Raw genomic sequence first — 57,671 nt, forward strand, 5'->3', positions numbered from 1 at the left:
CGCCGCCGGCTGTGCCGCGGCATCCGCTCGACAGGTCGGAGGAGCCGCGATCAGAGGGGCGTCGCGGCGACACGACGATGGCCGGACCCGATCGGGCCCGGCCATCGTCGCCGCGGTAGGGCGCGGCCCCCGTCAGTCCGCGGGGGAGATGGTGATCTCGAGGTCCTCGAAGCCGCCGTCCCACCACGAGGTGGCATCGGTGCGGTCGAGCACGGTGCGGTACCGGGGGTCGGTCTCGTAGGTCATGCCCTCGGCGCGATCGGCGACGGATGCCACGAGCGCGACCCCGAGGTCGACGAGCGAGTACACGCCCGCGTCGGGGTTGTCGATCGAGTCCCAGACGTCCGCGACGGGCGCCGGCGCGGCATCCGTGCCCGCAGCCGTGCGACGCTCCGACCCGGGCGTGATCGCACCAGTGGCGAAGTCGACCCGGTCGCCGGCGACGAGGTACGACCAGCGCGTTCCGCTGCCGACCGCTCCGTCGATCACCGTGTCGGACGTGTCGAGGAGCGACACGCCGTTGCGGCCGATGACCTCGGCCTCGCGGGTGGCACGGTCGTAGACGAGCGCGGTCGTCTCGTCGACGCCGACGACGAGGTCGTGCCCGGTCTGGTCGGCGAGCTTGATCATGCGCGCCTGCCGGCCCCACGTGCCGAAGTGGCTGTCGAGCTTCCCCTCGGGGAAGAACCCGAATCCGCCGTACGGCAGGTGCGCGAGCGCCGATGCGTCGTCGAGGTATCCGGGCGTGGTGCCGTCGCGCCAGGCCTGGTACGGCTCGCCACCGGTGACCATGTCGGCGCCCTGCTGGATCGTGGTGCCCGCGCTGACGCCCGAGACGACCCCGCCTCGGTCGAGCACGCCGCGGATCTCGGCCATGACCTTCGTGTCGCTGCACGAGGTGAACGCCTCGTCGTCGGCGTGCTTGCAGTCGAACAGGGTGCGCACATAGCGCATCTGGTCGCCGCCGCCGAAGAAGACGCCGGTCGCCTTCGCGACCTCGCGGGCGACCTTGGGGTCGTTCGCGTTCGAGGGCTTGTAGGCGTCGCCGGCGAAGTTCACCGCGGTGTCGATCGGAACGGCGTACGTCTCGGCGCCGAACCGCTCGAACAGCGCCGAGTAGTACAGCCCGTTCGCCGACGCGTTGTTGAGCGTGTCGTCGGCGGCGGCCTCGGCGGTGCGGGCAGCGGATGCCGCGGCCGTGACGATCGCGATGCGCGCCTTCCGCGGTCCGTCGCCGTCGGGGTCGGCGAGCTCGACGATGCGCTGGAGGATCGTCGCGTCCTCCTTGAGGTTGCCGCCGATCAGCACGAGGCTGCCGTCGGGTGCGGTCGGTGCCGCGGTCTTCGGGGTGGCCGCCGCGGGGCTGGCGGCGATGAGGCACGCGGCCGCGGCGGCGGCCGCGACGATCGTGGCGGTGGGGCGGGGGATCATGTGGTCCTCTCTTCTCGTCATCGAGTGCTCGTCACGTTACAGCGAGCATTACAGAAGCGCTAGATGTAATGCGTGTAACAAACTCATCTCGGTGGTGTGACGCCCGCCGCGGCTAGGATCGCGGCATGGCGGATGACGCGGTCCAGCAGGCGCAGCAGGCGGCAGAAGAGGCGGCGAAGGCGGCCGCCGAACTGCAACGGCAGGCGGCGGAGGCGATCCGCAAGGCGGAGGAAGCGGCGGCGCTCGCGAAGGCCGCCCTCGAGGCGCAGCAGGCGAGCGCAGACGCGTCCGTGCAGGTCGAGGAGCGCCCGGCGAAGCCGGACGGGTCTCGAGACCCCGCCCCCGCACCCGCCGGTCCACTCGACGCGGCCGAGGTCGACGCGATCCGCGCGGGGTACTCGTTCGAGGGCGCCGCGCTCGAGATGGGCGCACTCGTGAACGGCGAGGCGATGCCCGACGTCCCGGTGCGCATCCCGCTCGCGATGACCAACCGGCACGGACTCGTCGCCGGCGCGACCGGAACGGGCAAGACCCGAACCCTCCAGGTGCTCGCCGAGCAGCTCTCGGCCAACGGCGTGGCGGTCTTCGCCGCCGACATCAAGGGCGACCTGTCCGGCATCGCGACGCCGGGGGAGGGCAGTGAGAAGCTCCTGAAGCGCACCACGGGCATCGGGCAGGACTGGGCGCCCGCGAGCTTCCCGACCGAGATCTTCTCGCTCGGCGGCGTCGGGTCCGGGGTGCCGATCCGCGCGACCATCTCGGGCTTCGGGCCGCTGCTGCTCAGCAAGGTGCTCGGGCTCAACGACACGCAGGAGTCCAGCCTCGGACTCGTGTTCCACTACGCCAACAAGAACGGCCTCGCGCTCCTCGACCTCGACGACCTCCGCGCCGTGCTCGCCTACCTCGTCAGCGACGACGGCAAGGCCGAGCTCGAGGGCCTCGGCGGGCTGTCCAAGGCCACGGTGGGCGTCATCCTGCGCGAGCTCATCGCGTTCGCCGACCAGGGCGCCGACGTCTTCTTCGGCGAACCCGAGATCGACACCGCCGAGTTCCTGCGCACCGCGTCCGACGGGCGCGGCGTCATCAGCATGCTCGAGGTGCCCGGCGTCGCCGACAAGCCCGCGCTGTACTCGACCTTCCTCATGTGGCTGCTCGCCGACCTGTTCCAGACGCTGCCCGAGGTCGGCGACCTGGACAAGCCCAAGCTCGTGTTCTTCTTCGACGAGGCCCACCTGCTGTTCAAGGACGCCTCGAAGGAGTTCCTCTCGCAGGTCGTCCAGACGGTGCGGCTCATCCGCTCGAAGGGCGTGGGCGTGTTCTTCGTGACGCAGACCCCGAAGGACGTGCCCGGCGATGTGCTCGCCCAGCTCGGCTCGCGCGTGCAGCACCAGCTGCGCGCCTTCACGCCCGACGACGCCAAGGCGCTCCGCGCGACCGTGTCGACGTACCCGAGATCGGGCTACGACCTCGAGGAGACCCTGACCGTGCTCGGCACGGGCGAGGCGATCGTGACCGTCATGAACGAGAAGGGCGCTCCCAGCCCGGTCGCGTGGACTCGGCTGCGAGCGCCGCAGGCGTCGATGTCGCCGAGCCCGCACGAGGGCGTCGAGAAGGCCGTCTCGGCATCCCCGCTGATGGCGAAGTACGGCACCGCGATCGACCGCGAGTCGGCGCACGAGCTCCTCACGAAGCGCATGGCGGATGCCGCGGCCGCGGCCGATGCGGAGGAGGCGGCGAAGGCGCAGGCCGAGGCCGAAGCCGAGTACGAGAAGATGCAGGCGAAGATCCGCGCCGAGGAGGAGAAGGCGCAGAAGAAGGCGCAGGCCGAGTACGAGCGGCTGCTGAAGAAGACGTCGGGGTCGTCGCGCTCGCGGACGTCCCAGCGGTCCACGCTCGAGCAGGTGCTCGGCTCGAAGTCGACGCAGCGCGCGATCACGCAGGTGCTCACCGGCATCTTCGGCATGGCCAAGCGCCGCTGAACCCCGTGCCGACGATCCGCCGCTACCGGCCCGAGGACCGGGACGCCGTCGCCGAGGTCTGCCTGAGGACCGCGGCCGGGGGAGGCGACGCGACCGGCGTCTACTCCGACGATGCGCTGATGCCCGAGGTCTACGCGCTGCCCTACGTCGGGTACGCGCCCGACCTGGCCTTCGTCATCGACGACGACGGCGGCCGGGTCGGCGGATACGTGCTCGGCGTGGCCGACACCGCCGACTTCATCGACTGGTACGCGCACGAGTGGGCGCCCGGCTTCCGTGCGCGGCATCCGTCGCCAGGGCCGCCCACGGCGCATCGCCCGGCCTACACCGAGGCGCAGCTCATCGCCGACGGCGGCGACCCCGAACGGATGCGGATCGCCGAGCTGGACGCGTACCCGGCGCACCTGCACATCGACCTGCTGCCCGAGCACCAGGGGAAGGGCCTGGGGCGCCGGCTGATCGACACGCTGCGCGCGCAGCTCGCCGACCGCGGCGTGCCGGCCCTGCACCTCGGACTCGACCCTGCCAACACGGGCGCTCGCGCGTTCTACGAGCGGCTGGGATTCCACGAGCTGCCGTCGAGCCGGCCCGACGCGCCGCTGCTCGGCATCGCCACCCGTTGACCGTATCCGGGCCCGAGCCCGAACCCGAACGGTCCGGCTCGTCCGCCCCCAGTCTTGGGGGGACCCGCCGGGCAGTGGTCGGTGGGAGGCTTGGGGGACGCGCCGGACCCGAATCGGCGAGGAGGAACTCGATGCAGGTTCGCGAACCCCGGACCGTCCCTGAGGTCACGAGAGGTTCCGGGCCGAGCCGCCGCAGCGTGCTGCAGGCCGGCGCCGCGCTCGGCGCCGCTGCTCCGATCGTCGGGGGCACCGGACTCGGACTCGGACCCGGCGTCCCGGCGGCGGCCGCGCTCGCCGGGTACGACCCGAGGCAGCGGTTCATCCAGCTCATCGGCGGCGGCAACGGCGTCATCTACGCCCTCCAGGCAGACGGCAAGCTGCTCTGGTACCGGCACTCCGCCTGGTCGACCGTCGGCACGTCGTGGGCCTCCGGCAGCGGACGGCAGATCGGCAACGGCTGGGCCGGCTTCACGACCGTGCTCGGCGGCTCCAACGGCGTGATCTTCGCGTTGAAGCCCAACGGCGACCTGCTCTGGTACCGGTACGTGGTGACCAACTGGAGCACGGGCGCCGGCTACTGGGCTGCGCGGAGCGGGTCCAGGATCGGCACCGGGTTCACCACCTTCCCGAGGCTGTTCGGAGGGTACGACGGCATCATCTGGGGCGTCAGCGGCAACGGCGACCTCTACTACTACCGCTACCTCCGCACGGACGGCACCGTGGGGTCCGGCGCCTGGGTCGGCGGGAAGAAGGTCGGCAACGGCTGGAGCGCCATGAGCGACCTCGCGGCCGACTCGGCCGGCGTGATCTACGCCATGGCGGGCAGCCTCAGGTGGTACCGCTACGACGGCAGCAAGTGGGTCACGGGAAGTGGGCGCGTCATCGGCAACGGCTGGTCCGACGGCACGCAGAAGGCCGCGGTCTGCGCCGGTTCGGGCGCGCTCTACCGGGTCCAGCTCGACACGGGCTCGGTGGTGAACCTCGACGACAAGCTGCTCGCATACCGGCTCACCACCTGGACCAACGCGGGTACCTACGGCGGGTCCTGGTACAGCGGCTCCGGGCGGCAGGTCGGCACCGGGTTCACGATCGAGGCGACCGCCAACCTCCAGGGCTACGCGACCACCCTCGACGTGCGACAGGGTGGGACCGCGGCGGTCGCCGTGTCGACGAGCTTCGACACGTACCGGGCGTCGGTGGTGCGGCTCGCGCCGGGAGGCTCGCCGCAGACCGTGCGCGACGCCGTCACGCTCGCCGGCGGCATCCGCACCCTTCCCGCCGACTATCGATCGGCCGGCTGCCGGTGGCCGGAATCGCTGACGTTCGACGTCCCCGTCGACTGGCCGTCGGGCCTCTACGCGGTGCGGCTGCAGTCGACCGACGGACTCACGCGCGACGTCCCCTTCACGGTGCGTCCGGCCCAGCCGTCCGCGTCGGTCGCGGTGCTGCTCCCGACGCTCACCTACCGTTCGTACAACCACTGGGGCGGACACAACCAGTACACCGTCGGACAGGGCGGCACGCGCCGGACCATGTCGATGCTGGCGCCCCACGCGAGGGTGCCCGTGGACGCGACCGGTCGCCGCGATCACCTCTGGTACAGCGACCAGCTGCTGTTCCGCTGGATGTCGGCCCAGGGCATCGCCTACGACATGTTCGAGGACCAGGACCTGCACATCTCGAGCGAATGGCTCGACGACTACCAGGTGCTCGTGCTGCCGACGCACCCCGAGTACTGGACCGAGACGATGCGCACGAACCTGATCCGGTGGGTCGAGGGCGGCGGGCGCCTGCTCTACCTCGGCGGCAACGGCATCTACGAGCGCGTCACCTACGATGCCGCCGCGAACGCGGTCACCTTCCGTGCCGCCGACGGCAGCCGTGACGAGTACCGTCGCGCGGGCCTTCCCGAGTCGCAGATCTTCGGCATCGCATACGACCCGACCGTGTGGGGCAGCTACGCGCCCTTCAAGGTCAGCCGCGACCACGCGCTCTTCGCGGGCACGGGCCTCCGCGTGGGCGACACCTTCGGCGCGAGCGGCTACAACGGCCCGGCGAGCGGCTGGGAGGTCGACGGCCGACTGGGACTCGGCGGCGACGCCGCCGCCGACCAGGTCCTCGCGGAGGGACTGCATTCGAGGCCGTCGTCGATGGTCTTCATGGAGCGCCCGAACGGCGGCTTCGTCTTCAGCGCCGGCTCGCTCACCTTCGTCGGCGGACTGGACGCCGACAGCCGGATGTCGGCACTGCTGAAGAACGTGTTCGACCGCGCGATGCAGGTCAACGTCCAGCAGCTCGAGGAGGCGCCGGAGGAGGTCGTCCCGAAGACGGTCGAGCCCGCTCCGCCGGGCAAGCTCGGACGCGAGGGTGCGCTGCCGCAGGAGACGCCCCCGGCAGGCTGACGCGGCGGCGCACGTCAGTTCTGCGGCAGCCCGCGCCCCTCGAACCAGTAGAGGAGCCCGGGGTCGGTGCGCCGCAGTTCCGAGAGGGTGACGGGCTCGTTGCGCACGGCCTGCCCGGCGCCGAGCGCCGTCGCGACCGCTTCCATCGAGGCGTCATCCCAGAAGGTGCCGCGCATGCGGACCAGGCAGCGGCCCTCGCGGTCCACGACGAACAGCTGGTGCACGGTCTCGAGGGTGTCGCCGCGGTAGGTGTCGATTCGGAGCACTCCCGCGACGTCCTCGCGGGGCACGCGCTGGACGCGCCCGAAGAACCCGCACTCGACCAGTCCCAGCCGGCTCACCTCGATCCGCGTGCGGCGGTATCGGTGCAACGTGAGCGCGACCAGCCCGAGGAACACCAGCGCGCCGGCGACCGCCGCGGTGAGCGCGATCGGCCCCGGCGGCCGCAGCACCCAGGTCACGGTGACGAACAGCGGCAGGGCCAGCGCGAGCACGGGCAGCCCGATCGAGCGGGCGAGCGTGGGACGGGGTCTCAGGGTGAGCACCCTGAGACCCCGGTCCCCTGCCGACGTCGCACCGACGGACGAGTCCCCCGCGTCCCCACGCGTCGTGCTCATCGGTGCCGTTGACATCGAACCCCATGATCCGCCGATCCCTCGGGCGCCGCTATCGGCATTAAGGGGGACAGGTCTCGGAGGGCGTCCTCCGGTCAGGGCGAGCGCGAAGGTATGTTGGAGCCCAGGCGCGTCGCGGACGCCCGGGCCGATCGGGCCGGCGTCGCGGGTGAGGAGGATCCGTTCGGATGCCAGGCCCTGCACGAGTCGCGTTGGCGCTCGGTTCCGGTGGTGCCCGCGGCTACGCCCACATCGGCGTCATCCACGTGCTCGAGGAACGAGGCTACGAGATCGTCAGCGTCGCCGGCAGCTCGATGGGTGCCGCGGTCGGAGGCCTGTACGCGGCCGGGGTGCTCGGCGAGTACACCGAATGGGTTCGCACCCTCACCCAGCGCGACGTGCTGCGGCTGCTCGACCCGAAGCTCCGGGCGCCCGGCGCGATCCGCGCCGACAAGATCATGTCGCGGGTGAGCGAGCTGCTCGGCGGAGCACTGATCCAGGACCTGCCCATCGCGTACACGGCGGTGGCGACCGACCTCCTCGCGCGGAGAGAGGTGTGGTTCCAGGACGGGCCGGTCGACGTCGCGGTCCGCGCCTCGATCGCGCTTCCGAGCTTCATCACCCCGGTCATGCTGAACGGCAGGCTCCTCGCCGACGGCGGCCTCCTGAACCCGGTGCCGATCGCCCCGACCGCCGCCGCGCGGGCCGACCTCACGGTCGGGGTCGTCCTCTCCGGTGAGGCTCCCGTCGGCGGTGCTGCGACGCCGCAGCGGGAGTCGGCGCGGCCACAGCCGGTGGAGGAATGGTTCGAGCGCTTCCGCCGCACGGCGACGCAGGTGCTCGACCGCGACCTCGTTCGGTCGGTCACCAGCCGTTTCGGGGGTGCGCGGCGTTCGGAGCCGGTCACCGCCGCCTCGCAGGCGGTCGAGGAGGTCTTCGGCGAGCTGCCCGCGGGCATGGGGATGTTCGACGTGATGCAGCTGTCGCTCGAAGCGATGCAGGCGCTCGTCACCGACTACCGACTCGCCGGGTACCCGGCGGACGTCTACGTGACCGTGCCGAAGGCCGCCGCGCGCACGCTCGACTTCCACCGCGCCGATGAGCTCATCGCGCTCGGCAGGGAGCTCGCCATCGCCGCGCTCGACGAGGCGGGCCGGCCCGACGGGTGAGCCGGTCGGCGAGGGTGCGTCGAGCACCACTCGGGTCGGTCGGCGCAATGGCGGAGGATGGGAGACCCCGTCGGTCGGGCTCCGCCCTCCCTCCTCCTCGAATCGCAGCGTCCATTGACGCGAATGAGCGCCGAACCCTTCGGGCGCGGCGCTCATTCGCATCGGCGGAGGATGGGGGACCCCGTCGGTCGGGCTCCGCCCTCTCTCCTCCTCGAATCGCAGCGTCCATTGACGCAAAAGAGCGCCACACCCTTCGGGCGCGGCGCTCTTTCGCATCGGCGGAGGATGGGGGATTCGAACCCCCGAGGGCTTTCACCCAACACGCTTTCCAAGCGTGCGCCATAGGCCACTAGGCGAATCCTCCTGGGACCCCTCACGCACCCGCCAGAGCCCGGTTGCCCTTGCTGCGTTTCCGCCCTGGGGGAGTTGGCCTGGATGGCGCCACGTGAGGAGCCTCGGACAGTCTACCCGAGCGAGCGGTGCCCGCGAACCGCGCCGAGCCCGTGCCATCCGCTCGCCTCCTGTCGAAGGCGCAACGCCATCGAGCCACCCACCGTTTGCAGGAGAACCGGCGATCTGCAGGTCGAATCCCGTCAACCGGTCCGGCGAATCGCCCGATCTCCTGTAAGGGTGCGGTGGCTGCCGCGGCATCCGCCCGCGCCTTCCCGCCGAGCCACCTTCGGTCTACCGCAGAACCGTCGATCTGCAGGCCGGAATCCGCGGATCGATCCTGTGCATCGCCGGATCCCCTGCAAACGGCACGCCGAGCAGGCGCTGATGACGGATGCCGCGGGCCGGACGCCCCGCGTCGCGCACTCGCCCGGGATTCCCAGCGGGGCGTCCGACCCGGCCCAATAGGCTGGCTGGCGTGGCGCACAGCATCTACATCTGCTCCGCCGAGGGCAACACGGGCAAGTCGACCGTCGCGCTCGGCACGGTCGACACGCTGAGCCGCAGGGCGACGCGCGTCGGGGTGTTCCGGCCGATCGCGAGGTCGACGCAGGAGCGCGACTACGTGCTCGACCTGCTCCTCGCGCACGACGGCGTGATCGCGCTCGGGTACGACGAGGCGATCGGCGTGACCTACGAGGACGTCCACGCCGACCCCGAGGCGGCGCTCGCGACCATCGTCCGCAGGTTCAAGGCGATCGAGTCGCGGTGCGACGTGGTCGTCGTCATCGGATCCGACTACACGGATGTCGGCAGCCCGACCGAGCTCGCATACAACGCGCGCATCGCCGCGAACCTCGGCGCCCCGGTGCTCCTCGCGGTCGGCGGCCGGGTGCCGCAGGGCCGCGGCGCGAGCGAGCGGCTCGGCTACACCGACTCGCGGACTCCGGACGAGCTGGCGCAGCTCACCGAGCTCGCGGTCGAGGAGCTCGAGCGCGAGCACGCGACGCTCCTCGGCATCGTGGCGAACCGGGCCGACCCCGATCGGCTCGACGACGTCGTGGCTGCGCTGCGTGCGGCGGTCGGGCGGGCAGCGGATGCCGCGGCATCCGGTGGACGATCGACGCTGGATGCGGCATCCGTCGCCGTGTGGGCCGTGCCGGAGGACCCGTTCCTCGTCGCACCGTCGATGCGCAGCATCATGCACGCGGTCGGCGGCGAGCTGTACGCGGGCGACCCCGAGCTGCTCGAGCGCGAGGCGCTCGGCGCGGTGATCGCGGCCATGTCCATGGAGAACGTGCTGACCCGGCTCATCGAGGGCTCGGTCGTGGTGGTGCCGGGCGACCGCAGCGAGGTGCTGCTCGGGGTGCTCACCGCGCACGCGTCGGCGACCTTCCCGTCGATCTCGGGCATCGTGCTGAACGGCGGGTTCCCCGTCTCCGAGACGGTCGAGCGGCTCATCGAGGGCCTGAAGTCCGGGCTCCCGATCATCCGCACGCCGCTCACGACGTACGACACCGCGCTCGCGATCACGCACACACGCGGCCGGCTCGCGGCCGAGTCGCAGCGCAAGCGCGACACGGCGCTGGCCCTGTTCGAGAAGCACGTCGACGGGCACGAGCTGCTCGACCGGCTCGACGTGGCGCGCACCGACGTGGTCACGCCGCTCATGTTCGAGTACGGCCTGCTCGCCCGCGCCCGCGGGGTCCGCAAGCACATCGTGCTGCCCGAGGGGTACGACGACCGGGTGCTGCGTGCCGCGGCGACGCTGCTCGCACGCGATGTCGCCGAACTCACGATCCTGGGCGAGGAGATCGAGGTCCGCTCGCGTGCGATCGGGCTCGGCCTCGACATCTCGAAGGCCACGGTGCTGTCGAACCACGACCACGTGCTCGTGTACCGCTTCGCCGACGAGTACCAGCGCCGCCGCGCGCACAAGGGCATCTCGCTCGAGCAGGCCCGCGACACCGTGCAGGACGTCTCGTACTTCGGCACGATGATGGTCGAGCTCGGCCTGGCCGACGGCATGGTGTCGGGCGCGATGCACACCACGGCGCACACGATCCGGCCGGCGTTCGAGATCATCAAGACCAGGCCGGGCGTCGAGGTCGTCTCGAGCGTGTTCCTCATGGCGCTCGCCGACCGGGTGCTGGTGTACGGCGACTGCGCGATCGTGCCCGATCCGACGGCCGAGCAGCTCGCCGACATCGCGATCTCGTCGGCGCAGACCGCGGCGCAGTTCGGCATCGAGCCGCGCGTGGCGATGCTGTCGTACTCGACGGGCGAGTCGGGTTCGGGGGCGGATGTCGACAAGGTGCGCCTCGCGACCGAGCTGGTGCGCGAGCGTGCCCCCGAGCTGCCGGTGGCCGGGCCGATCCAGTACGACGCGGCCGCCGACGCCGCGGTGGCGCGCACCAAGATGCCCGAGTCGGATGTCGCGGGGCGGGCGACGGTGTTCGTGTTCCCCGACCTCAACACGGGCAACAACACGTACAAGGCCGTGCAGCGCTCGGCGGGCGCGGTGGCGATCGGGCCGGTGCTGCAGGGACTGCGGAAGCCTGTGAACGACCTCTCGCGCGGCGCGCTCGTGCAGGACATCGTGAACACGGTCGCGATCACGGCGATCCAGGCGGCCGCGTCGTGAGCGACGTCCTCGTCGTCAACTCCGGCTCGTCGTCGATGAAGTACCAGCTCGTCGACGTCGACGCGGGTGAGGCCCTCGCGACCGGCCTCATCGAGCGCATCGGCCGGCCTTCGGGGCGAGCGACGCACACGGATGCCGCCGGGCGCGAGTTCCGCGACGAGCTCGAGGTGCCCGACCACGACGCCGCCTTCGCGTGGATGCTGCGTGCCTTCGACGAGCACGGGCCGTCGCTCGACGCTCACGCGCCCGTCGCCGTCGGGCACCGCGTGGTGCAGGGCGGTGCTCGCTTCTTCGAGCCGACCGTGATCACCGAGCTGGTGAAGATCAACATCGACGAGCTGTCGGTGCTCGCGCCGCTGCACAACCCGGCGAACCTCGCGGGGATCGTCGCGGCGGAGCACGCGTTCCCCGCGGTGCCGCACGTGGCCGTGTTCGACACGGCGTTCCACCAGACGATGCCGCCTCCGGCCTACACGTACGCGATCGATGCGGAGGTCGCCGCGAAGCACCGGGTCCGGCGCTACGGGTTCCACGGCACGTCGCACCGGTTCGTGTCGCACGCCGCCGCGGAGTTCCTCGGCCGACCGGTCGAGGAGCTCAAGCTCATCGTGCTGCACCTCGGCAATGGCGCGTCCGCGTGCGCGGTCGATGGGGGGCGGTCGGTCGAGACGAGCATGGGCATGACGCCGCTCGAGGGGCTCGTGATGGGCACGCGCTCGGGCGACCTCGACCCGGCGGTGCTGCTGCACCTGCAGCGCCGGGCGGGCCTCGACGTCGACGGCGTCGACGACCTGCTCAACAAGCGCAGCGGCATCCTGGGCCTCGGCGGCCACGGCGACATGCGCGACCTCGTCGCCGCGGCCGAGTCGGGCGACGAGCGGGCGGCCCTCGCGCTCGACGTCTACGCTCACCGCATCCGCTCGTACGTGGGTGCGTACGCGGCGCAGCTGGGCCGGGTCGACGCGATCGTGTTCACCGCCGGCGTCGGCGAGAACGCGGCCCCGGTGCGCGAGCGCGCGCTGGCCGGCCTCGGGGGCTTCGGCGTCGAGGTCGATGCCGCGCGCAACGCCGAGCGGGGCGGTGGCGCCCGCCGGATCTCGTCGGACGGCGCGCGCGTCGACGTGCTCGTCGTGCCGACGAACGAGGAGCTCGAGATCGCGCGGCAGACCCTCGAGGTCGTCGCGGGCTGACGCGGCATCCGCTGCCCGTGCGCCCGGTTCGGTCGAGTCCGTCGATCCGTCGCGGATGGGGGAGCCCAGCCGCCATGCCGGGACGTCTCGCGCGGTCGCGCATTCCACAAGACCTATTGCACAAGAACCATTGCACAATATTTCTTGTGCATCTACCATCGTCCCCATGGACGACGAGCGCCCCACCCCGCCCGGCTCGAGGCTCGACCTGCGCGACGCCGGAGCCCTGCGCGCGATGGCCCACCCCGCCCGCCTGCGCATCATCGGCATGCTGCGCGCCGACGGGCCCGCCACGGTCGGCGCGCTCGCCGAGCGCCTGGGCGAGGCGCCCGGGTCGGTCAGCTACCACCTGGCGACCCTCGCCAAGCACGGGTTCGTCGAAGAGGCCCCCGAGCTCGCACGCGATCGCCGCGAGCGGTGGTGGCGCGCCGCACACGAGATGACGCACTGGGAGACGACGGACTTCCTCGACGACCCGGAAGGATACGACGCGGCGAGCGCCATGCGTCGCGCGGTGCTCGAGTCGTACCACCGCGAGCTGCTGGCCGCCCTCGACGCCGAACCGTCGCTCGAGCGCGAGTGGGTCGCCGCGTCCGAGTCGTCGGACGGGTTCTTCCACCTCACGGCCGACGAGATGCGCGACTTCGCCGCCGAGCTCGACGCGGTCGCCGAGCGGTGGCGCGATCGGGGCCGCGACCCCCACGACGGCTCGCGCGGCATCCGCTACATGACCCACGTCTTCCCGAGGACCGGCGCATGAACGACCACGGCACGGATGCCACGTCCTTCGTGCAGCCCGCGACCGGCCCTCGCCGCCGCATCCCGCTCATCGCGCTCTTCGCCGCGCAGCTGTTCTCGCTCGGCGGCAACGCCATCGCGCTCGTCGCGATCCCGATCATCGTGCTGCAGCAGACCGGGTCGCCGCTCGCGGCGGGCGTGGCGGGCATCTTCGCGACGGTGCCCCTCGTGATCGGCGGGGCCCTCGGCGGGGTGCTCGTCGACCGGTTCGGGTACCGCGCGTCGAGCATCGCGGCCGACGTCGCGAGCGGCGTCACCGTGCTCGCGATCCCGTTGCTGGATGCCGCAGGGCTGCTCTCCTTCGGCGCCCTGCTCGCGCTCGTCTTCCTGGGCGGCCTGCTCGACGCACCGGGCGACACCGCGAAGACCGTGCTCATGCCCGACCTCGCCGCGCTGGCGCGGACGCCGCTCGCCCGAGCGGCGGGGGCCCAGTCGGCGGTGCAGCGCACCGCGACGATGGTGGGCGCCGGGGTCGCGGGTGCGCTCGTCGCGCTGGCCGGGCCGATGACGGCGCTCGTGGCGGATGCCGCGGGCTTCGCCGTCTCCGCACTGCTCGTCGCGCTCCTCGTCCCGCGGCCCGGCGCGCTCCGGGCGGGCGCGCACGCGGCCGCGGTCGATGCGGAGGACGGCTCCGCGGAGGCGACCCGGGCGGAGGAGACCGCAGGGTCGAGCGTGCAGGCGTTCGTCGCCGGCATCCGCTTCATCATGCGGACCCCGCTCGCACGGGGCGTCGTGCTGCTCGTCACGCTGACGAACGCGATCGACGCCGCGGGACTGACCGTGCTGAAGCCGGTGTACGCATCGCAGGTCCTCGGCGATCCCGCGACGCTCGGGTTCATGGTCGGGTGCTTCGCCGCGGGCGCGCTGACCGGATCCGCGCTGTTCGGGGCGATCGGGCATCGCGCGTCAGGTCGCACGATGTTCGCCGCGTGCTTCGTCCTCGCCGGTGCGCCGCCGTACGCCGCCATGGCACTCGGGGCGCCCGCCGAGCTGCTCTTCCCCGTCCTCGCGTTCTCCGGCCTCGCGGCGGGCGCGATCAACCCCATGATCTCGACGGCGCTGTACGGCGTGGTCCCCGACGGCATGCGGGCCCGGGTGTTCGGGGCGCTCACGGCCGGAGTGGCGGCGTCGATGCCGGTGGGCGCCATCCTCGCGGGCGTGCTGGTGGAGGCGCTCGGCCCGACTCCGGTGCTGGCGGGCGCGGCCGTGCTCTACGCGGTGCTCGGTGCGAGCCCGCTCGTGCTGCGGTCGTTCGACGGTCTGTCGGGGGCGGCCCGCGCCGCGGCATCCGTCGCCCCTGAACCCGCCCGGGAGGAGCACGCGGCCCCGGCCGGCTCCGCGCGGTGACGAGCCGCGGCGGGCGTCAGCGCACCTTGCGCGCGCAGTCGATGCAGAGCGTCGCGGTCGGCCTCGCCTCGAGTCGGCCGACGGTGATCTTCTGGCCGCACCGCTCGCACACGCCGTAGGTGCCGTCGTCGATGCGGGCGAGCGCCCGGTCGACGTCGACGAGCTCGTGCTCGACGTCGTGCAGCACCGCGGTGCGCTGCGACCACTCCTGGCTCATGGTCGGGCCGTCGGGGTCGTGCTCGTCGTCGACGGAGCCGTCGGATCTCGCCTCGCGCACGGCCGTGATGCCCTCGCTCTGCTCGGCGAGTCGTTCCTCGGCCTCCTGGCGCTCGGCGAGCAGCAGCTCCCGGAAGCGCTCGAGTTGCTCCGCGCTGCGGATCCCCGTCACGTGACCACCTCCACCGTCGTCGATGGGGCGAGCGGATGCCGCGGCCGCCCCGATGCGGTCCATCGATCCTATGCCCGCCCGGGGACACGGGCGCCGTTCCACGCCGCGGCGCGCCCTCGCGTCGCGGACGGCGGGGCATCGCAGGCCCCCGTCTCGCGAGCGCTCGTCGGACCGGCCGCGGTGTCGGACGGCGCGACTAGCATTGACCCGTGGTCACCGCCCTCTACCGCCGATACCGGCCCGAGACCTTCGCCGAGATGATCGGCCAGTCGCAGGTCACCGAGCCGCTGATGACCGCGCTCCGCACCGACCGCGTGAACCACGCGTACCTCTTCAGCGGCCCGCGCGGCTGCGGCAAGACGACCTCGGCGCGCATCCTCGCGCGGTGCCTCAACTGCGCCGAGGGACCGACCGACACCCCGTGCGGCACGTGCCCGAGCTGCGTCGAGCTGTCGCGTGCAGGCGGCGGCTCGCTCGACGTGGTCGAGATCGACGCCGCGAGCCACAACGGCGTCGACGACGCGCGCGACCTCCGCGAGCGCGCGGTGTTCGCCCCGGCCCGAGACCGGTACAAGATCTTCATCCTCGACGAGGCGCACATGGTGACGCCGCAGGGGTTCAACGCGCTGCTGAAGCTCGTCGAAGAGCCGCCCGAGCACGTGAAGTTCATCTTCGCGACGACCGAGCCCGACAAGGTGCTCGGCACCATCCGCTCGCGCACGCATCACTACCCGTTCCGGCTCGTGCCGCCGGCGCCCATGCTCGACTACGTGCAGCAGCTGTGCGACGACGAGGGCGTGACCGTCGAGCCGGGCGTGCTGTCGCTCGTCGTGCGCGCCGGCGGCGGCTCGCCGCGTGACACGCTGTCGCTGCTCGACCAGCTCATCGCCGGATCCGAGGGTTCGACCGTCGGGTACGAGCGCGCCGTCGCACTGCTCGGCTACACGCACGGCGCCCTGCTCGACGAGGTGGTCGACGCGATCGGCGCGGCCGACGCCGCAGGCGCGTTCGCCGCGGCCGATCGGGTCATGCAGACCGGCCAAGACCCTCGGCGCTTCGTGGAAGACCTGCTCGAGCGGCTCCGCGACCTCATCGTCGTCGCCGCGACCTCGCCCGAGTCGGCGGCCGCCGTGTTGCGCGGCGTGCCGGCCGACGAGCTCACTCGCATGGCCGCCCAGGCGTCGGCCTTCGGCGCCGCCGAGCTCTCGCGCGTGGCCGACCTCGTCAACCAGACCCTCACCGAGATGACCGGCGCCACGTCGCCGAGGCTGCACCTCGAGCTCATGCTCGCCCGGGTGCTCGTGCCCGCGAGCGACGAGACCGAACGGGGTGCGCTGGCCCGCGTCGAGCGGCTCGAGCGTCGCGTGGGCGTGACGGATGCCGCGGGCCCGTCTGCCGCCGCGCCGGCACCGGCCACGCCGGTGCGTGCGCCTGATGCCGCCGCGGCACCCGCGGCACCCGAGGCGGTCGACCAGGCGTCGGCCGCCGCGCCGTCGGCGCCGACTCGGGCGGCATCCGCGCCGGCTGATGCCGCTGCGGCTGCGAGTGCGCCGCCCATGCCGGTCCCGCCGTCGGAGCCGTCCGCGTCGGTCGCGACCGGCGCGCCGGCCGGAGCGTCCGTCGCGGAACCTGCTGCGCGCCCGCTGCCCGTCGGCCCGCTCACAGTCGAGCAGGTCCGCGACGCGTGGCCCGAGATCCTCGGCGTGCTCGAGCGCACCAAGCGCACGGCATGGATGGCGGCGCTCACCGCCAAGGTCATCGACTACCGCTCCGACGACTCCGTGCTCGTGCTCGGCTTCCCCAGCCAGAACGATGTGAAGGAACTGCGCGGCGGCACCGGAACCCAGAGTCCGGCCGAGCTGTTGCGACGGGCGATCGCCGAGGTGCTGGGCGTCCAGGTCAAGTTCGTCCCGCGCGTGATGGGCGAGCAGACGCCGCCTCCGTCCGCAGTCGACCGTCCCGTAGCCGACCGCCCAGCAGACGAGGGTCCTGCAGGCGGAGCGGATGCGCCGGGCGAGGCGGACGCTCCAGCTCCAGCAGCTTCCGGCACATCCGCGGCCGGCGCCGACCCGTCGGCTGCCACGGCACCGCGGAGTGGCACGGACGCGCCGCGGTCAGCCGCGACGCGGTCGGCCTCGGCCTCGACTGCGCCGACGACCGCGGGCGCGGCGGGCCCGGTCGACTCGTGGGCGACCGTCGCGATCCCGGCCTCCGACCCGACCGTCGACGTGACCGCAGGGGCATCGCCCGGCGCAGGTGCGGCTCGCGCCCCCGGGCGCAGCACGGCATCGTCGACCGCGCTCGCCGACCGACCGGTCCCTCCGAGCGCCGCCCCCGTCGACGAGGTGCCGCCGCCCGATGACGCCGACGCGCCTCCGCCCGACGACGAGCCCGTGTTCGATCCCGGTCCCGAGGCGGTGGTCGAAGCTCCGCCCGCAGCTGCGCCGACGGCGCGTGCTCCGCGCCGGCCCGCAGCCACGGCATCCCCGGGCGGTGCCGCCCCGATCCAGCGTTACGGCGAGGCGGTCGTGCGCGACCTGCTCGGCGCGACGTTCCTCGAAGAGGTCGAGGCGCCGCCCGCCGCACGGTTCGGCGAGCGGGGGTAGCGCGTGTACGAGGGCATCGTCCAAGAACTGATCGACGAGCTCGGCCGGCTTCCGGGCATCGGGCCGAAGTCGGCGCAGCGGATCGCGTTCCACATCGTGCAGACCGAGCAGTTCGACGTATCGCGCCTCGCGGAGATCCTGACCGAGGTGCGCGACAAGGTGAAGTTCTGCGAGATCTGCGGCAACGTCGCCGAGGAGGCGACCTGCTCCATCTGCCGCGACCCTCGCCGCGACGCGTCGCTCATCTGCGTCGTCGAGGAGGCGAAGGACGTCGTCGCGATCGAGCGCACGCGCGAGTTCCGCGGGCTCTACCACGTGCTGGGCGGCGCGATCAGCCCGATCGACGGCATCGGCCCTGACGAGCTCCGCATCCGCCAGCTGATGCAGCGCCTCGCCGACGGCACCGTCAGCGAGGTCATCATCGCGACCGACCCGAACCTCGAGGGCGAGGCGACCGCGACCTACCTCAGCCGCCTGCTCACGACGCTCGAGATCCGCGTCACCCGCCTCGCCTCCGGGCTCCCGGTCGGCGGCGACCTCGAGTACGCCGACGAGGTCACCCTCGGCCGCGCCTTCGAGGGCCGCCGCGTCGTCGGCTGACGCCCGTCGGCTCACGCCCTCGCCGGGTTCACAGGAGGTGCCGCGATTCGCCGGTCGGCCGGCGCGGATCCGTCCTGTGGATCGTCGGCTCTCCTGTCAACCGGCGAGGGGTGCACCCCGTTCGACCGAGTCGCGAGACCCCATTGACGCCCGGGGGCCACGCCGATAGAACGGACCACATGAGCGCAGGCAGTGACTGGGTCGAGGGGTACGTCCGAGCGTGGGAGACCAACGACCCCGACGACATCGCCGCGATCTTCACGGATGACGCGGTGTACGAGTTCAGCCCGGACGACCCCGACGCCCTCCGCGGCCGCGAGGCGATCATCGCCGGCTGGATCGACTCCAAGGACGAGCCCGACGACTGGGACTTCGACTGGGAGGTCCTCGTCGAGACCGACGACCTCGTCGTCGTGCAGGGCCGCACCGACTACCCCGCGTCGAAGCTCTACGACAACCTGTGGGTCATCCGCCTGGCCCCGGACGGCAGGGCGACCCGCTTCACCGAGTGGTACATGGAACGCGACCGCTGACGCGTCGCCGGCGGCGGCTCAGCGCGCCGCGGTACTCATCGCAGCACCTCGACGAGCACCACCCATGCGATGACGATCGCGACGGCGACCGCGAGCACCGCGCCGAAGGCGATCGCGAGCAGTCCGGCTTCGGGCCGGCCCACGAGCACGAGCGCCGCACCGACCAGGTACGCCGCGATCGGCAGGAGGCCGAGCAGGCTCCGCGCCGCGCGCGCCGAGGCGGTTCCGTAGCGTTCGCGCGCGATCGCGCGCATGGCTGCAGCCTGGAACGCGCCGGCGCCGAGCGCCGCCACGACCACCTCGACGCCGTAGGCCGCCATCGGCTGGCCCGGCATCAGTCCGAACGCCGCGACCACGAGCACGAGCACCAGGGCGGCGACCGCAGCGCCCGCCCGGGCAGGCAGGGCGGGCGACGCCATGATGGCCTGGATGTTCACCGACATCGCCACGATGAGCAGGCCGGCGAGCGCCGCCGCGGCGCCGACCATCGCGACGTTGAAGTCGGTCCACCCCTCGAGCGCCTCCGCCATGGCCGCACTCTATCGGCGATGCGACGACCCGGCGATGCGGCGACGACGGCGACGCGGCGGTCGTCACATGGCAGGCCCGCAATGCCGCCCGCCGTATGATGGACGTTCCGGCGCCGGGTGAATGCTTCCCCGGCCCAGACACACCCCCGGGAGCGTCCACGTGAGCTTGATCGTGCAGAAATACGGCGGATCGTCCGTCGCCGATGCGGAGAGCATCAAGCGGGTCGCGAAGCGCATCGTCGACACCCGCAAGGCGGGCAACGACGTCGTCGTCGCGGTCTCCGCGATGGGCGACACGACCGACGAGCTGCTCGATCTCGCGCACGAGGTCAGCCCCCTCCCTGCCCCCCGCGAGCTCGACATGCTCCTGACGTCGGGCGAGCGCATCTCGATGGCGCTGCTCGCGATGGCGATCAAGAGCATGGGCGTCGAGGCGCGCTCGTTCACGGGCAGCCAGGCCGGCATGATCACGGATGCCACGCACGGCGCCGCCCGCATCGTCGAGGTCACCCCGGTCCGCCTCCGCGAGGCGCTCGACGACGGCGCGATCGTCATCGTCGCCGGCTTCCAGGGATTCAGCCGCGAGTCCCGCGACATCACGACGCTCGGCCGCGGCGGCAGCGACACGACGGCGGTCGCGCTCGCGGCGGCGCTCGACGCCGACGTGTGCGAGATCTACACCGACGTCGACGGCGTCTTCACCTCCGACCCGCGCGTGGTGACGAAGGCCCGCAAGCTCGACCGCATCACCAGCGAGGAGATGCTCGAGCTCGCGGCATCCGGCGCCAAGGTGCTGCACATCAGGGCAGTCGAGTACGCGCGGCGTCACGGCGTCACGCTGCACGTGCGCTCGTCGTTCAACAACAGCGAGGGGACCGTCGTCTACGACCCCGAGCGCCTTCCCGAAGGAGAAGCTGTGGAAGAGTCCGTCATCGCCGGAGTCGCGGTGGACCTGTCGCAGGTCAAGGTCACGGTCGTCGGCGTGCCCGACGTGCCCGGCGCCGCCGCGAAGATCTTCAAGATCGTCGCGAACACGAACGCGAACGTCGACATGATCGTCCAGAACGTCTCGGCGGCGGCCACCGGCCGCACCGACATCTCGTTCACGGTGCCGAAGTCCGACGGCGAGCGCGCGCTCAAGGCGCTCTCCGAGGCGCAGGAGGCGCTCGGGTTCCAGTCGCTGCAGTACGACGACCAGATCGGCAAGCTGTCCCTGGTGGGCGCCGCGATGCGCTCGGCGACGGGCATCTCGGCGAAGCTGTTCGAGGCGCTGTACGACGCCGGCATCAACATCGAGATGATCTCGACGTCCGAGATCCGCATCTCGGTCGTGACGCGTGCCGACTCGGTGAACGACGCTGCGCGCGCGGTGCATTCCGCGTTCGAGCTCGACGGCGACGCCGACGCGGTCGTCTACGCGGGCACGGGCCGCTAGGCCCGAGGCGAGCGGATGCCGCCAGGCCCGAGACGAGCGGATGCCGCGCCGCCGGCTCGCACGCGTCATCCGTCACCGACTGCCGGTTTACAGGAGAACCCTGCCAATACAGGACCATCGGGCACCCCGGATCCTGCACATCGCCGGATCTCCTGAATACTTGAAGCCACGAGAGGGAGCACCATGCCACACGGAGTGAACATCGGCGTCGTCGGCGCCACCGGACAGGTCGGCGCGGTCGTGCGCCGCCTCCTCGAGGAGCGCGACTTCCCGGTCGAGTCGATCCGCTACTTCGCCTCGGCCCGCTCGGCGGGCACGACGCTGCCGTTCCGCGGCGAGGACGTCGTCGTCGAGGACGCCTCGACGGCCGACCCCACGGGTCTCGACATCGCGATCTTCTCGGCGGGCGCGACGCTGTCGAAGGCGCAGGCGCCCCGCTTCGCGGCGGCCGGCGTCACGGTCATCGACAACTCGAGCGGATGGCGCATGGACCCCGAGGTCCCGCTCGTGGTGAGCGAGGTCAACCCGCACGCCATCGCCGAGGCGAAGAAGGGCATCATCGCCAACCCGAACTGCACGACCATGGCCGCGATGCCGGTGCTGAAGGTGCTGCACGACGAGGCGGGCCTCGAGCGACTCATGGTCTCGACGTACCAGGCGGTGTCGGGCGCCGGGCTCGCGGGCGGCGAGGAGCTGCTCGAGCAGGCGAAGGCCGCCGTCGAGCAGGACGCCATCGGTCTGGTGCACGACGGCACCGCCGTGACCATGCCGGAGCCGCAGAAGTTCCCCCGCCCGATCGCGTTCGACGTGATCCCGCTCGCGGGCTCGATCGTCGACGACGGCGACTTCGAGACCGACGAGGAGAAGAAGCTCCGCAACGAGAGCCGCAAGATCCTCGAGCTGCCGGGCCTCCGCGTCGCGGGCACGTGCGTGCGCGTGCCGGTCTTCACCGGCCACTCGCTGTCGATCCACGCCGAGTTCGCGAACGACATCACGCCCGAGCGCGCGACCGAGCTGCTCGCCGAGGCGCCGGGGGTGCAGCTCAGCGACATCCCCACACCGCTGCAGGCCGCCGGCAACGACCCGAGCTACGTCGGCCGCATCCGCCGCGACCAGTCGGCGCCCGAGGGCCGCGGCCTGGTGCTCTTCGTCTCGAACGACAACCTGCGCAAGGGCGCCGCGCTGAACGCGGTGCAGATCGCGGAGCTCGTCGCGGCCGACCTGCCGGCGCGGGTCTGAGGCGTCGCCGGGCTGCGCATCTTCGGATGTCGCAGCCCGGCGCTGTCACGATGCGTGATCGAAACGTGACCGGATAGCCCTGATGGGTCCCCATTCGGGGGACTGTCCCCGGTTGCAAGTGCCCCTAGGCTTTGCCCTGACCGTCCGTTGGTGTTCGGCGGAGATCCCCCACCCGCCGAGCTCGCCCTGCCCGCTGGCCGGCCGACAATCCGAGACCAACTCACCGCCAGGAGCCCCCACATGAAGTCAACCCGCGTGCTCACTGCTGCGCTGCTGCTCGGCGGCGGCGCCGCCCTGTTCGCCGCTGCCCCCGCCTACGCCGCGAACGTCCCGACCGACCCGCCCGCCGGCGCGCCCACCCAGAAGTGCGCCGAGCTCGACTCGGGGAAGAGCACCGACGGAGCCTACGGCGAGGACGAGCTGATCACCGCGCCCGAGGGGTACGTCATCACCATGTTCTGCGTGAAGTCCGGCTCCGAGAACCAGGAGGATGGCGGACCGGAGTACTACCTGGTCCAGCCGCCGACGAACTCCGTCACCATCGCGCACTCGACCGGCAAGGACATCAGCCACTTCTCGTTCTCGTACGAGAAGGTCACCACCCCGCCCGTGACCACCCCGCCGGTCACCACCCCGCCGCACACCACGCCGGTCGAGACCACCCCGGTGAAGACCACGCCGGCCGGTGGCGGCGACGGTGAGGGCAAGGAACTCGCCGAGACCGGCTTCGACAACGGCTGGCTGCTCTTCGCGGGCCTCGGCGCGATCGCCCTCGGCGGCGCCATCGCCGGTCCGCGCATCGCGGCCGCCAAGCGTCGCTGAGCCGCCTGACGGATCCCGGACGGCCCGTCCCGCTTTCATGCGGGGCGGGCCGTCCGCCTGTTCGGGCAGTGGGGTGCCGGGGCCGTGCCGGCTGCGGCATCCGTCGCCGTCGGGGGACGACCCCAGCTGGTGCGGCTGAGCCTGTGACGGCTGGTCAAACCGCACATCCGCGCGCACATACACTGGAACCCGTGAATTCCGAGGAGACCGTCGACGTCGTGCTGATCGGCGGGGGCATCATGAGCGCCACGCTCGGCTCCCTGCTCTCGAGGCTGCAGCCCGATTGGAGCATCCGCGTCTACGAGCGCCTCGGTCGCGTCGCGCAGGAGTCCTCGAACCCGTGGAACAACGCGGGCACCGGCCACGCGGCACTCTGCGAGCTGAACTACATGCCCGAGGCTCCCGACGGCAGCGTCAGTGCCTCGAAGGCCGTGCAGATCAACGAGCAGTTCCAGGTGAGCCGCCAGTACTGGGCGCACCTCGTCGAAGAGGGCGCGCTGCCCGACCCGAAGAGCTTCATCAACTCCACGCCGCACATGACATTCGTGCGTGGCAAGGCCAACATCGAGTACCTGAAGAAGCGCGTGAAGGCGCTCGAGGGCCAGCCGCTGTTCGCCGGCATGGAGTACACCGAGGACCTCGACACGATCGCGTCGTGGGCGCCGCTGCTGGCGAAGAAGCGCAACCCCAAGGCGAAGGTCGCTGCGACCCGCATCGAATCCGGTACGGATGTCGACTACGGGGCGCTCACGGTCCAGCTGCTGCGCGACCTCGAGTCGCGCGGCGCATCGATCGCGACCGACCACCAGGTCACCTGGCTGGATCGCCAGGACGACGGCACGTGGAAGCTCCGCATCCGCAACCTCGTTGGCAACACCCCCGAGACCGTGCGCGCGCGCTTCGTGTTCGTCGGCGCGGGCGGCGGCGCACTGGCGCTGCTGCAGCACTCGGGAATCCCCGAGATCAAGGGGTACGGCGGCTTCCCGATCTCCGGGCAGTTCCTGCGCACGAAGAACCCGAAGCTCGTCGCGCAGCACCAGGCGAAGGTCTACGGCAAGGCCGCAGTGGGCGCCCCGCCCATGTCGGTGCCGCACCTCGACACGCGCGTGGTCGACGGCGAGGCGTCGCTGCTGTTCGGCCCGTACGCCGGCTTCACGCCCAAGTTCCTCAAGTCGAGCACGTGGTTCGACCTGCCGTTCTCGATCCGCGGGCACAACCTGGGCCCGATGCTGCAGGTCGGCCTCCGCAACTTCGACCTCGTGAAGTACCTCGTCTCCGAGCTGCTCGCGTCGCGCGAGAAGAAGATGGCGGCGCTGCGCGAGTTCATGCCGACGGCGAAGTCCGAGGACTGGGAGCTCATCACGGCCGGCCAGCGCGTGCAGGTCATGAAGAAGGACCCGGAGAAGGGCGGCATCCTGCAGTTCGGCACCGAGGTGATCTCGGGCGCCGACGGCACGATCGCCGGCCTGCTCGGTGCGTCGCCGGGCGCGTCGGTGTCGGTGCCGGTGATGCTCGAGGTGATGGGCAGGTGCTTCCCCGACCGCATGGGGGAGTGGGAGCCGAAGCTGCGTGAGATGATCCCGTCGCTCGGCACGACGCTCTCCGACGACCCGGATGCCGCGGCGGCCTCGCTCGCGCGCACCGCGGCCGCGTTGCAGCTCACCGCGTAGCGCCCCTGCGGGCCGAGGAGGGCGCTCGCGCCCGTCTCGAGACCTGACCCGGTCTCGATACGGGCTTCGCGTCCTACTCGACCAACAGATCGCTACTCGACCAACAGTGGACGTGTCTGCTACAGTCGACCCCGCTATGAAGTGAGCACATCCCATCGTCCCGCGCCCGAGGCGCCGTTGACACCGGGGTGTGCTCCTTCCACTGATCGCGACAGTGTTCGCGGCGCACCCAGGCGACGGCAGATGCCCGGCGGGATCCATCATCCGCTCCCGGGCCGTCGTCGCCGTTCGCGCGTGACGTCGGGCCGTGTCCGACGCGTCGTCCGCGCCCGCTGAAGCGCGCGGTCGCGCGGCGGCGGCTCGGGAGCATTCTCGCGAAGGGTTCCGCCCTCATGTCAGTCAGCCATTCCTTCTCCTCCCACCTGCGCGTCGACGGGGTGTCGGTCGCATTCGGCGATCGGCGCGTGCTCTCGGATCTCGACCTGACGGTCGCTCCCGGCCGGCGCCTCGGCCTCATCGGCGAGAACGGCGCGGGCAAGTCGACGCTCCTGCGCGTGATCGCCGGGGCCGCCCCGCCGAGCGCCGTCGTCGACGGCCGGGTGTCGCGTCCGGCTCGCACGGGCCTGCTGTTCCAGGAGCCGCCGTTCGCGCCCGACGACCGGGTCGACGAGGTGCTCGAGTCGGCGGTCGCCGAGGTGCGCGCGATCGAGCGCGAGCTCGACGCGGCGGCGCTCGCCCTGGCCGGTGATCGGCGGGTGTCGACGACGGATGCCGCGGCCGTGGCATCCGCTGACGCCGCCGACCCTGCCGAGCGGTACGCCGTCGCGCTCGACGCGGCCGAACGCGCCGACGTGTGGTCGGTCGACCGCCGTCGCGACGAGCTGCTCGACGGCCTCGGCCTCTCCGGGCTGGGCCGCGACCGCCGCATCGATGAACTGTCGGGCGGCCAGCGCAGCCGGTTCGCCCTGGCCGCGCTGCTGCTGTCGTCGCCCGATGCGCTGCTGCTCGACGAACCGACGAATCACCTCGACGACGACGCGGCGGCGTTCCTCGAGGAGCGATTGCGGGCGTGGCGCGGGCCGGTCGCGTTCGCGAGCCACGATCGGGAGTTCCTCGACCGTGTCGCGACCGGGCTGCTCGACCTCGACCCGGCGCGGGCGGGCGTTGACGCGCTCGCGCGCGCGGCATCCGTCGGCACGGTCTTCGGCGGCTCGTTCACGGAGTACCTGACGGTGCGCGCGGACGAACGCGCGCGCTGGGTGCGCCAGCACGACGACGAGCAGGCCGAGTTGAAGCGGCTGCGGGTCGTCGTCGCCGAGTCGGCGCGGGCGGTCGCCCACGGCAGGGCGCCGCGCGACAACGACAAGTTCTTGAAGCACTTCAAGCGCGAGAACGTCGAGCAGGCCGTCTCGCGGCGGGTGCGCAACGCGGAGCTGCGGCTCGAGGAGCTGGAGCGCACCCAGGTGGCGCGGCCGCCCGGCCGGCTGGCGTTCGCGGGGATCCCGTCGGGTTCGCACCTGCTCGATGAGGAGTCCGGCCGGCTGCTGCAGTTGTCGGAGGTCGCGGTCGACGGGCGGCTCGAGCTCGACGCGTTGCGCATCGCGCCCGCGACGCGGCTGCTGATCACCGGGGCGAACGGCGCGGGCAAGTCGACGCTGCTCGCCGTCCTCGCCGGTCGTCTCGCGCCTGATCGCGGCGAGGTGCACCGGCGGCGCGGGCTGCGAGTCGGCCTGCTCGAGCAGGACGTGCGGTTCGGCGATCCGGATGCCACGCCGCGCGCGATCTACGAGCGCGTGCTCGGGGAGCGGCGGGCCGAACGGGTGCCGCTGGCCGAGCTGGGGCTCATCGGCGTGCGCGATCTCGACCGCCCGGTCGGGGTGCTGTCGGTCGGCCAGCAGCGGCGCCTCGCGCTGGCGCTCGTGATCGCGGCGCCGCCGCACGTGTTCCTGCTCGACGAGCCGACGAACCACCTCTCGCTGGCGCTCGCCGGCGAACTCGAGGACGCGCTCGGCGCGTACCCGGGCGCGGTGATCGTGGCGAGCCACGATCGCTGGCTGCGGCGGCGGTGGGAGGGGGAGGAGCTGGCGCTCGCCGCGGCCGGCAGCCGTCCCGCCCTGGCGGGCGCGGTCGCCGGCTCGGCCGAGTAGGACGCCTGTCGGGAGGAGGACGCGCCGGCCGGCGCGTCCTCCTTCCTGACCTTGCACGGCCTTCGCCTTGCGGGCCGCTTCGCGGCGCGGGGCGGCGGGCTGCATGCTGCCGGCACGATTCCCGACCTGCTGCCCCTATGACACTTTCCAGATGGCTCGTGTGAAGCGCGCCTCACATGAGGCACGTCCCATCAGGAGCCCCCCGTCAGTAGCCCCCCGTCAGGTGCGCCTCACATGAGGCACCTCTCATCAGGAGCCCCCCGTCAGTAGCCCCCCGTCAGGTGCGCCTCACATGAGGCGCCTCCCATCAGTAGCCCCCGCCACGTGCTCCTCCCGTCAGGTGAGCCGCACATGGGTCGCGCTTTCCCTCGGATCTCTTTCCGGCGTTTGCGATTCACGGGAAAGACGGGCCTCACATGAGGCGCGTGCGGCGACCGTCGACCGGTGAGGCACCAGCGCGTCAACGACGTCATCGGCCTCACGTGAGGCGATGTCGACACGAGCCATCCGGAAACAGTCATTCCACGGGTCGGGCGAGACCCGGGCTACCGGCATGGATGCCGCGGACGTGCCATCTGCCACGCGAGCGGGTCCTCACGTCCTCCGCGCGCGCGGTGCGGACGTCACCGGTGAGCCGGGATCGCTCGATCGATACCTGCTCGAGAGCGCGGCATACAGGAGATCGTGCGGTTCGCAGGAGCCGAACGCGCTGGGCGTCCTGTAGATCGCGCGTTTCCCTGTAATCGGGAGGGGGCGGAGGGCGGGGACGAGGGAGCGGCGCGTCGCGGGCCCGCTTGCCGCTGATTCGAACATGTGTTCGAATAGGGCGATGAGGTGGAACGGGCAGGAACTCGGCGTCGAACAGCAGGGCACACTGCCGGGGCTCGCGCGGCTGAACAACCTCGTGCGGTCGGTGCAGGCGCCCGAGTTCGCCGGCCTCACGTTCCACGAAGTGCTCGCGAAGTCCGCGCTGAACAAGGTGCCCGGCCAGTCGTACGTGCCGTTCGGCTGGACCATCAACCCCTATCGGGGCTGCTCGCATGCATGCCGCTATTGCTTCGCGCGGCCCACGCACGAGTACCTCGACCTCGACTCGGGCGAGGACTTCGACCGCGAGCTCATCGTGAAGGTCAACGTCGGGGAGGTGCTGCAGCGCGAACTCGCACGCCCGTCGTGGCAGCACGAGCCCGTCGCGCTCGGCACGAACACCGACCCGTACCAACGCGCCGAGGGGCGGTACGCGCTCATGCCCGGCATCATCGACGCGCTCACGTCGAGCGGCACGCCGTTCAGCATCCTGACCAAGGGCACGCTGCTGCGTCGCGACCTGCCGCTCCTGCAGGCGGCGCGCGCGCACGTTCCGGTCGACCTCGCCATGTCGATCGCGGTGTACGACGACGAGCTGCAGCGCTCGATCGAGCCGGGCACGCCCACGACCGCGGCGCGGCTCGCGACGGTCACCGCCGTGCGCGACGCCGGGTTCGACTGCTCGGTGTTCCTCATGCCGATCCTCCCGTACCTGACCGACACGCGCGCCCACCTCGACGACGCGATACGCCGGGCGAAGGAGGCGGGCGCATCGAGCGTCGTGTACTCGGCGCTGCACCTCCGGGGGTCGGTCAAGCCGTGGTTCTTCGAGTGGCTCGCACGCGAGCACCCCGAGCTCGTGCCGCGGTACCGCGCCATGTACCCGGGTGCCGCCGCGTACGCGCCGAAGGAGTACCGCGCGTGGCTCGCCGAGCGCATCCGCCCGCTGCTGCGGTCGCACCGGCTCGAGCGCGGGCGCGAGGACTCCGTCACCGGCGGGGTGGCGTCCTCCGCATCGATGTCGCGGCCGGCGGCGCGCGGCGCAGGGCGGGGGGCGCCGCAGGCCGCCGCCGCACGCCCACGCGCCCGCGGAACCGCCCGCACGGCGGCATCCGATGCGAGCGATCTCGATCTCGCGGCCGCAGCACCCACCATGCTGTTCTGACGACTGGGATAATCCCCTCAGCGGCATCGGGCCGCCGGCGGATCGGAGCGCGATGACCCTGGGACTCCCCGAGCACCTCGCGCGGGAATCCCTGAGCCGGGCCCTCGACCGCGCCGGGTACGCCGCCGCGTTCGTCTGCCTCCTCGCCGGCATGGCGATCGCCGCGGCATCCGTCATCGACGGGCGGGCGTGGGGGCTGCCCGAACCGCGGATGTCGGCGCTGCTCGTGTTCGCGCTGATCGCCGCCCAGTTCGCGGCGCAGGCGATCCTCATCCGCTGGACCACCGTGACCATGACTGTGATCACGCTCGTCGTCGGCGCCGCGGTCGCGTTGGGGATCACCGTCATCCTGATGCCCGCGAGCGACTTCGATGACACCAACAACGCCCTGATCGCGCTGCCGCGCGTCGCGCTGGTGCTGCTCGGCGGCGCCGGCGTGGGGTCGCGCATCGCGATCACCTGGGCGGCGCTCGGCTGGGGCATGGGCGAGGCGGCGACGTTGCTCGCCGTGGCGGTCGTGCTCGCAGGCGAGGCCGGCGACTCGGCGGATGCCGCGTCGATCTGGGTGCCCAACATCGGCGCCGCCGCCGCACTGGTCATCGTCGCCGTGGTGCGCACCTTCGACGGCCTCGCGCGACGCGGTGCCCGGCGTCGCTCGGTCGGGCTGTACCGTGCGAGCCGGCAGACGCGCGAACTCGTCATCCGGCACGACTACGAACTGCGCGCCATCGCCCGCCTCCACGACACGGCGCTCAGCCACCTCGTCGCGGTCGCCGCGGCCGGCTCCGGTCCGGTGTCGGAGCGGCTGCGTGCCGGCATCCGCAACGACCTGGCGCTCATCGTCGGGCGCGACTGGGCGATCGACCACGTCGACGAGAGCGCGGCGTCCCGCGGACCAGAACGGGCGGGCGAGGCCGCCGGCGACGCAGACGCAACGGCCACTGCGCCGTTCGCCGACGCCGTCGACTTCGCGCAGCAGGCGGGCGTGCGGGTCCGCGTGTCGGGCGATGCCGACGCGTTGCGCTTCCTCGGGCCCTTCCGCCGTGAGGCGCTCGAGGCCGCGGTGGCGCAGTGCCTCGTCAACGTCGTGCGGCACGCCGGCGTCGACGAGGCCGAGGTCGCCGTCGGCCCGGGCGACGGCGAGGTCACCGTGGCGGTGATCGACGGCGGGGCGGGCTTCGACGTCGACGCCGTCCCCTCCGACCGGATCGGCCTGCGCACGTCCATCCGCGGCCGGATCGAGCACGAGGGCGGTTCGGTGCAGGTGTGGTCGCGGCCCGGAGTGGGCACGACGGTGCTGCTGTCGATGCCGACGGGAGGCGGCGACTCGTGAGCGGCACGATCAGGCTGACGCAGCAGGAGGTCGACCCGCTGGGCGGCATCGCGGCCGTGCCCCTCGTCGCCGCGGGCGCCATCGGTGCGACGGTCATGTCGGTCGGCCTGACCTGGTGGCACCGCGACGAGATCGTGTCGGCCTGGGCGGCGATCCTCGCGGTCGTGCTGATCGCGGCGGCCGGCGCGGTCGCGTGGGTGTCGGCGCTTCCCAGCCGCGGCCCGTTCACGATCGAGCGCCTGGGCGTCGTGGTGCTGCTCGCGCTCGGCGGCACGGTCGCGGAGTACGTCAGCACGGTCGGCGCCGACCGGTACCTGTACGACAACTTCGGTCCGCTCTCGGTCGGGCTGCTGCTGCTCGCGCTCGCGCCGTTCTGCCCATGGACGGTGCTGCTCGGGGCCGGCGCGTTCGCGGCATCCGTGGTGGCGATCATCGCGCTCGGTTCGGCCGGCGCCGCGATCACGGATGCCCCGGAGTTCTCGTTCGCGGCCGTGTACGTCGTCGCGGTCCTCGCGCCCGCCGCCGCGGCGGCGGCCTACTCGGCGAGCGTGGTGAACGAGACGCTGGCGTTGCAGCGGCGCACGAACGTGGCGGCGCTCGAACGGGAGTCCGAGCTCCGCACGGGCATCGCGCGCTCGGTGCAGCAGGGGCGCGTGTCGGTGCTGAGCCGCGAGGTGCTGCCGTTCCTGGCGCACGTGATGACGGTCGACCGCATCTCGGTCGCCGATGCGGATCGGGCGCGCGAGCTCGCCGATGCGCTGCGGCGCGCGTTGCGCGAGGGCATCGAGTCGACGTGGCTGCACGAGCTCGCGTCGACCCTCGCCGAGCGCCGCGGTGTCCCGGTGACGGTGCGCGACGAGGATGCGGCGGCGTCGCAGCTCGACGACGAGCAGCGCGCGGCGCTCACGGCGTTGTTGACCTGGCTGACCGACGAGCGGAGGGCGGCGTGGGTGTCGGTGGCGTGCTCGGAGCGGGACTCGCGTGTGCAACGGATCACGGTCACGGCGAAGCAGGGCGGCACCCCGTTCGCGCGGCGCGACGCCGAGCGGTTCGTGGTCGTCGCGCGTGCGGTCGGTCTGCGCGGCGAGGTGACCGGAACAGGGGAGAATGTCCGGGTGGAGTTCCGTCATGACAACTGACCCGGCGGGCACGGTCGACTCCGACGGTCGCGAGGCGGAGGACGACGTGGTGCGCGTCGGCATCCTCGACGACCATGCCGTGATCGTCGACGGCATCGCGTTCTGGATCGCCGAGAACGCCCCCGACGTGCGCGTGGTGCTGCGCGCGACGCGCTGGCTCGACCTCATCCGCGACCCCGGGTTCCCGGTCGACATCGTGCTCATGGACCTGCAGCTCGTCGAGCAGGTCTCGATCGAGTCGCGCATCCGTGCGTGCCGCGCCGCCGGAACCGAGGTGGTCGTGGTCACGGCGCTCGACGACGAACTCTCCCGCGCGCGGTCGCTCTCGGCGGGTGCGGCCGCGTTCCTGCCGAAGACGCTGCCGGTGCGCGAGATCATCGACGTGGTGCGGCGCGTGGCGGCGGGCGAGCGGATGCCGGTGCAACCGGGCTCGCGCGGTCGGGCCGGCCGCGCGGCATCCGTCACCACCGCACGGGCCGAGGCGCAGGTCGCCGACGCCGCCCTGAGCGCCGCGGAGCAGCGGGCGGTGACCCTGTACGTGCAGGGCCTGTCGACCGCCGAGGTCGCCCGCCGCATGGACGTGGGGTACGAGACCGCGAAGACCTACCTGCGCCGCGCGCGCGACAAGTACGCGAAGGTCGGCCGCCCGGCGGGCCGTCGCGCTGAACTCATCCGCCGCGCGGCGGAGGACGGGATGCTCGAGTAGATGGCCAAGCTGTACTTCCGTTACGGCGCGATGAACTCCGGCAAGTCGACGGCGCTGCTGCAGGCGGCGTTCAACTACGAGGAGCGCGGGCACCGGGTGCTGCTCGCGAAGCCTGCGGTCGACACGAAGGGCGACCGTGACATCGTGTCGCGGCTGGGGGTGGTGCGCGAGGTCGACTTCACGATCGGGCCCGACGACCAGGTCCTCGAGCTGTTCCAGCGGTACCGGACGCCGGTGATCGAGGCGCACGGGCGCGACGTGAGCTGCCTGCTGGTCGACGAGGCGCAGTTCCTCACGAACGACCAGGTCGACGACCTGCTGCGCATCGCGCTGCTCGACGACATCCCCGTGCTGGCGTACGGCATCCGCACCGACTTCCAGACGGTCGCGTTCGGCGGCAGCCGTCGCCTGCTCGAGGTCGCGCACAGCCTCGAGGAGCTGAAGACGATCTGCCGCTGCGGGCGCAAGGCGATCTTCAACGGCCGGCGCATCGGCGGCGAGTACATCTTCGACGGCGACCAGGTCGCGATCGACGGCGTCGAGGTGACGTACGAGTCGCTCTGCGGGGTGTGCTACCTGCAGGAGAGCGGGGGAGTGCTGAACGGGCGGCACTGAGGCGGCTCGACGCCGTCGCCTGCGGGGGAGCCGGGAGTGCCAGGGGCTCGGGTGCCCCCCTGACCCGCTCCGCGCTCCGGGTCGTCCGTCAGGCGGGGGCAGGTACCCGCCGCTCGCGCAGGGTGAGCAGGAGCCATCCCACGATGACACCGAGGGTCGTGCCCAACGCGTTCGCGACCACGTCCGACGTCGACGGCATGCGCTCCGGCAGGAACAGTTCCTGGCCCGTCTCGATGACCACCGATGCAGCGACCCCGAGGGCGAGGGCGAGCCACCAGAAACGTCGGCCCAGCGCGAACACCGCGAGCAGGCCGAACGGCACGAACAGCAGCACGTTCGCCGAGAACTCGAGGATCTCGTACGAGTACCACTCGAACCCGACGCGCCGCACCGACCTGATCCACCACCAGACCGCCGGGCTCGCCTCGCGATCGATCGGGCTGGGGTAGAAGCCGACCACGCCGAGGCCTGCCGCGTAGACCGCCAGGAGCAGGCGCGAGAGGGCGCGGAAGGACATCGTCCAACCGTAGCCCGACCGCCGGGCCCGCCCCACTCCGCAGTGACAGGCGGATCGAGATTCCCCAGTTCGGGGGGCACTTCCGGTCGACGCTTCACGGCGGCATCCGCTCGGGGTAGCCTGTCCATGCCCGGTGCGACCCACGCCGGGTAGCGCCCGCTCCTGAACCCGAGACCCGGAGCCGGCGCCGGAGGTGCTTGATGACGCTCACTCGGCAGACCGAGAAGGTCACGCCTGCCGAGGCCGTTGCCGAGTGGCAGCGCGCCTACGTGCAGCGACTTCGCGTCACCGACCTCGTGGTCATCGTCTTCGCGGTGTACGGGTCGCAGTTCATCCGGTTCGGCACCAGCGGCACTTCGCTGCGCATCCCCGGCGACGGCGAGCGCGCCGACTTCCTGCTGAGCTACTTCATCGTCTCCGCGCTGCTCGCGGCGGGCTGGTTCTTCTCCCTGGCGTTGTTCGGCACGCGCGACCGCACCATCGTCGGCGCCGGCCCGACCGAGTACCGGCGCATCGCCGACGCCAGCATCCGCGTGTTCGCGGTGCTGGCCATCCTCGCCTTCCTGCTGCGTTCCGAGATCGGGCGCGCCTACGTGCTCGTCGCCTTCCCCGTCGGCCTCCTGCTGCTGGTCGCCGGGCGCTGGATGTGGCGCAAGTGGTTGCTGCGCCAACGCCTCGCCGGGCAGTACGTGCACCGTGTCGTCCTCATGGGCGAGCGGCAGAAGTCGGCGCACGTCGCCGAGCAGATCGCGCGCGACGGGGTCACCGGCTTCGAGATCGTCGGCGCCATCACCGAGCACGGCGGCTCCACCCACGAACTCGCCCCCGGCATCCCCGTGCTCGGCGACTACACCAGCCTCGACCACGTGCTGCGCGACGCCCGCGCCGACACCGTCGTCTTCACCGGCGCCGACACCATCGACCCGCGCGGCATGCGCGAACTCGGTTGGAAGCTCGAGCGCACGTCGACCAACCTCGTCGTCGCACCGGCGTTGACGGATGTCGCGGGCCCCCGCATCCACGCCCGCCCCGTCGCCGGACTCCCGCTCATCCAGGTCGACTACCCCGTCTTCACGGGCCAGAAGTACGCCGCCAAGCGCGCCTTCGACCTCGTCATCGGCGCCGCGCTGCTCGTGGTGCTGAGCCCGCTCTTCCTGTTCATCACCCTCGCCATCCGGCGCGACAGCCCCGGGCCCGCGATCTTCTCGCAGGAGCGGGTCGGCCTGAACGGCGAACGGTTCCACATGCTGAAGTTCCGCTCCATGGTCGTCGACGCGGAATCCCAGTTGCCCACCCTGCTCGACCGCACCGACGGGAACGGCGTGCTCTTCAAGATGCGCACCGACCCGCGCGTGACGCGCGTCGGAGCGTTCCTGCGCCGGTACAGCCTCGACGAGCTTCCGCAGCTCGTCAACGTGCTCCGCGGCGAGATGTCGCTCGTCGGGCCGCGGCCGCCCCTGGCCTCGGAAGTCGAGCGCTACGACGACTGGGCACGCCGCCGCCTGCTCGTGCGCCCCGGCATCACCGGACTCTGGCAGACCCAGGGCCGCTCCGATCTCTCCTGGGACGACAGCGTCCGCCTCGACCTCTACTACGTCGAGAACTGGTCGCTCACCGGTGACATCGTGATCCTGTACCGCACCGCGCGGGCGGTCGTCCGCGCGCATGGCGCGTACTGATGCCGCCGAGCGGCGACGCGGGCAGAATCGAATCGATGAAGGGCATCATTCTGGCCGGGGGATCCGGCACGCGCCTGCACCCGATCACGCTCGGCGTGTCCAAGCAGCTGCTGCCCGTCTACGACAAGCCGATGATCTACTACCCGCTGAGCACGCTCATGCTCGCGGGCATCCGAGACATCCTCGTCATCACGACCCCGCACGACGCGCCGCAGTTCCGTCGTCTCCTCGGTGACGGGTCGCGGTTCGGCATCTCGCTCCGGTACGCCGAGCAGGAGTCGCCCGACGGCCTCGCGCAGGCGTTCGTCATCGGCGCCGACTTCATCGGCGCTGACGACGTGTGCCTCGTGCTCGGCGACAACATCTTCTACGGGCCGGGCACGGGCGCGCAGCTCGCACGGTTCCGCGGCCTCGACGGCGCCGCCGTGTTCGCCTACCGCGTCGCCGATCCGACCGCGTACGGCGTCATCGAGTTCGACGCCGACGGCCGCGCGGTCTCCATCGAGGAGAAGCCGGCCGAGCCCAAGAGCCCCTATGCGGTGCCGGGCATCTACTTCTACGACAACGACGTGGTCGACATCGCGCGTTCGCTCGAGCCCTCGGCGCGGGGCGAGTACGAGATCAGCGACGTCAACGCCGCCTACCTCGCGCAGGGCCGGCTCCAGGTCGAGGTGCTGCCGCGCGGCACCGCCTGGCTCGACACCGGCACGTTCGACTCGCTGTCGGATGCCACGGAGTTCGTCCGAACGATCGAACGCCGCCAGAACCTCAAGGTCGGCGCGCCCGAGGAGGTCGCCTGGCGGCAGGGCTGGCTCGACGACGCCCAGCTCCGCGAACGCGGCGAGGCACTCCGCAAGTCCGGGTACGGCGAGTACCTGCTCGGCCTCATCGAACAGGGGAGGGACGCATGAGCACCCTGCTCGTCACCGGCGGCGCCGGCTTCATCGGGGCCAACTTCGTGCGCCACGCGCTCGAGCACACCGACCACGACGTGATCGTGCTCGACAAGCTCACCTACGCCGGCAACCTCGCCTCACTCGAGGGCCTGCCCGCCGACCGGTTCCGGTTCGTGCGCGGCGACATCGCCGACGCCGCCGTGGTCGGCGAGCTCGTCGCCGAACTCGCCCCCGCGACCGACGCGATCGTGCACTTCGCGGCCGAGTCGCACAACGACAACTCGCTCGAGGGCCCCCGCGCGTTCCTCGACACGAACGTCGTCGGCACGTTCACCCTCATCGAGGCGGCGCGGCAGCGCGACCTCCGCTTCCACCACATCTCGACCGACGAGGTGTACGGCGACCTCGAGCTCGACGACCCCGCGAAGTTCACCGAGCTCACCGCGTACCGGCCGTCGAGCCCGTACTCGTCGACGAAGGCGGCATCCGACCTGCTCGTCGCGGCGTGGGTGCGCAGCTTCGGCCTCCGCGCCACCATCAGCGGCTGCTCGAACAACTACGGGCCCTACCAGCACGTCGAGAAGTTCATCCCGCGGCAGATCACCAACGTCCTGCGCGGGCAGCGCCCCAAGCTCTACGGCACCGGCCGAAACGTGCGCGACTGGATCCACGTCGACGACCACAACAGCGCCGTCCTCGCCATCCTCGACCACGGCCGCATCGGCGAGACCTACCTCATCGGCGCGAACGGCGAACGGGACAACCTCGACGTCGTCGAGACCATCCTCGAGCTGCTCGGTCAGCCGCGCGACGCGTACGACCTCGTGAGCGACCGTCCCGGCCACGACCTGCGCTACGCCATCGACGCCACGAAGCTGCACGCCGAGACCGGGTGGACGCCCCGCTACACCGACTTCCGCGACGGGCTCGCGCGCACCATCGAGTGGTACCGCGCCAACGAAGCGTGGTGGGCGCCGCAGAAGGACGCCACCGAGGCGCGCTACGCGGAGATCGGCCGGTGACCGCCGAGTCGACGTCGCTCGCCGTGCACGAGACCGCGATCCCGGACCTGCTGGTCATCGACCTGCCCGTGCACGGCGACGCGCGCGGCTGGTTCAAGGAGCACTGGCAGCGCGAGAAGATGCTCGCGCTCGGCCTGCCCGACTTCCGCCCCGTGCAGCAGAACGTCTCGTACAACGCCGCCGCGGGCACCACGCGCGGGTTCCACGCCGAACCGTGGGACAAGTACCTCGGCGTCGCCCACGGCCGCGTGTTCGGCGCGTGGGTCGATCTCCGTCCCGGACCGGGCTTCGGACGCGTGGTCACGCACGAGCTCACCCCCGGCGTGGCCGTGTTCCTGCCCCGCGGCGTCGCGAACGCCTTCCAGACCCTCGAACCCGGCACCGCGTACACCTACCTCGTGAACGACCACTGGTCGGCGGATGCCGCATACTCCGCCGTCGACCTCGCCGACCCCGCGCTCGGCGTCGACTGGCCCGTGCCGCTCGACCGCGCCGTCGTCTCCGACAAGGACCGCAGCAACCCCCGGCTCGCGGATGCCGCGCCCGTGCCGCCGCTCGCGACCGTCGTGCTCGGCGGCAACGGGCAGCTCGGCCGGGCGCTCCGTGCGACGTTCGGGGCGGATGCCGCAGCGTCCGGCGCCGGCGGCGGTGCTGGCGAGGTCCGTTTCCTCGGGCGCGACGAGCTCGACCTGCGCGACGTCGACGCCATCCGCGCGCACGACTGGTCGGGCGTCGGCACCATCGTCAACGCCGCCGCCTACACCGCCGTCGACCTCGCCGAGGCCGACGGACGCGCCGACGCGTGGGCCGTCAACGCCACCGCCGTAGCGGCGCTCGCCGATGTCGCCACCAGACGACGGATGACACTCGTGCACGTCTCCACCGACTACGTCTTCGACGGGTCGCGGCATCCGCACCGCGAAGACGAGCCGATCGCACCGCTCGGCGTCTACGGCGCCTCGAAGGCGGCGGGGGAGCTCGCCGTGCAGCGCGTGCCGCGCCACTACCTCGTGCGCACCAGCTGGGTCGTCGGCGACGGCCCCAACTTCGTGCGCACCATGCGGCGCCTCGCCGAGGAGGGCGTCGACCCCGCCGTCGTCGCCGACCAGACCGGGCGGCTCACGTTCGCCGACGAGCTCGCCCGCGGCATCCGTCACCTGCTCGAGAGTCGGGCGCCGCACGGTGCCTACCACCTCTCGAACGGCGGGCCCGTCGTCAGCTGGTACGACGTCGCGCGCGACGTGTTCGCCGCCGCCGGGCACGACCCCGCCCGCGTGCGCGCGACGACCGCCGAGGCGTACGCCGCCGAACGCGCCGCGGCCGGGAAGCCGATCGCCGCGCGCCCCGCACACAGTGAGTTCGACCTCGCGAGGCTCCGCGGCACCGGGTTCGAACCCGAATCCGCCGAATCGGCACTGAAGCGATACCTCGCGCCGGTCACCTCCCAGCGATGACCGCCTACGATGGCACGCGTGGGTGAACCCAGGACCGATCGACCTCAGAAGCCGCTGATCAAGAGCGCCCGGCTCTGGGTGCCCGTCACGCTCGGTGTTCTGCTGCTCGCGATCATCGGCATCGGCATCGGGGGGTGGCAGGTCGCCGAACGCGGCTTCGCCGCCCGCGACGAGCTGCAGCAGGCCATTCCGCTCGCCAAGCAGGCGCAGGAGCAGATCCTCGCCGGCGACCAGGAGGGCGCCATCGCGACCGTCGACCAGCTCGAGGTGCACGCCGCCGAGGCACGCCGCCTCACCGACGACCCACTCTGGCGCTCGTTCGAATGGGTGCCCGTGGCCGGACCGAACCTCGCGGCCGTGCGCATCGCCTCGACCTCGGTCGACGAACTCGTCGACGGGGTCGTGCGTCCCGCCACCGCCCTCAGCCTCGACGCGCTGAAGCCCGTCGACGGCGCCATCGACCTCGTCGCGCTCACCGAGCTGTCCGACGTGGTCGACGGGGTCGCCACGACCATCGACGAGGTCGCCGGCGAACTCGACCAGGTCGACCGCGACCAGCTCATCGACCAGGTCGCCGACGGCATCGTCCAGCTCGACGAGGCCGTCGAGCAGATCCAGCCCATGGTCGAGCCCGCCCAGGCAGCGCTCGCCGTGCTGCCGAACGCGCTCGGCGCCGACGGACCGCGCAACTACCTGGTGCTGTTCCAGAACAACGCCGAATCCCGCGGCACGGGCGGCAACCCCGCCGCCCTGCTGCTCCTCAACGTCGCCGACGGCCGCGTGAGCATCGCACAGCAGTCGTCGAGCAGCGACTTCTCGCCGCAGGAGACGCCGATCACCGAGCTCGACCCCGAGACCGAGGCGCTGTACGGCGACAAGATCGGGCGCTACATCCAGGACGTCACGCTGACGCCCGACTTCACCGAGACCTCCGAACTGATCCGCGCATTCTGGGCCAAGAAGTACGGAGTCGAGGTCGACGGCGTCGTCTCGTTCGACCCCGTCGCGCTCGGCTACCTGCTCGGCGCGACCGGGCCCGTCACGCTCCCCAGTGGCGACAAGCTCACCGCCGACAACGCCGCCCCGCTGCTGCTCAACGAGGTGTACTTCCGGTACGAGGAAGGCGACGAGCAGGACGCCTTCTTCGCCGCCGCGGCGTCCTCCGTCTTCCAGGTGCTCACGTCGGGCTCCGCCGACACCGACGCGCTCCTCGACGCGCTCACCCGCGCCATCGACGAGGGCCGCCTCATGTACGCCCCGTCCGACGCCGCCGAGGCCGAGTTCATCGACGGCACGCGCATCACCGGCACGCTGCCCGTCGACAACGCCGAGCAGACCACCGTCGGCGTGTACGTCAACGACATCACCGAGGGCAAGCTCGACTTCTACCTGCAGCTGGATGCCACGGGCGCCACCGACGCCTGCACCGTCGACGCCGGCACCGCGCCCACGTTCACGACCACCGCGACGCTCACGAACACGCTGCCGCCCGACCAGGTCGCCGGCCTCGCCGAGTACATCGCCCCCGGGCGGTTCTTCCCCAAGGGGCACATCGCGACCGACCTCGTGCTGTACGGGCCGATCGGATCGACCTTCCAGTCGGCCACCGTCGACGGCGCCGCCGTCTCGGTCACGCCGCTCACCCACCTCGACCGCCCCGCGGTGAAGATCAACGTGCGCAACGCGCCCGGGGCGACCCGCACGGTCACCGCCGTGTTCACGGGCGCAGCGGATGCCGAGTACGGGCCGCTCGAGGTGCGGCACACGCCCATGGTGCGCCCGGCGAACGTGACGATCGACGCGCCCGGATGCACCCCCGAGGCGGACGCCGCGGGCTGAGCCGGATCGCCGGGTGCGGCGCCGGTCAGTGCGGCTGAGCGGGCTCGGCAGGTTCGGCCGGCCCCGCGGCATCCGTCACCACACCGTGCCCAGCGGATGCCACGTGCTTGGCCGGCCGCTCGCGGACCCCGCGGAACACGACGTAGTGGTAGAGCAGGAACCGCAGCACGACGATGATCACGATGCTCGCGAGGTTCACGACGTTGACCGCGATCGGGCCGGCCTCACGCCCTAGCGCGGCCGACGCGGCCTCGACGCCGACCCAGACGAGCAGTGCGCCGAGCGCGGTGCACGCCGCGTTGACGATCACGAACAGCGTGATCTCGACCGACCGGCGGTGCCCGCCGCGGTGCCGGAACGTCCACTCGCGGTTGCCGAGGTACGCGTTCACCAGCGCCACGAGCGAGGCGACGATCTTCGACCAGACCACGTCGACGTCGAGCCCCAGGTAGAGCAGGTTGAACACCGCGATCTCGATCAGGGTGCTGATCGCGCCCACGGTGAGGAACCGGGCGCCGAGACCGGCGAGTCGACGCCATCGAGCATGCTGGGACACCTCGACTACGCTACTCCACGAGCCTGCGCCCCTTCCGCGCAGCCGAGCCCCGAGCAGCCGGGAGGCCGTGTGGACCTGAAGCATCTCGCCGTCGTCATGCCCGCCTACAACGAGGCCGAGGGCCTGCCGGGCTTCCTCGACGAGCTGCACCGCAACCTTGCGCCGCTCGCCGAGCGGCTCAGCCTCGTGGTGGTCGACGACCGATCGACGGATGCCACGGTCGCGGTGCTGCGCGAACTCGCCGCCGACCTGCCGGGCCTCACCGTGATCGAGGCCGAGGCCAACCGCGGCCACGGGCCCACCGCGCTCGCCGCCTACCGCGCCGGACTCGCGCTCGAGCCCGACCTGATCGTGCACGTCGACGGCGACGGGCAGTTCCACGGCATCGACCTCGCCCGGGCCGTGCGGGCGGCCGTCGCCACCGACGCCGACGTCGTGCACGGCGTGCGCCGCGGTCGCGAGGACCCGTGGTTCCGCCGGGTGCTCACCGGCATGGTCGGCGTCGTCGTCGCGTTCGCCGCCGGGCGGCGCGTGCCCGACGTGAACACCCCGCTGCGCGTCTACAAGCCCGCCAGGCTCGCCGAGCTGCTCTCGCGGGTGCCCGCCGATGCGCTCGTTCCGCACGTGCACTTCTCGCTCGCCGAGCCGCGCCTCGGCTACCGGGTGCGCTACATCGAGGTCGCGAGCCTGCCCCGCCGCGGCTCGAACCCCACCGGCACCATGTGGGGCGTCGACCGCCCGCCGCTGCTGCCGCCCAAGCGGCTGCGCCGCTTCGCGCGCGAGGCCGCCGTCGAGCTGTGGCGGGTGTCCCTGCGGCCCGGGGCCGCCGGATGACGACGGCGCCCGCGGGGATCGCGATCGAGCGCGACGGAGACGGCGGCGCCATCCGCGGTGCACGTCGCGTGGCTGTCGACGTGCTGTTCTGGCTGGCCCTGGCAGGGATCGTCGCGGCCAACCTCGCCGTCCTGATCCCCGGCATCGCGACCGTGCGCCTCTGGGAGGACGAGGCCTTCAACCTCACCGTGCCGATCAACCTCGTCAACGGCCTCGGCTACACCAGCGACGGCACCCTCTCGGGCAGCGAGCTCTCGCCGTTCGACGTGCGCATCTCGACCGGCCCGGTGATGCTGCTGCCCATCGCCGGCCTCGTCGCCCTGGGCATCGACCCCGTCATGGCCGGTCGCGCCGTCGCCACGGTCGGCTACACGGGCCTGCTCGCCGCGCTCGCGCTCATCGGGCACCGGCTCGGCGGGCGCTGGGCGGCACTCGTCGCCGTGGCCCTGCCGCTCGGGTTCGACGCCGCCGCCATGCCGTCGCCGATCCAGACGCCGGCCGACATCCTCGGCGAGGTGACGGCTGCCGCATTCCTCGCCGCCGCGCTGCTGTTCCTGCGCCGGCGGCCGTGGCTCGCCGGGCTCCTGCTCGGCCTCGCCATCCAGGTGAAGTTCATCGCCCTGCTCGCCGCGCCCGCGTTCGCCCTGGCCGTCCTGCTCGACGCACCGTTGCCCTGGCGTGAACGGTGGCGCCGCGGAATCCCACGAGTGCTCGTCGCGGCCGGCGCCGCCGCGGTCCCCACCATCGTGTTCGAGCTCGCGAAGCTCGCGAGCCTCGGGCCGGCCGGGTACTGGCAGCACCTGCGCGACTTCGCCTGGTTCCTCCGCTCGGGCGGGCAGCGGGGCTACGCGGTGTCGCCGATCGACAAGCTCGTGGTGCTCGCCGACTCCTGGAACCTTCCGACGCTCGTCGCCGCTGCCGTCGGCGTGATCGCCGTCGTCGCCGGCACCGCACTCGTCGTCGTCGCGATCAGGCGGATGCCGCGGGGCGACGCTCGCGCCGAGTTCAGCGCCGTCGTCCTCGCCGCCGCGGTCGCCTTCGCGACGTACCTCGCCTGGTGGCTGGTCTCCCGGCACACCCCGGCGTGGGTGCGCCATCCCGCCCCGGCGGTGCTCGCCTTCGCGCCCGTGCTCGCCGCCTCCCTCGTGCCCGCAGCCCGGTCCCTGCTCGCCCGCGGCGACCGTGCCGAGCCCGCGGCCCGTGCGGCCCGCACGTGGCGGTGGGTCGCGGTCGCAGCATCCGTCGTCGCCGCGGTCGTGCTCGCCTGGTCGATCGCGGGCCGGGTCACGGGCGTGGGCACGGAGTCGCGACCCACCGGGGAGACGCTCGCCAGCCAGCGTGCGGCCGCCGACGACATCGCCGAACTCGGGTACGACCGGTTCGCCATGCTCTGGGGGCCCGGCGTCAGCGTCGGCGTGCTCTCCGGAGCGCACGTCGGGCTCACCGACGCGCGCGACGTCACCGCCGACGACCCGCGGATCTGGTTCGGCGAACCGCCGCCGCGATGCGACGTGGAACTGCAGTCCGGTCTCTACTCGGTCTGCATCCCGGAGTGAGGCGACCATGACGCGAGCCGTGTCCCGAACCCGCCCCGGCGGATCGCTGCCCGGCCGCGTCGACGGCGTCGACGCCGCGCGCGGGCTCGCGCTCATCGGCATGTTCGTCGCGCACCTCGCTCCGCCCGCGGCATCCGTCGACGCCACCGAGCTCATCGCACTCGCCGACGAACGTCCACGGTTGCTCTTCGCGCTGACCGCCGGCATCGGGCTGGGCCTGCTCACGGGCGCCACGCGCCCCGTCGCCGACACCGTTGCCCGCTGGACGCTGCGCCGGCAGATCGCCATCCGCGCCCTGCTGCTCATCGCGCTCGGCCTCGTCGTCGTCGCCGTGTTCGCGCCCCTCGTACTCGTGATCCTCGACCTGTACGGGGTGGCGTTCCTCGTCATGCTGCCGCTGCTGTTCCTTCCCGGGCGCGTCGCGGTCGTGCTCGGTGCGGTGCTGCTCACCATGACCCCGGCGATCGCCACGATCGCCCAGCGCGACAGCGAGATCGTCGCGCTCGCCGACGGAACGCTCGGCCTGCTCGCCAAGTGGTTCCTCGTCGGCGCGTACCCGGTGATCATCTGGGTGCCCGTGATGCTCATCGGGCTCGGCCTCGCACGGCTCGACCTCGCCTCGCCGCGGGTCGTCGCAAGCACCGCGCTCGCCGGCACCCTCGCGGCATCCGTCGCCCTGCCCCTCTCGCGGATGCTGCCCGACCCGTACGTCAGCCCGGCAGACCCCGCCATCTCCGCCTGGTCGGCGCCGCTGCGCGCCTCGCTCGAGACCGTCGGCAACACCGCCGTCGGCCTCGTCGTCGTCGCTGCGACCGTGGCGCTCACCGCATTCGCACGACCCGTCGTCCGGCGGTTCGCCGGCGCCGCACTCTCGCCGATCACCGCCATGGGCGCGATGCCGCTCACGATCTACACCGCGCACCTCATCGTCATCTCGTACGGCAAGTACCGCTCCGAGAGCGGCGTCCTCACCGACGACTCCTGGCCGCTGCTGATCGGCTCCATCATCGGGTTCATGCTCTTCGCGTGGCTGTGGCGGCGTTACGTCGGCCGCGGGCCGCTCGAGCAGGCGTTCCGATGGGCGAGCGGGCGTGAGGGCGGCGCGGGGTCCGGATCCGGCTCCGGCGAAGGGCGAGCGGATGGCGCCGCGGCACCCGTCGACGATCGCACCCCCTGACACGACGAAGGCCCCCTCGCGTGGAGGGGGCCTACCCGGTCGGGGTGACAGGATTTGAACCTGCGACCTCTTCGTCCCGAACGAAGCGCGCTACCAAGCTGCGCCACACCCCGGGGGCCCGAAGGCCTCAACAAGCATAGCCGAGAAAACGAGCGCTCCCGACCACGCCGGGTCGTCGTCGTCGACGCCGTAGTCGTCGCCGTCAGCCCACGGGGACGAGTGTCAGCAGCGTCGCCTCCGGCGGGCACGCGAACCGGACCGGCGCGTAGATCGACGTGCCGAGGCCCGCCGACACGTTCAGGTAGGCCGAGCGGAGGCCGTGCCGCCACACGCTGAGGCCGCTCGCCTGCTCGCGAGGGATGTCGCAGTTCGTGACGAGCGCGCCGAACCCGGGCAGGCACACCTGCCCGCCGTGCGTGTGGCCCGCGAGGAGCAGTTGGGCGCCGTGGTTCACGAACGAGTTGAGCACCCGGCGGTACGGGGCGTGGGAGACGCCGATCGTGACCGTCGCACGGCGTTCGAGCGCGCTCCCGCGGTCGGGCCACATGTCGTCGCCGAACGGGTCTTCGGCGCGCAGGTCGTCGATGGCCGCGGCCACACGGTCGAGCCGGTCGAAGCCGCGATGGGGGTCGTCGACGCCGAAGAACTCAAGGTGCGTGCCGCGAACCTCGAGCGATGTCGCCGCATTGTCGAGGTCGGTCCAGCCGAGGTCCGCGAAGAAGCCGTGCAGCTCGGCGATGTCGAGGTGCTCGGCCTGCGAGGCCGGACCCGACGGTCCGCCGAAGTAGCTGAGCGGGTTCTTGATCACCGGTCCGAAGTAGTCGTTCGAGCCGTTGACGAACACGCCCGGGATGCCGCGGAAGGGCGCCAGCGCGTGCCGCACGCCCTCGATGCCTCGGCGATGCCCGAGGTTGTCGCCGGTGTCGACGACGAGATCGGGCCGCAGGGTCGCCAGCGACCGCACCCACTCCTGCTTGTCGCGCTGCCACGGTGCCATGTGCAGGTCGGAGAGGTGCAGCACGCGGATCGGCTCGGCTCCCGCGGGCAGCACGGGAACCTGGACCTGCCGCAGCGTGAAGCGACGGCGTTCGACGAGCGAGCCCCACGCGAACGCGGCAGCGCCCGCCGCGCCGATCGCGATGGCGATCCGCGCGACCGGCGTCAAGGACCGCGTCATCAGCCGTCGTCGGAGTTGTTGCCGGGTCCGTCGGGAAGGTCCGGACCCCCGCCCTGCAGCCTGCCGATCACGATGGTGACCTTGTCGCCGGGCTTGGCGTTGCCGCTCGGATCCTGCGAGAGGACGATGCCGTCCTGCGAGGGGTCGTTGACGTCTTCCTGCTTGCGGTCGACCCGGAAGCCGGCGCCGCTCAGGGTCGCCTCGGCCTCATCGGCCGACATTCCTACGACGTTCGGCACGCTCGCCACGTTGCCGCGGCTGACCTGCAGCGAGACGATCGCGCCGCGACCGGCGGTGCCCGACGGCGACTGAGCGCCGATCGTGCCGGCCGGCTGGCCAGAGTCGACCTCGCCGTCCATCCGCCAACCGAAGCCGGCGGACTCGAGCGCCTGCTGCGCGGCCTCGGGGGAGAGGCCGAGCACGTCGGGCACGGCGACCTGCGGGGCGTTCAGCAGCGAACCCTTGACCTCCGGGAACGCGTCGCCGCCGTACTTGGCGTTCGCCGCCGACATCACGCGCGGCCAGATCTGGTGGCGCAGCTGCGCCGCCTGGCCGGCGTCGAAGTACGTGTCGCGCAGATTCACGTGCCCCGTGACGTTGAACACGCCGACGACCGTCGAGACCTTGGTCGAGGCGCCGCTCATCCACGTCGCCTCGGAGTTGTCGGTCGTGCCGGTCTTGCCGATCATGGGCACCCACGGGTCGGTGCGGTAGCTCGACGCGCTGCCCGTACCGTCGCTCATCACCTTCTGCATCGCGTAGGCCGTGCCCGCCGCGACATCCGGAGTCAGCGCCTGCGTGCACTCGGACTTCGGCGCCTCGATCGGCTGACCCTTGGCGTCGGTCATGCTGTCGATCGCGATGGGGGAGCAGGCCACGCCGTTGCCGGCGATGCCCGCGAAGGCCGTGGCCATCGACAGCGGGGCGACCTCGTTCGTGCCGAGGACCGCGGACGGGAACTGCGACAGCGGCTGGTGGTCGGCGCGGTGCACGCCGAGCGACTCGGCGGTCTTCGCGATGCCGCACAGGTCGAGTTCCTTGGCCATCGCGACGAAGCCGGAGTTGTACGAGTTCACGGTGTTCTGCACGGCCGACCAGTAGCCGCCCTGCTCGCCGCCGTCGTTCCTCGGGTTCCAGCCGTCGCCGGACATGGTTCCCTCGCAGCTGTTGGTGAACTGGCCCCAGTTGTCGCGGCGACGTGCGTCGACCGCCTCGTTGAGGGCGTGCCCCTCCTTCAGCCACTCGGCCAGGGTGAACACCTTGTACGTCGACCCGGGCTGGAAGCCGCTCGAGCCGCCGTAGTCGATGTCCGCGTTGTAGTTCACGGCCGTGTAGTTGCTGCCGCCGGCCAGTACGTCGGGGTCGTTGGCGTAGTCCTTGTTCTGGGCCATCGCGAGGATCCGGCCCGTGCCGACCTCGACGCTCACCACCGTGCTGCCGATGTCGACGCCCTCGGCCGTCTTCGGGACGTTGTCGGCCAGGGCCTGGATCGCCGCGTCCTGGACGGTGAGGTCGATCGTGGTGTAGATGTCGAGCCCGCCCTTCTGGAGGAGCTCGCGGCCCTCGTTGACGTCGGGCGTGTCGGCGTCGTCGAACTTGTTCTTGATCTCCCACGAGACGTAGTCGCAGAAGAACGCGTGGCCCTGGGCCGACATGCAGCCGGTGCTCGGCTCGGTGATCACGGGAGCGACCGGCTCCGCGACCGCGGCGTCGTGCTCCTCCTGCGTGATCTTCTTCTCCTTCAGCATCTCGCCGAGGATGTAGTCGCGTCGGTCCTTGTTCGCCGCGTACGGCACCGCGTTGCCCGCGGCATCCACCGAGTTCACGCCGTTCGACTCGCTCTCGGGGTAGTCGAGGCGGAACTTCTCGGGGTGGTTCACGATCGCGATGAGACTCGCGGCCTGGGCCAGCGTGAGGTCCTTCGCGTTCGTGCCGAAGTAGTACTGCGCCGCGGCCTGCACACCGTAGACGCGCCCGCCGAAGTGGGCGATGTTCAGGTAGCCGAGGAGGATCTCGTCCTTCGAGTACTTCTTCTCGAGGGTGATCGCGTACCGGATCTCCTTGAGCTTGCGCTCGGCGCTGACCTCGGTCGCCTGGTCGTAGGCGGCCTGCTTCTCCTCTTCGGTCGTCGCCTCGGACACGCCGTTGTTGATGAGCACGTTCTTGACGTACTGCTGCGTGATCGAGGAACCGCCCTGCGTGTCGCCCCCGATGACCGTCTTCAGGGCGCCGCGCACGGTGCCCTGGATGTCGACTCCGCCGTGGTCGTAGAAGCGCGGGTCCTCACCCGCGATCGCCGCGTCCTTGAGGTACTGCGAGATGTACTCCCACGCCACCTCCTCGCGGTTCTCGTCGAAGAACGACGCGATCGGGGCCCACGTGTCGTCGCCCTTCTTGGCGTAGACCGTGGACTTCTCGGACAGGTCGCCGATCTCGAGGTACCCGGGGAGGTTCTCGAACATCGTGATGCTGTTGTTCGCGGCCATGCCCGTGACGGCGAGCGCGGGAGTGACGGCGGCCGTGACCAGCACGCCCGCCAGAGCGCTCATGCCGACGAAGCCGAGGATTCCCCCGGCGGCATCGCTCATCGTACGTTTTTGGGCAGACATAGAGTGGAGCCTAACTGAGGAAGGCTGGCAAAACCCGGCATGCCGCACGGCGACCGCGCCGTCGGCTCGAACCTCAGGATAGCCGCACGTTCCGTCATCGAGGAGTCGCCATGCCCGCTTGGGAGTACATCACCACCCCGCTGTTGATCCACAACACCGCCGCCATCCTCAACAACTGGGGCACCGAGGGCTGGGAGCTCGTGCAGGTCGTGCAGGGGCCCGAGGGCGGCCTCGTCGCCTACCTGAAGCGGCCGGTCGGCGATGACAGCTCCGCCGCGGCATCCGCCGGCCAGGCCGCCGCCGCGCAGGCCGCCAAGCAGTTCGAGGGGAACGCCTGATGGGCGCCGCGTCGGCGTCCGCGTCGTCGGCCGAGGCCCGACTCGCCGAGCTCGGCATCGAGCTGCCCGAGGTCGCCCCGCCCGTCGCCGCCTACGTGCCCGCCGTGGTCACGGGCTCGTACGTGTACACGTCAGGCCAGCTGCCGTTCGTGGCGGGTGCGCTGCCGGCCACCGGCAAGGTGGGCGACGGACCGGGGCTCGTGGCTGCCGGTGACGCGAAGGAGTACGCGCGGCTGTGCGCGCTCAACGCGCTGGCCGCGGTGCGCGCCGAGCTCGGGTCGCTCGACCGGGTGGTGCGGGTCGTGAAGCTCGTGGGCTTCGTGTCATCCGACCCCGCCTTCACCGGTCAGCCGGGCGTCGTCAACGGCGCGTCCGAGGTGATCGGCGAGGTCTTCGGCGATGCCGGCCGTCACGCGCGCTCGGCCGTCGGCGTCGCGGTGCTGCCGCTCGACGCGCCCGTCGAGGTCGAGCTCGTCGTCGAATTCGCGTGACCCCCGGCTGGCATCACCGCGACCGCTTTCTCGTGGGGCTGGTGCTCCCTGATCGTCCTGCGTATCGCGGGGTTTCCTGTACACCCCGCGAGGCGGGCGCAGAGGCAGCGAGCGGATGCCGCGGCGGGAGCTCCCGCGCGGCATCCGCCCTTCGAGTGAGGGCTCAGCGCACCTGCGCGCTGATCACCTGCATGATCGACGTGTCGGCGAGCGTCGTGGTGTCGCCGATCTCGCGGCCCTCCGCGAGGTCGCGGAGGAGGCGCCGCATGATCTTGCCCGAGCGCGTCTTGGGCAGCTCGTTCACGATGAACACCTGGCGCGGACGGGCGATGGCGCCGATCTGCGTCGCGACGTGCTTGCGGAGCACCTCGCTGATGTCCTCGAGGGTGGAGACGGCGTCGGCCTGGCTCTGTTTGAGGATCACGAACGCGACGACCGCCTGGCCCGTGGTCTCGTCGGACGCGCCGACGACGGCCGCCTCGGCGGTCCACGGGTGGGCGACGAGCGACGACTCGATCTCGGCGGTCGACAGGCGGTGGCCCGAGACGTTCATCACGTCGTCGACGCGGCCGAGCAGCCAGAAGTCGCCGTCCTCGTCGCGGCGGGCGCCGTCGCCGGCGAAGTACTTGTCGCCGAACTTCTCCCAGTAGGTCTCCTTGAACCGCTCCGGGTCGCCCCAGATGCCGCGCAGCATCGACGGCCACGGTTCGGTGACGACGAGCAGCCCGCCGCCCTCGCCCTCGATGTGCGTGCCGTCGTCGTCGAGGATGCCGATCGACACGCCCGGGACCGGCACCTGCGCCGCGCCGGGCTTCAGGTCGGTGACGCCGGGCAGCGCCGAGATCATGATCGCGCCGGTCTCGGTCTGCCACCACGTGTCGACGACGGGGATCGAGCCGCCGCCGATGACGTGGCGGTACCAGATCCACGCCTCGGGGTTGATGGGCTCGCCGACCGAGCCGAGCAGGCGCAGCGACCGCAGGTTGAACTCGTGCGGGATCTGCCGGCCGAGCTTCATGAACGAGCGGATGGCGGTCGGCGCGGTGTACAGGATCGTGACGCCGTACTTCTCGACGATCTCCCACCAGCGGCCGGGGTGGGGCGTGTCGGGCGTGCCCTCGTAGATGACCTGTGTGGCGCCGTTGGCGAGCGGGCCGTACACCACGTAGGAGTGCCCGGTGATCCAGCCGACGTCGGCCGTGCACCAGTACACGTCGCGCTCGGGGTGCAGGTCGAACACGTTCCTGTGGGTGAAGGCCGTCTGCGTCAGGTAGCCGCCCGACGTGTGCAGGATGCCCTTGGGCTTGCCGGTCGTTCCGGACGTGTAGAGGATGAACAGCGGGTGCTCGGCGTCGAACGCCTTCGCCTCGTGCTCGTTCGACGCGTTCGCGACGGCCTCGTGCCACCACAGGTCGCGGTCGGCGTTCCAGGCGATCTCGTTCTCGCCGCGCTTGACGACGAGCACGTTCCGCACCGTGCCGCCCTCGGCCTTGCCGAGCGCCTCGTCGACCACCGGCTTGAGCGGGAACACGCGGCCCTTGCGGAAGCCGCCATCCGCGGTGATGACGACGGATGCCTCGGCGTCGTCGATGCGCGACGCCAGGCTGTCGGCGCTGAACCCGCCGAAGACGACCGAGTGGATGGCGCCGATGCGAGCGCAGGCGAGCATCGCCACCACGGCCTCGGGGATCATCGGCAGGTAGATGGCGACGCGATCATGCTCGCCGATGCCGAGGTCGGCGAGCGCGTTGGCGGCGCGCTTGACCTCGTCGGTGAGCTCGGCGTAGGTGATGGCGCGCGAGTCGCCGGGCTCGCCCTCCCAGAGGAGGGCGACGCGGTCGCCTAGGCCGGCCTCGACGTGGCGGTCGAGGCAGTTGACGGCGACGTTGAGTTCGCCGTCGTCGAACCACTTCGCGAACGGCGGGTTCGACCAGTCGAGGGTGCGGCTGAAGGGCTTCTCCCACTGGAGAAGGGTGCGGGCCTGGTCGGCCCAGAAGCCGAGCCGGTCGGCTCGGGCGGCTTCGTAGAGGCTCTCGTCGGCGACGGCCTGGGCGGCGAACTCGGGGCTCGGGCGGAAGCGCCGGATCTCCTCGAGCGCGTGATCGATCTGCGCGTTCATAGTGGTGCGATCGCTCCTTCGCGAATGGATCTTCAAGGTGGGTCGCCTGCCCCACACAGCACCATACCGCCCGCAAGAGGGGTGTCGTGTCGCGTGACAGGGCTCCGGCGGCGTACGATGAAGGCCGTCCCTGGGTGGATGCGACGGGGTGTCGGTCGCCACCTGATACGGATTCAGTGCAATTTCCGGTGCTTCGCCTTCGGTTTCGTGGGCTTCCGACGAGCCGGATGGAGGATCTCGCAGAGAATTCTGTGTGTCCCCACAAATGAGGACAAAAAGTACTTGCGTATGGACTGTCAGCCCATACACTGGGTACGCCCGAACGTCGTTTCGAGGCCTGCAGCACAGGTGATTCCCCCCAATCCCTTGCTGCCGAGGCGGCACCTGTTCCCCCCAATGGGTGCCGCCCCCTTCTTTTAACCGGGCGTCCTCGCCCCGAACGAGTCCTCCTCCACAACGGGGTGGGGGAGGATTCGTCGTGTCTCGGGCGGCCCCGTCGCCGATCGGGCGCTCCGCCGCACCTAGCGTCGTCGGCATGCCCAGCCCGTTCGTCGCCATCCCGTCGTGGGAGTCCGCGCCCGAGGCGCCTGTCGACGCCGACGACGGCCGCGACGTGCCGAGCTCGGCGCGTTCCGTGCCCGTCGACGCCGGCGGTCAGGGCGACCCGGCCGGCTCGGTCCGGGCGACCGGCCCCGGCGGCCCGGGTGGCTCGGCCGAATCGTCGGACTCGGCCGGCGAGGGTCGATCCTCCGGCGTCACCGCGGAGGAGCTCGACGCGCTCGGTCCGCTCGCCGGATTCGCCGGCGACGGACCCGTCACCGACCTGTTCGTCAACGGCGAACGCGGTCTCTGGATCGATCGCGGCGCGGGACCGGAGCGCGAGCCCCGGTGGGCGGCGAGCGAGAGCGAGGTCCGGGCGCTCGCGGTCCGGCTCATCGCCCGCGGCGGCCGCCATGTCGACGAGGCGACCCCGGCGGTCGACGTGCGGCTCGGTCGCGGCATCCGGGTCCATGCGGTGCTGCCGCCGCTGTCGTCGAGCGGCACGCTCATCTCGGTTCGCGTGCCGAGGGTCGCGGGGTTCTCGCTCTCGGCGCTCGCGAGGGCGGGGATGCTCGAACCCGCGCAGGAGGAGGTGCTCCGCCGAGCGGTCGCGGAACGCCGCAACGTCCTGGTGACGGGCGCGGGCGGCACCGGCAAGACCACGCTGCTCGGCGCCATGCTCGCCGAGGCGCCGCACCGCGAGCGGATCGTGCTGCTCGAGGATGTCGCGGAACTCCGGCTCGACCATCCGCACGTCGTGGCGCTCGAGGCCCGCCAGGCGAACCTCGAGGGGACCGGACGCATCGGCCTCGACGTGCTGCTGCGCGAGGCGCTCCGCATGCGGCCGGACCGGCTCGTCGTGGGGGAGTGCCGCGGTCCCGAACTGCGCGAACTGCTCGCCGCACTGAACACCGGGCACGACGGAGGTGCCGGCACCCTGCACGCCAACTCGCTCGACGACGTCCCCGCCCGGCTCGAGGCGCTGGGCGCGACGGGCGGCATGACGGCCGCCGCCGTCACCCGGCAGGCCGTGAGCGCGTTCGACCTCGTCGTGCACCTCGAACGGCACCGGGGCCGGCGGCGGGTTGCGCAGGTGGGCCGGCTGCGCCTCCGGGACGACCGGCTCGAGGTGCAGCCGTGCTGAGGTCGCACCGCTCCGTCGGCACGCCCGCACCTCCGCGGCGCGGTCGCGTGCCCGGGCTCGTCGCTCGCGTGATCGCACGACGGCGCACCGACCCGGCGGCGTCGATCGACCGGGTGGCAGCCGTCGCCGAGCGGCTCGCGTCATTGCTCGGCGCGGGCCTCGCGCCCGCGGCGGCCTGGCGCAACGTCGGGATCGACGGACGGCTCGTCAGGGGCCGTCCACCGGGGGTCGCCGCGGGCGCTTCGGCCGACGACGCGGTGCTCGCGTCCGCGGCCGACGCGGCGGTCGAGGGCGCCGACGTCGCCGCAGCGATCGAGCGCGCGACCCGCGTGCGGCCCGACGCCTCGCCGGCGTGGTCGATCCTGGCGGCGGCGTGGTCGGTGGCCGACGTCGCGGGATCCCCGCTGGCCGCCTGCCTGACCGTCCTGGCGGGCTCGTTGCGCGATGAGGCGCAGCTGCGTCGCGACGCCCGGGCCGCGCTCGCCGGTCCCGCCGCGAGCAGCCGGCTCGTCGCCGCCCTTCCCGTGATCGCACTGCTCTTCGGTGCGACGCTGGGCTTCGACACGGTCGGGGTCCTGCTCGGCAATCCGTTCGGCCTCGGCTGCCTGGTCGCCGGTTCCGTCCTGCTGTGGGCGGGCGCCAGGTGGAACCGCTCGCTCATCGCCCGGGCGGCGGTCGCGCGGCCCGCACCCGGACTCGAGCTCGACCTCCTCGCAGTGGCGCTCGCGAGCGGCGCATCGCTCGACCGGGCCGACGACATCGTACGCGCGGCGCTGCGCACGCACCTGCCCGAGCTCGCGGGCACCGCGGCGGCCGCACCCGTGCTCGCCCTCGCCGAGCGCGCCGGCGCGCCCGTCGCCGACCTGCTCCGCGCCGAGGCCGCACGCGTGCGCGGAACGGCTCGCGCCGACGGTGCCGTCCGCGCCGCGACGCTCGGCGTGCGCCTCATGATCCCGCTCGGATGCTGCGTACTTCCCGCCTTCGTGCTCCTCGGCGTCGCGCCGCTCCTGATCTCCGTCGTCACCGGCACCCTCGGCGGTCCCGCATGACGCCCACCCGACTCGTGCCGTCACGCCGCACCCGCGGCCCGAAGAGAGGAATCCCATGCACGCTGCCCCAGCCCCCGACCACGGCGACGCCGCCGGCGAGCCCACGCCGCGTCCGACCATGCCCGACGGCGTCCGTCGGCTCCTGCGCCGCCTCGCCGGCGAGCGCGGCGCTGCGACCGCCGAGTACGCCGTCGCGACGATGGCCGCCGTCGGCTTCGCCGGGCTGCTCGTCGTCATCCTCCGCGGCGACGAGGTGCGCGGCATCCTCACCGACCTCGTGCGGAATGCGCTCACGGTGGGGTGACGGCGAACGGGGCAGCGTGACGGCCGAGTTCGCCGTCGCGCTGCCCGCGATCGCCCTGGTCCTCGCCCTGTCGATCGCATCGGTGCACGTCGCCGCCGTGCAGGTGCGCCTGGCGGATGCCGCGGCCGACGCCGCTCGTTCGCTCGGCCGCGGAGACGCCGTGGGCGAGGCCGCGGCGATCGCGGCGCGCAACGCACCCGGTGCGCGGCTGTCGACCAGCACGGACGAGCAGTTCGCGTGCGCGACGCTCACCGGCGGTGCCGGCGGACTCCTCGCGGCGCTCGAGCTGCGGGCCACGTCGTGCGCGCTCCGGGGCGGTCTGTGACCGCGCGGGCTCGGTGCCGACGTGACGGGCGGGCTCGGCGCCGAGGTGACGGGCGGCAGACGGTGGTCCGCGAGCGGGCCCCGGCCGAGGAGGGCGCGGCGACGGTCCTCGCACTCGCGATCGTCGGCGCCGTGGTCGCGCTCGCCGCGGGCTTCGCAGCGGTCCTCGCCGGTTCGGTGGCGTCCCAGTTCGCGGCGAACGCGGCCGACGCGGCGGCGCTCGCCGCCGCGGATGCCGTCGCGGGCGTCGTCCCGGCAGACCCGTGCGCCCTCGCCGCTATCGCCGCCGAACGCAACGGCGCGCGGCTCGTCGCGTGCGAGGTCGCGGGCCCCGCGGCATCCGTCACCGTTGCGGTGGCCGCTCCGTTCGCCGAGGCGATCGCGCAGGCCCGGGCCGGACCGCCGGGCTGGAACGGCTGAGGCGCGGCGGGGCGCCTCCGGTCAGCCGTGTGCGGCGACGTAGTCGACGAGCGACTGCACGGTCGTGAGGCCGGGGTAGTCGTCTTCCGAGGCCGTGACGCCTGTCGTGCCGGCGAGGGTCTCGAGCAGGCGGAGGAAATCGAGGGAGTCGAGCTCGAGGTCCTGCCGGAGGCGCTCCGAGCCCTCCAACTCCTCGGTCTCGACGTCGGGGGCGACCTCGTTCAGGGCCGCGAGCACCGCCGAGCGGGCATCGGTCTCGTTCACAGTTCCTCCGGCTCCTGCAGCAGTTCGTCGATGCGGGCGAGGAATCGCCCGCCCCGTAGGCCGTCGCTCACGCGGTGGTCGGCCGAGAGGGTCGCCGTGACGAGCGGGTGCACGCCCAGCATCCCGTCGCGCGCCCAGGGCTGCTCGGTGATGCGACCGAAGCCGACGAGCGCGACCTGCGGCGCGTAGATCACCCCGAACACGGACTCCACCCCGAGGTCGCCGAGGTTCGTGACGGTGATCGTCGGATCGGCCATCTCGGCGCGTTGCAGCCTTCCCGATCGGGCGCGGGCGACGAGGTCCCGCAGGGCGGCCATGAGCTCGTCGAGCGGCATCGAGTCGGCGTCGCGGATGCCCGGCGCCACGAGTCCGCCGCCGCGGAGCGCGACCGCCACGCCGAGATGCACCGCCGTGCTCGGCCGGAACGCGCCGTCGACGTACAGGCCGTTCACGTCGGGCACGTCGCGGGCGGCGCGCGCCGTCGCGGCGAGCAGAAGCGCCGCGGGGACGAGTCGATCCGAGATCGGGCGCTCGGCGTTGGCCTCGCGCATCCAGTCGAGCGCGCGGCCCATGTCGATCGTCGTGCTGAGGTAGTAATGCGGCACCTCGCGCTTCGATCGCGCCATGAGCGCGCCGATCGCCCGGCGGAGACCCGCGACGCGCTCCGCCGCCTCCGCGCGGGCCGGCCGGCGCGCACGACCGGAGACGGGTCGGTCGGCTTCCTCGGATTCCGGACCGCCGGCCGGCGCCTCGCCCGGAGCCCCAGCCGCCGGACCGCCGGCCGGAGTCCCAGCCGGCGCTTCGCCCGGAGCCACGATGTGCCCCTCGCGTCCGGGCGCCGGGGGTGCGGCTGCGGCACGCACGTCCGCCTCGGTCACCGCGCCGTCCGGCCCAGTGCCGCGGAGTCCGGCCAGGTCGACGCCGAGCTCGCCGGCCAGGCGGCGTGCGCGCGGCGACGAGCGCACACGCCCGGCCGCCTGATCGGCCGCCGCGGGCCGCGTCGGCCGTTCCATTTCCGATGCCGCCTCGGCCGCCTTGGCCGCCGCTGCCGCCGGTGGCGCCGTCGCGCCCGAGGCCGCCGCGGACGGAGCCCGGGCGGCCGCCTCCACGTCGGCGCGCGTCACCGAACCGTGGCGTCCGGTGCCGGTGAGCCGGTCGACGTCCACGCCGAGCTGCTGGGCCAGGTGCCGGATGGGTGGGGTCAGGCGGCCGCCGTCCGCGTGGGCCGGGACCGGGGCTCTGTCGGCCCCGGCGGAGGCTGCCCCGGCGGAGGCTGCCCCGGCGGAGGCTGTCCCGGCGGAGGCTGCCTCGGCGGAGGCCGGCAGGGCGGGCGGCGGCGGCGCGGCATCCGTCGGCGCAGGCCCCGGTACGTCGGCCGGCGTGCCCGTGACCCGCGCGATCGGGGTGCCCACCGGCACGGTCTCGCCGAGCTCGACGAGGTACTCGGCGACGACGCCCTCCTCGAAGGACTCGATCTCCATGACGGTCTTCTCGGTGTCGACGGCGGCGACGAGATCACCGCGATGCACGTACTCGCCGGGCTCCACGAGCCACTCGACGACCTTGCCGTGCTCCATGTCGGCGCCGAGCGAGGGCATGAGCAGCTCAGGCACGCGCGCCCACCGCCTCGCGGGCCGCCGCGACCACGCCGTCGACCGACGGCAGCGCCGCCTCCTCGAGGTGCTTCGCGTACGGCACGGGCACCTCGGCACTGCAGACCCGGCCGACCGGCGCGTCGAGATCGTAGAACGCCGACTCGGTGATCCGTGCGCTGATCTCGGCGGAGATGCCGCCGCTGCGCCATCCCTCGTCGACCACGACGGCGCGATGCGTCTTCGCCACGGTCGCGAGGATCGACTCGTGGTCGAGCGGCCGCAGCGTGCGCAGGTCGAGCACCTCCGCGTCGATGCCCTCGCCCGCGAGCGCGTCGGCCGCATCGAGCACCGTGGGCAGGGTGCCGCCGTAGGTGATGAGCGACACGTCGCCGCCCGCGCGCCGCACGGCGGCGCGGTCGATGTCGACGGGCCCCGCGTCATCCGCCAGCTCGCCGTCGACGTTGTAGAGGGAGCCGTGCTCGAAGACCAGCACCGGGTCGGGATCCTCGAGCGCGGTCCACAGCATGCCGCGCGCATCCTCGAGCGTTGCCGGGGTGAGGATCCGGAGCCCGGGGATGTGCGCGAGCCAGCCCTCGAGGCTGTGCGAGTGCTGCGCGGCGAGCTGCCGGCCGCCGCCCGTCGTCATCCGGATCACGATCGGCACGTTGAACTGCCCGCCCGACATGTGCAGCAGCGTCGCGGCGTTGTTCACGATCTGGTCGAGCGCGAGCAGGCTGAAGTTGACCGTCATGATCTCGACGATCGGGCGCATGCCGCCGAGCGCCGCGCCGATCCCGGCGCCGACGAAGCCGGCCTCCGACAGGGGCGTGTCGCGGATGCGTCCGGGGCCGAATTCCTCCAGCAGCCCGAGGCTGACGGCGAACCCGCCCCCATAGCGGCCGACGTCCTCGCCCATCAGGAACACGCGTTCGTCGCGACGGAGCGCGTCGCGCATCGCCGCGCGCATCGCCTCGCGGTACGTGGTCCTCATCGCGGCATCCGTTCGTCGCTGCGGGGGGCGTCGCGGTCGGCGTCGCGTTCGCTGTACACGAAGCGCCCGAGGTCGCCGACGGGCTCGAGCGTGCCCGCCTCGGCGAATGCGACCGCGGCGTCCACCTCGTCGTCGGCCTCGCGGTCGAGGTCGGCCCAGCCCTCGGCGGTCAGGTGACCGGCCGCCTCGAGCTCCGAGCGGAGCAGCTCGATCGGGTCGCGCTCGATCCATTGCTGGACCTCGGCCTTGTCGCGATAGCGCTCGGGGTCGAACATCGAGTGGGCGCGGAACCGGTACGTGCGGAACTCCAGGAAGTGCGGTCCGCCGCCCGAGCGCACGGCGTCGACCGCGCGCCGTGCCGACTCCTCGACGGCGAGCACATCCATGCCGTCGACCGCCCACGACGCGATGGCGTACGCCGAGGCCTTCAGCGCCATGTCGGTCTGCGACTCCG

Annotated in this window: 49 protein-coding genes, 2 tRNA genes and 1 other RNA gene (1 of these 52 cut by a window edge); 36 read left to right on the forward strand and 16 right to left on the reverse strand. The window is 72.3% G+C overall.

All coding sequences use genetic code 11. The features are described 5' to 3' along the window. Positions 1 to 132: 132 nt before the first annotated feature. On the reverse strand, positions 133 to 1,452 hold the full coding sequence (locus ACULK4_RS05270) for a cyanophycinase (protein ID WP_445965703.1): 1,320 nt from the start codon (positions 1,450 to 1,452) through the stop codon (positions 133 to 135). Positions 1,453 to 1,556: 104 nt separating this feature from the next. Here ACULK4_RS05270 and ACULK4_RS05275 point away from each other — a divergent pair, with 104 nt between their 5' ends. The 3 genes from ACULK4_RS05275 (at position 1,557) to ACULK4_RS05285 (ending at position 6,435) form a co-directional block, all read left to right on the forward strand. After that, a complete protein-coding gene (locus tag ACULK4_RS05275; RefSeq protein ID WP_445965702.1) occupies positions 1,557 to 3,410 on the forward strand; it encodes a helicase HerA-like domain-containing protein in 1,854 nt (617 codons plus the stop codon). 5 nt (positions 3,411 to 3,415) lie between these two features. After that, positions 3,416 to 4,033, forward strand: coding sequence for a GNAT family N-acetyltransferase (locus ACULK4_RS05280; RefSeq protein ID WP_445965701.1), 618 nt, complete (start codon positions 3,416 to 3,418; stop codon positions 4,031 to 4,033). Between the two features lie 197 nt (positions 4,034 to 4,230). Continuing rightward, a complete protein-coding gene (locus tag ACULK4_RS05285; protein ID WP_501043360.1) occupies positions 4,231 to 6,435 on the forward strand; it encodes a N,N-dimethylformamidase beta subunit family domain-containing protein in 2,205 nt (734 codons plus the stop codon). Between the two features lie 14 nt (positions 6,436 to 6,449). Here ACULK4_RS05285 and ACULK4_RS05290 read toward each other — a convergent pair whose 3' ends face one another. After that, complete coding sequence (locus ACULK4_RS05290) at positions 6,450 to 6,980, reverse strand: hypothetical protein (protein WP_445965699.1); 531 nt, start codon at positions 6,978 to 6,980, stop codon at positions 6,450 to 6,452. 257 nt (positions 6,981 to 7,237) lie between these two features. On the opposite strand from ACULK4_RS05290, the gene ACULK4_RS05295 reads away from it, so the two are divergent. Further along, positions 7,238 to 8,218: a patatin-like phospholipase family protein gene (locus ACULK4_RS05295; protein ID WP_445965698.1), complete on the forward strand. Its 981-nt coding sequence runs from the start codon at positions 7,238 to 7,240 to the stop codon at positions 8,216 to 8,218. A 279-nt stretch (positions 8,219 to 8,497) separates the two neighbouring features. On the opposite strand, the gene ACULK4_RS05300 is transcribed toward ACULK4_RS05295, so the two are convergent. Both ACULK4_RS05300 and ffs read right to left on the reverse strand, forming a co-directional pair. After that, positions 8,498 to 8,582, reverse strand: a tRNA-Ser gene (locus ACULK4_RS05300). Then, positions 8,580 to 8,676: signal recognition particle sRNA small type (gene ffs / locus ACULK4_RS05305), an RNA gene on the reverse strand. Before ffs ends, ACULK4_RS05300 begins: the two co-directional genes overlap by 3 nt. Positions 8,677 to 9,086: 410 nt before the next feature. On the opposite strand from ffs, the gene pta reads away from it, so the two are divergent. The 4 genes from pta (at position 9,087) to ACULK4_RS05325 (ending at position 14,587) form a co-directional block, all read left to right on the forward strand. Further along, a complete protein-coding gene (pta, locus tag ACULK4_RS05310) occupies positions 9,087 to 11,252 on the forward strand; it encodes a phosphate acetyltransferase (protein ID WP_445965697.1) in 2,166 nt (721 codons plus the stop codon). Next, a complete protein-coding gene (locus ACULK4_RS05315; protein WP_445965696.1) occupies positions 11,249 to 12,442 on the forward strand; it encodes an acetate/propionate family kinase in 1,194 nt (397 codons plus the stop codon). The genes pta and ACULK4_RS05315 overlap by 4 nt, the downstream gene beginning before the upstream one ends. Before the next feature lie 166 nt (positions 12,443 to 12,608). After that, positions 12,609 to 13,202 carry an ArsR/SmtB family transcription factor gene (locus ACULK4_RS05320; RefSeq protein WP_445965695.1) on the forward strand — a complete coding sequence of 198 codons (594 nt, stop codon included), beginning with the start codon at positions 12,609 to 12,611 and terminating at the stop codon, positions 13,200 to 13,202. Next, the gene (locus ACULK4_RS05325; protein WP_445965694.1) at positions 13,199 to 14,587 is read left to right on the forward strand and encodes an MFS transporter; all 1,389 of its coding nucleotides are present in this window, start codon (positions 13,199 to 13,201) and stop codon (positions 14,585 to 14,587) included. The genes ACULK4_RS05320 and ACULK4_RS05325 overlap by 4 nt, the downstream gene beginning before the upstream one ends. 16 nt (positions 14,588 to 14,603) lie before the next feature. Here the strand turns inward: ACULK4_RS05325 and ACULK4_RS05330 are convergent, their stop codons facing one another. Beyond that, positions 14,604 to 15,038, reverse strand: a complete 435-nt coding sequence (locus tag ACULK4_RS05330; RefSeq protein ID WP_445965693.1) for a TraR/DksA family transcriptional regulator — start codon at positions 15,036 to 15,038, stop codon at positions 14,604 to 14,606. Between the two features lie 146 nt (positions 15,039 to 15,184). Between ACULK4_RS05330 and ACULK4_RS05335 the strand changes: the two genes are divergently transcribed. The 3 genes from ACULK4_RS05335 to ACULK4_RS05345 all read left to right on the forward strand — a co-directional run bounded on the left by ACULK4_RS05335 (position 15,185) and on the right by ACULK4_RS05345 (position 18,714). Further along, entirely contained in the window at positions 15,185 to 17,581 is a 2,397-nt protein-coding gene (locus tag ACULK4_RS05335; RefSeq protein WP_445965692.1) for a DNA polymerase III subunit gamma and tau, read from the forward strand. A 3-nt stretch (positions 17,582 to 17,584) separates the two neighbouring features. Beyond that, positions 17,585 to 18,181, forward strand: coding sequence for a recombination mediator RecR (gene recR / locus ACULK4_RS05340; RefSeq protein WP_445965691.1), 597 nt, complete (start codon positions 17,585 to 17,587; stop codon positions 18,179 to 18,181). A gap of 179 nt (positions 18,182 to 18,360) precedes the next feature. Then, on the forward strand, positions 18,361 to 18,714 hold the full coding sequence (locus ACULK4_RS05345) for a nuclear transport factor 2 family protein (RefSeq protein ID WP_445965690.1): 354 nt from the start codon (positions 18,361 to 18,363) through the stop codon (positions 18,712 to 18,714). A 35-nt stretch (positions 18,715 to 18,749) separates the two neighbouring features. Here the strand turns inward: ACULK4_RS05345 and ACULK4_RS05350 are convergent, their stop codons facing one another. Next, positions 18,750 to 19,244 (reverse strand): hypothetical protein, encoded by a 495-nt coding sequence (locus ACULK4_RS05350; protein WP_445965689.1) that lies wholly within the window; start codon positions 19,242 to 19,244, stop codon positions 18,750 to 18,752. Positions 19,245 to 19,404: 160 nt separating this feature from the next. Between ACULK4_RS05350 and ACULK4_RS05355 the strand changes: the two genes are divergently transcribed. From ACULK4_RS05355 to ACULK4_RS05400, 10 genes are all read left to right on the forward strand, one after another. Then, positions 19,405 to 20,679, forward strand: coding sequence for an aspartate kinase (locus tag ACULK4_RS05355; RefSeq protein ID WP_445965688.1), 1,275 nt, complete (start codon positions 19,405 to 19,407; stop codon positions 20,677 to 20,679). Positions 20,680 to 20,862: 183 nt separating this feature from the next. After that, a complete protein-coding gene (locus ACULK4_RS05360; protein WP_445965687.1) occupies positions 20,863 to 21,918 on the forward strand; it encodes an aspartate-semialdehyde dehydrogenase in 1,056 nt (351 codons plus the stop codon). Between the two features lie 240 nt (positions 21,919 to 22,158). Further along, complete coding sequence (locus ACULK4_RS05365; protein WP_445965686.1) at positions 22,159 to 22,740, forward strand: hypothetical protein; 582 nt, start codon at positions 22,159 to 22,161, stop codon at positions 22,738 to 22,740. 239 nt (positions 22,741 to 22,979) lie between these two features. Beyond that, a complete protein-coding gene (locus ACULK4_RS05370; protein WP_501043377.1) occupies positions 22,980 to 24,410 on the forward strand; it encodes a malate:quinone oxidoreductase in 1,431 nt (476 codons plus the stop codon). 392 nt (positions 24,411 to 24,802) lie between these two features. Further along, positions 24,803 to 26,557, forward strand: a complete 1,755-nt coding sequence (locus ACULK4_RS05375; protein ID WP_445965684.1) for an ABC-F family ATP-binding cassette domain-containing protein — start codon at positions 24,803 to 24,805, stop codon at positions 26,555 to 26,557. Positions 26,558 to 27,386: 829 nt separating this feature from the next. Beyond that, complete coding sequence (locus ACULK4_RS05380) at positions 27,387 to 28,529, forward strand: Rv2578c family radical SAM protein (RefSeq protein ID WP_445965683.1); 1,143 nt, start codon at positions 27,387 to 27,389, stop codon at positions 28,527 to 28,529. A 52-nt stretch (positions 28,530 to 28,581) separates the two neighbouring features. After that, the gene (locus ACULK4_RS05385) at positions 28,582 to 29,862 is read left to right on the forward strand and encodes a sensor histidine kinase (RefSeq protein WP_445965682.1); all 1,281 of its coding nucleotides are present in this window, start codon (positions 28,582 to 28,584) and stop codon (positions 29,860 to 29,862) included. Beyond that, entirely contained in the window at positions 29,859 to 31,001 is a 1,143-nt protein-coding gene (locus ACULK4_RS05390) for a hypothetical protein (RefSeq protein ID WP_445965681.1), read from the forward strand. Before ACULK4_RS05385 ends, ACULK4_RS05390 begins: the two co-directional genes overlap by 4 nt. Then, a complete protein-coding gene (locus tag ACULK4_RS05395) occupies positions 30,991 to 31,707 on the forward strand; it encodes a response regulator transcription factor (protein WP_445965680.1) in 717 nt (238 codons plus the stop codon). Before ACULK4_RS05390 ends, ACULK4_RS05395 begins: the two co-directional genes overlap by 11 nt. Then, positions 31,708 to 32,322, forward strand: a complete 615-nt coding sequence (locus tag ACULK4_RS05400) for a thymidine kinase (protein WP_445965679.1) — start codon at positions 31,708 to 31,710, stop codon at positions 32,320 to 32,322. Between the two features lie 88 nt (positions 32,323 to 32,410). Here ACULK4_RS05400 and ACULK4_RS05405 read toward each other — a convergent pair whose 3' ends face one another. Beyond that, positions 32,411 to 32,839, reverse strand: coding sequence for a VanZ family protein (locus ACULK4_RS05405; protein WP_445965678.1), 429 nt, complete (start codon positions 32,837 to 32,839; stop codon positions 32,411 to 32,413). Between the two features lie 200 nt (positions 32,840 to 33,039). On the opposite strand from ACULK4_RS05405, the gene ACULK4_RS05410 reads away from it, so the two are divergent. From ACULK4_RS05410 to ACULK4_RS05430, 5 genes are read left to right on the forward strand one after another with little or no spacing between them, the layout of a single operon-like run. Continuing rightward, the gene (locus ACULK4_RS05410; protein ID WP_445965677.1) at positions 33,040 to 34,518 is read left to right on the forward strand and encodes a sugar transferase; all 1,479 of its coding nucleotides are present in this window, start codon (positions 33,040 to 33,042) and stop codon (positions 34,516 to 34,518) included. A gap of 35 nt (positions 34,519 to 34,553) precedes the next feature. Then, a complete protein-coding gene (gene rfbA / locus ACULK4_RS05415; protein WP_445965676.1) occupies positions 34,554 to 35,429 on the forward strand; it encodes a glucose-1-phosphate thymidylyltransferase RfbA in 876 nt (291 codons plus the stop codon). Continuing rightward, a complete protein-coding gene (gene rfbB / locus ACULK4_RS05420; RefSeq protein WP_445965675.1) occupies positions 35,426 to 36,436 on the forward strand; it encodes a dTDP-glucose 4,6-dehydratase in 1,011 nt (336 codons plus the stop codon). The genes rfbA and rfbB overlap by 4 nt, the downstream gene beginning before the upstream one ends. Continuing rightward, entirely contained in the window at positions 36,433 to 37,890 is a 1,458-nt protein-coding gene (locus ACULK4_RS05425; RefSeq protein WP_445965674.1) for a sugar nucleotide-binding protein, read from the forward strand. Before rfbB ends, ACULK4_RS05425 begins: the two co-directional genes overlap by 4 nt. Positions 37,891 to 37,908: 18 nt before the next feature. Continuing rightward, the gene (locus ACULK4_RS05430; protein WP_445965673.1) at positions 37,909 to 39,729 is read left to right on the forward strand and encodes a DUF4012 domain-containing protein; all 1,821 of its coding nucleotides are present in this window, start codon (positions 37,909 to 37,911) and stop codon (positions 39,727 to 39,729) included. A gap of 25 nt (positions 39,730 to 39,754) precedes the next feature. Here ACULK4_RS05430 and ACULK4_RS05435 read toward each other — a convergent pair whose 3' ends face one another. After that, entirely contained in the window at positions 39,755 to 40,285 is a 531-nt protein-coding gene (locus ACULK4_RS05435; RefSeq protein ID WP_445965672.1) for a GtrA family protein, read from the reverse strand. 69 nt (positions 40,286 to 40,354) lie between these two features. Between ACULK4_RS05435 and ACULK4_RS05440 the strand changes: the two genes are divergently transcribed. From ACULK4_RS05440 to ACULK4_RS05450, 3 genes are read left to right on the forward strand one after another with little or no spacing between them, the layout of a single operon-like run. Further along, on the forward strand, positions 40,355 to 41,119 hold the full coding sequence (locus tag ACULK4_RS05440) for a glycosyltransferase family 2 protein (protein ID WP_445965671.1): 765 nt from the start codon (positions 40,355 to 40,357) through the stop codon (positions 41,117 to 41,119). Continuing rightward, a complete protein-coding gene (locus ACULK4_RS05445) occupies positions 41,116 to 42,675 on the forward strand; it encodes a glycosyltransferase 87 family protein (RefSeq protein ID WP_445965670.1) in 1,560 nt (519 codons plus the stop codon). Before ACULK4_RS05440 ends, ACULK4_RS05445 begins: the two co-directional genes overlap by 4 nt. 19 nt (positions 42,676 to 42,694) lie before the next feature. Then, positions 42,695 to 43,852 carry a heparan-alpha-glucosaminide N-acetyltransferase domain-containing protein gene (locus tag ACULK4_RS05450; RefSeq protein WP_445965669.1) on the forward strand — a complete coding sequence of 386 codons (1,158 nt, stop codon included), beginning with the start codon at positions 42,695 to 42,697 and terminating at the stop codon, positions 43,850 to 43,852. Between the two features lie 39 nt (positions 43,853 to 43,891). Here ACULK4_RS05450 and ACULK4_RS05455 read toward each other — a convergent pair. The 3 genes from ACULK4_RS05455 to ACULK4_RS05465 all read right to left on the reverse strand — a co-directional run bounded on the left by ACULK4_RS05455 (position 43,892) and on the right by ACULK4_RS05465 (position 47,617). Further along, positions 43,892 to 43,965: transfer RNA gene (locus tag ACULK4_RS05455), tRNA-Pro, on the reverse strand. 89 nt (positions 43,966 to 44,054) lie between these two features. Continuing rightward, a complete protein-coding gene (locus ACULK4_RS05460) occupies positions 44,055 to 45,029 on the reverse strand; it encodes a metallophosphoesterase (RefSeq protein WP_445965668.1) in 975 nt (324 codons plus the stop codon). After that, entirely contained in the window at positions 45,029 to 47,617 is a 2,589-nt protein-coding gene (locus ACULK4_RS05465; RefSeq protein ID WP_445965667.1) for a transglycosylase domain-containing protein, read from the reverse strand. Before ACULK4_RS05465 ends, ACULK4_RS05460 begins: the two co-directional genes overlap by 1 nt. 131 nt (positions 47,618 to 47,748) lie before the next feature. Between ACULK4_RS05465 and sp36 the strand changes: the two genes are divergently transcribed. Together sp36 and ACULK4_RS05475 are read left to right on the forward strand one after the other, a co-directional pair. Then, entirely contained in the window at positions 47,749 to 47,976 is a 228-nt protein-coding gene (gene sp36, locus ACULK4_RS05470; protein ID WP_445965666.1) for a Sp36 family protein, read from the forward strand. Continuing rightward, on the forward strand, positions 47,976 to 48,467 hold the full coding sequence (locus tag ACULK4_RS05475) for a RidA family protein (protein WP_445965665.1): 492 nt from the start codon (positions 47,976 to 47,978) through the stop codon (positions 48,465 to 48,467). The genes sp36 and ACULK4_RS05475 overlap by 1 nt, the downstream gene beginning before the upstream one ends. Before the next feature lie 163 nt (positions 48,468 to 48,630). Here the strand turns inward: ACULK4_RS05475 and acs are convergent, their stop codons facing one another. Further along, entirely contained in the window at positions 48,631 to 50,586 is a 1,956-nt protein-coding gene (gene acs, locus ACULK4_RS05480; protein ID WP_445965664.1) for an acetate--CoA ligase, read from the reverse strand. A gap of 535 nt (positions 50,587 to 51,121) precedes the next feature. Here acs and ACULK4_RS05485 point away from each other — a divergent pair. The 5 genes from ACULK4_RS05485 (at position 51,122) to ACULK4_RS05505 (ending at position 54,367) form a co-directional block, all read left to right on the forward strand. Then, a complete protein-coding gene (locus ACULK4_RS05485; protein WP_445965663.1) occupies positions 51,122 to 52,270 on the forward strand; it encodes a TadA family conjugal transfer-associated ATPase in 1,149 nt (382 codons plus the stop codon). After that, positions 52,264 to 53,319: a type II secretion system F family protein gene (locus ACULK4_RS05490; protein ID WP_445965662.1), complete on the forward strand. Its 1,056-nt coding sequence runs from the start codon at positions 52,264 to 52,266 to the stop codon at positions 53,317 to 53,319. The genes ACULK4_RS05485 and ACULK4_RS05490 overlap by 7 nt, the downstream gene beginning before the upstream one ends. 118 nt (positions 53,320 to 53,437) lie before the next feature. Further along, a complete protein-coding gene (locus ACULK4_RS05495) occupies positions 53,438 to 53,623 on the forward strand; it encodes a DUF4244 domain-containing protein (RefSeq protein ID WP_445965933.1) in 186 nt (61 codons plus the stop codon). Between the two features lie 16 nt (positions 53,624 to 53,639). Then, positions 53,640 to 53,948, forward strand: a complete 309-nt coding sequence (locus tag ACULK4_RS05500) for a TadE family type IV pilus minor pilin (RefSeq protein ID WP_445965661.1) — start codon at positions 53,640 to 53,642, stop codon at positions 53,946 to 53,948. Between the two features lie 62 nt (positions 53,949 to 54,010). Continuing rightward, on the forward strand, positions 54,011 to 54,367 hold the full coding sequence (locus ACULK4_RS05505) for an Rv3654c family TadE-like protein (RefSeq protein WP_445965660.1): 357 nt from the start codon (positions 54,011 to 54,013) through the stop codon (positions 54,365 to 54,367). Positions 54,368 to 54,388: 21 nt separating this feature from the next. Here ACULK4_RS05505 and ACULK4_RS05510 read toward each other — a convergent pair whose 3' ends face one another. The 4 genes in view from ACULK4_RS05510 to pdhA are tightly spaced (each overlapping or abutting the next) and all read right to left on the reverse strand, a layout consistent with a single transcriptional unit that may run on beyond the window. Further along, complete coding sequence (locus tag ACULK4_RS05510; RefSeq protein ID WP_445965659.1) at positions 54,389 to 54,631, reverse strand: acyl carrier protein; 243 nt, start codon at positions 54,629 to 54,631, stop codon at positions 54,389 to 54,391. Next, positions 54,628 to 56,244 (reverse strand): dihydrolipoamide acetyltransferase family protein, encoded by a 1,617-nt coding sequence (locus tag ACULK4_RS05515; protein WP_445965658.1) that lies wholly within the window; start codon positions 56,242 to 56,244, stop codon positions 54,628 to 54,630. Before ACULK4_RS05515 ends, ACULK4_RS05510 begins: the two co-directional genes overlap by 4 nt. Continuing rightward, positions 56,237 to 57,217, reverse strand: coding sequence for an alpha-ketoacid dehydrogenase subunit beta (locus tag ACULK4_RS05520; RefSeq protein ID WP_445965657.1), 981 nt, complete (start codon positions 57,215 to 57,217; stop codon positions 56,237 to 56,239). The genes ACULK4_RS05515 and ACULK4_RS05520 overlap by 8 nt, the downstream gene beginning before the upstream one ends. Next, positions 57,214 to 57,671, reverse strand: partial view of a pyruvate dehydrogenase (acetyl-transferring) E1 component subunit alpha gene (gene pdhA / locus ACULK4_RS05525; protein WP_445965656.1) — the end only. The gene runs 580 nt beyond the window's last position; the window shows 458 of its 1,038 coding nt (coding positions 581-1,038); the start codon falls outside the window, past its right edge; its stop codon occupies positions 57,214 to 57,216. Before pdhA ends, ACULK4_RS05520 begins: the two co-directional genes overlap by 4 nt.

The organism is Agromyces selenitireducens, from assembly GCF_052748465.2.

Excerpts from the sequence above, each read along its gene's own strand:
- ACULK4_RS05270 (WP_445965703.1), bottom strand. The coding sequence starts at position 1,452 with ATGACGAGAAGAGAGGACCACATGATCCCCCGCCCCACCGCCACGATC.
- ACULK4_RS05275 (WP_445965702.1), top strand. The coding sequence starts at position 1,557 with ATGGCGGATGACGCGGTCCAGCAGGCGCAGCAGGCGGCAGAAGAGGCG.
- ACULK4_RS05295 (WP_445965698.1), top strand. The coding sequence starts at position 7,238 with ATGCCAGGCCCTGCACGAGTCGCGTTGGCGCTCGGTTCCGGTGGTGCC.
- ACULK4_RS05320 (WP_445965695.1), top strand. The coding sequence starts at position 12,609 with ATGGACGACGAGCGCCCCACCCCGCCCGGCTCGAGGCTCGACCTGCGC.
- ACULK4_RS05325 (WP_445965694.1), top strand. The coding sequence starts at position 13,199 with ATGAACGACCACGGCACGGATGCCACGTCCTTCGTGCAGCCCGCGACC.
- ACULK4_RS05330 (WP_445965693.1), bottom strand. The coding sequence starts at position 15,038 with ATGGACCGCATCGGGGCGGCCGCGGCATCCGCTCGCCCCATCGACGAC.
- ACULK4_RS05345 (WP_445965690.1), top strand. The coding sequence starts at position 18,361 with ATGAGCGCAGGCAGTGACTGGGTCGAGGGGTACGTCCGAGCGTGGGAG.
- ACULK4_RS05350 (WP_445965689.1), bottom strand. The coding sequence starts at position 19,244 with ATGGCGGAGGCGCTCGAGGGGTGGACCGACTTCAACGTCGCGATGGTC.
- ACULK4_RS05360 (WP_445965687.1), top strand. The coding sequence starts at position 20,863 with ATGCCACACGGAGTGAACATCGGCGTCGTCGGCGCCACCGGACAGGTC.
- ACULK4_RS05365 (WP_445965686.1), top strand. The coding sequence starts at position 22,159 with ATGAAGTCAACCCGCGTGCTCACTGCTGCGCTGCTGCTCGGCGGCGGC.
- ACULK4_RS05370 (WP_501043377.1), top strand. The coding sequence starts at position 22,980 with ATGAGCGCCACGCTCGGCTCCCTGCTCTCGAGGCTGCAGCCCGATTGG.
- ACULK4_RS05375 (WP_445965684.1), top strand. The coding sequence starts at position 24,803 with ATGTCAGTCAGCCATTCCTTCTCCTCCCACCTGCGCGTCGACGGGGTG.
- ACULK4_RS05380 (WP_445965683.1), top strand. The coding sequence starts at position 27,387 with ATGAGGTGGAACGGGCAGGAACTCGGCGTCGAACAGCAGGGCACACTG.
- ACULK4_RS05385 (WP_445965682.1), top strand. The coding sequence starts at position 28,582 with ATGACCCTGGGACTCCCCGAGCACCTCGCGCGGGAATCCCTGAGCCGG.
- ACULK4_RS05395 (WP_445965680.1), top strand. The coding sequence starts at position 30,991 with ATGACAACTGACCCGGCGGGCACGGTCGACTCCGACGGTCGCGAGGCG.
- ACULK4_RS05400 (WP_445965679.1), top strand. The coding sequence starts at position 31,708 with ATGGCCAAGCTGTACTTCCGTTACGGCGCGATGAACTCCGGCAAGTCG.
- ACULK4_RS05405 (WP_445965678.1), bottom strand. The coding sequence starts at position 32,839 with ATGTCCTTCCGCGCCCTCTCGCGCCTGCTCCTGGCGGTCTACGCGGCA.
- ACULK4_RS05410 (WP_445965677.1), top strand. The coding sequence starts at position 33,040 with ATGACGCTCACTCGGCAGACCGAGAAGGTCACGCCTGCCGAGGCCGTT.
- rfbA (WP_445965676.1), top strand. The coding sequence starts at position 34,554 with ATGAAGGGCATCATTCTGGCCGGGGGATCCGGCACGCGCCTGCACCCG.
- rfbB (WP_445965675.1), top strand. The coding sequence starts at position 35,426 with ATGAGCACCCTGCTCGTCACCGGCGGCGCCGGCTTCATCGGGGCCAAC.
- ACULK4_RS05445 (WP_445965670.1), top strand. The coding sequence starts at position 41,116 with ATGACGACGGCGCCCGCGGGGATCGCGATCGAGCGCGACGGAGACGGC.
- ACULK4_RS05460 (WP_445965668.1), bottom strand. The coding sequence starts at position 45,029 with ATGACGCGGTCCTTGACGCCGGTCGCGCGGATCGCCATCGCGATCGGC.
- ACULK4_RS05465 (WP_445965667.1), bottom strand. The coding sequence starts at position 47,617 with ATGAGCGATGCCGCCGGGGGAATCCTCGGCTTCGTCGGCATGAGCGCT.
- sp36 (WP_445965666.1), top strand. The coding sequence starts at position 47,749 with ATGCCCGCTTGGGAGTACATCACCACCCCGCTGTTGATCCACAACACC.
- ACULK4_RS05475 (WP_445965665.1), top strand. The coding sequence starts at position 47,976 with ATGGGCGCCGCGTCGGCGTCCGCGTCGTCGGCCGAGGCCCGACTCGCC.
- acs (WP_445965664.1), bottom strand. The coding sequence starts at position 50,586 with ATGAACGCGCAGATCGATCACGCGCTCGAGGAGATCCGGCGCTTCCGC.
- ACULK4_RS05485 (WP_445965663.1), top strand. The coding sequence starts at position 51,122 with ATGCCCAGCCCGTTCGTCGCCATCCCGTCGTGGGAGTCCGCGCCCGAG.
- ACULK4_RS05495 (WP_445965933.1), top strand. The coding sequence starts at position 53,438 with ATGCCCGACGGCGTCCGTCGGCTCCTGCGCCGCCTCGCCGGCGAGCGC.
- ACULK4_RS05520 (WP_445965657.1), bottom strand. The coding sequence starts at position 57,217 with ATGAGGACCACGTACCGCGAGGCGATGCGCGCGGCGATGCGCGACGCG.